Raw genomic sequence first — 57,671 nt, forward strand, 5'->3', positions numbered from 1 at the left:
ACCGTGCCTTTTGCAAAAAACAGCCAAAGGCACGGTCAGAAAGTGGACGCAGACGGCGTGTGCGACCGTGCCTTTTGAAAAAAACAGGCAAAGGCACGGTCAAAACCGGAGCGAAGCAGTCGTCCCCGACCGTGCCTTTTGGAAAAAAGTGGCAAAGGCACGGTCGAAACCGGAGCAAATAGGTCATGTCCGACCGTGCCTTTTACAAAAAATCATCAAAGGCACGGTCGAAATCGTAGCCCGCGGGTCGTCCCCGACCGTGCCTTTTGAAAAAATTGAGCAAAGGCACGGTCAGAAAATTTGAATGCGGCCGCAAAACGCGCGCGTTGTCGAAAGAAAGGCGCCTCCGGCGTCCGTGAGGAGTCGTCCTTCGGCCGACGATTTATATAAAAAGGAAGCCCAGCTGTGCCGGGCATCAATAGATATAAGGAAGGGGCTGACCCATAAGGTCAGCCCCAACCGCTAAGAATGATCTTTTTTATTTCTCCAGTTCATCTGTCAACGACACCAACTCGTCTACGATGGAACCGATGTAGTCGATGGTGTCCTTCAGAGGCTTGTCGGTGGTGATATCGACGCCGGCAATGGCGGCAAGGCCGATGGGGTCAACGGAGTCGCCGGCGGAGAGGAAGGCGCGCCATTGGTCGACGACGCCGGGTTCGCCTTTCATCAGGCGCAGAGCCATCTGGGTGCCGACGGTGAGGCCGGCGGAGTAGGTGTAGGAATATAGGCCGTTGTAGTAGTGGGGCTGGCGCATCCAGGTGAGTGCGGAACCGTCCTTGATTTCGACGGCATCGCCCCAGAAGCGGGAGAGAACCTCTCGATAAATGGCGGTAAGAGAGTCCGCATCCACGGAGCCTCCTTGCTCCACTATGCGATAGACTTCGCGCTGATACGCGGCTTCCAGGAGATGGGTTACAAAGTTGTGGTAATAGGTCTGGGAGACCATCTGGGACAACACCCAGCGACGCTGACGTTTGTCATCGCCGGCCTTCTTTAAAAGATAGTTCTCCATGATGAGCTCATTGGTGGTGGAAGGGGATTCTACGGCGTACATGGACATTTCTTTGTTAAGGAAGGGCTGATGCTTGGCTGTGAGAATGTTCTGTCCGGCATGGCCCAACTCATGTGCCAAAGTAGCTACTTCATTGATGTGGTAGTTGAAGCTGGAGAGCACATAAGGATGGACACTGTAGACATCCGCACAGAAGGCGCCGGTGCTCTTGCCGCGATTTTCCGCGTAATCGATCCATCGCTCGTCAAAGGCGCGATCCAGCATGGCCACATAGTCATCGCCAAGAATGGAAAGGCCGTCTTTAATAAAATCGGCAGCTTCGGCATAGGAGATTTCTGAAGAAACGTTGGGGTCCAGTTCCAGCTTGAGGTCGTAGGTCGTCATCCTGTCAATGCCGTGGACACGGCCGATGAGGGTGGCGTACTTTTGCATAATGGGTGCCAAGCGCTCCATAATGACGTCGATTTGGCGATCGTAAAGGGCACGAGGCACTTCTTGCTCTGCTAAGAGATAGTCAAAAACCGAGTCGTAACCACGCAGGTCGGCTTCAATTTTCTCCTGTTGCACCCGGGCATTGTAAGCGGAGGCCGTGCCATTTTTGTGGCGCGCCAGTTCGGCGTAGAAAAGGTCGGCGGCGGTATGACGCACGGTATGGTCTGGGTCGGACTCGTAGCGATTCTCAAAGGCGTTATAGGTCATGGCATAGGTTTTGCCATGGGCTTCAAACGACGGGAAGCATGTGTCGGCGTTTTTGATATCGTTATAAATTTGATAAGGGCTGTCGAGTGTCGGCGCCATGGCAGCAAGGGCTGCTTCAGTCTCGGCGGAGAGATAATGGGCTTTATTTTTTCGAATCTTGCCTAGGAAACGCACATGGTCAGGAGCCTGTTGGGAGGCCTCTTCCAGAACAGCGTCGTCCAAGTGGGCTAATTCAATGGCAAAGAAAGCCAGTTTTTCATAAATCTTTGCCATGCGGGAACCCGTGCGAGCAGCACGCGCAATATTCTCTTTGTTGCTCGTATCGGCTTCCACCTGTAAATCCGAATAGGCAAAAAGACGCTCCGCAAGCTCCTGTATATCGCTATAGGCCTTAAGGGCAGTGTTAACGGTCTTGGCGTCTTTCAAGTGGCCGGCGTAGGCGTCAACAAAGTCTTTTGCTAAGGTTTCGATACGCGAAAAATCTGTTTCAAACGCTTCTTCGTTTGGATAGATGGGCGTCAGATCCCAGGTTTGTTCCACAGGCACATCGGCACGATTTAATATTTTTTCCATTGCTATATCCTTTCGTTGCATCGGCAAGGGATGGCGTGTGTTCGGCACGCGCTTCTTTGGCTATAATAAAAAGCAGATGATTCTGCCATAGTACGCTGGTGTTATGGTACCCGTTTTTCAAGGAGGAACTATGAAGCAAAACGACAAACGATTCGAAGCCTATGCCCGTCTCGTCGTGGAGGTGGGGTCCAATGTGCAGGCCGGCGTTCCGGTTTGGATTCAGGCGTCCGTGGAGACGGCTCCCTTTGTCCGTCTGATGACGCGCTATGCTTACGAAAAAGGTGCCTCAGAAGTGCTGGTGGATTGGAGCGATGACACGCTTCGCCGTCTGCGTCTGGAGCACGCGTCCATGGAAGTCCTGGAAACAGTGCCGGATTTTCTCTATGAGCGCCGCGAATACTATTGCAAAAAAGGCACTCACATGATTCACCTGATTTCTGCCGATCCCGAAGCTCTAACCGGTGTCGATCCCGATCGCGTACAGAGGGCATCCATGGCGATGAATCGCAAGTTTCAGCCGTTGCGTCACTACACCATGAACGATGAAATCTCCTGGACCATTGCTGCCATTCCCTCACCGGCATGGGCAATGAAAGTGTATCCGGATGCGGCGGACAGTGACGCTGCCGTGGATCGCCTGTGGGAGCAAATTTTTGAGGTGATGCGTCTAAATTTGCCCGATCCGGTGCAAGCTTGGCAAGAACATTTAAAGCGATTACAGCACCGCGCGGATCTGTTAAATGCCTATCGCTTTGCGTCTGTGCATTATACGGCATCAAACGGCACGGACCTCACTGTGCGTCTCCCGGAAGGGCATCTCTGGTTAGCTGCCACTTCTACCGATCAAACGGGGGTCCCCTTCGTGCCGAACATGCCGACCGAAGAAGTCTTCACGATGCCGCATCGGGAAGGCGTGGACGGGACGCTTGTCGCCACGCGTCCGCTGGCGTATAACGGCAGTCTTATCGAAGACTTTACGCTGCACTTTGAAAAGGGCGCAGTGGTATCCTACACCGCTGAAAAAGGGGAGGCTTCCCTTAAAGCGTTGCTCGCTGAGGATGAAAACGCAGTGCGTCTGGGCGAAATCGCACTCGTGCCCTACGACTCCCCTATTTCCAACGCAAAAACGCTCTTCTATGAGACACTTTTTGATGAAAACGCCTCTTGTCACTTTGCCTTTGGCGCCAGCTATCCGACCACGCTCGAGGGTGGTGATGCCATGAGCGACGAAGACCTGCTAAAACACGGTGCCAACGTTTCGCAAATTCATGAAGATTTCATGGTGGGCACAGCGGATCTTTCCATCGTTGGAACGACACATGACGGCAAAACGCATAACATCTTTAAGGATGGGAATTTCGTTCTTGAATAAGGTATGGCGGGGGCAAAGCAGATGCACTTCCCCCCCCTATAAAGAAAAATCCGACGGCCTCGGCGGCCGTCGGATGCTTCATTTCGTGCTTCGTTTGAAAGCAGAACAAAGGAAGACGAAATACGCTATACGTCAGTTGATATGCATGCATTGATTAGATATTTCTAATCCGATAGTAGTATATCATACTTGCGAAGTGGGATTTTGATTTCTTTGTGTTGAAATCGATAATTTTAGCGCTAGGGCAGCGATGGGTACGCTTCTGTGCCTAGGTTCCGAAGGAGGTTTTATGTTTACCACTTCACTGCAAATCGATGGTAAGCCGGATTATTTTGAACATACCGTGTTGTTGAGCGGATCGCCGCGACGCCGGGCGTTGCTCTCCTTTTTGCATCCGATGCGTGACCATGTCGCTGTCGATGAACCGGCTATAAGGGCGGCGTCGCTTGCAAAAACCGAAGGACAACCCATGTTGGAACGCGCCACGGAGGCCGCACGCACGCTGGCAGCGGCCAAAGCCGGCTGCAACAATCCCGACTTTTCTCTCTTAGCAAATACCCTCTACATTGCTGCCGATACCATGGTCGTCATGGGCGAAGAAATTTACAACAAGCCCTACAATCTTGACGATGCAGAACGGATGCTTCGCTCCTATTTCGGCAAAACGCACACCGTCATCACGGCGGTATGCCTGCGCACCTTGCACGCCACGATACATTACGAGACCTTTGCGCAAGTGACGTTTTCTCCCTATGTGCCCGCCATGGAGCCGCTCTTGAAAGCCTATCTCTCCCCCGCCCTTCTGGATCGCGCCGGCGCCTACGGATTGCAGGACATGCCGCCGAGCTTTCTTGCGGATCTGCGCGGGGATCCCTATACAGTGATCGGCTTTTCCGTCTCCGCCCTCTGGGAGGTCATTTCTCCCTATTATGTGCCGGGGCGGGTGGTGCTTTGGCGTGACTGTGACAAAGCGGCTTGTCGTCCGGGTGACGCGAACGCGGTCAATGCGGCAAGTATGACCGATGCAGAGGATAACGTGTTCCCTTCCATCGCCGTTTTTGAGGGAATCGTACGGGAATTGGCGGAAGAATTGCCGGAATTTCTCTTCCGTGATTTGAACGGTCTGATTCAAATCCAGCCGCAAGTGGAATACCATCCAAAGGCGCGTAACCACGATCTGTTGGTGATGGGGCGCTACGTTCGAGATTCGCTCGGCCGCCATATCGAACTCTACTACGGCTCCTTCCGCGAGCAATTTCCGACGTGCAACCGCGAGCAGTTAAAACCCCATGTACGCGAAACCCTCTTTCATGAATTTGAGCACCATATCGAAGGGCTTGCCGGCAATCACGATCTGGAGATAGAAGACGAAATCTTCTTGCGCAACTACCTGCGCCACAATCGGTAGCAGGTTGGCGGTTTTACGATTTCAGTGCCATTCCTATTATCATCTACAAACCTTTTCTCAAGTTTTTATGTTATAGTATAAGTGCATCTGTCGCGTACAATTATGAAAAGGAGGCATTATGAAATTTGAAGTGATAGACAATCTGTTTACTATCAACCTCAACAGCGTGCTGACGCTCGCGTTAGCCGCCATACTTCTTCTCATCGGGTACTTATTGGTAAGGAAGGTTAATTTTTTAGCGAAATTCTGTATCCCTGCTCCGGTCGTTGGTGGATTTATTTTCATGCTGATTACTTGGGTTGGCCACAGCACAGGAAGCTTTACCTTTGTATTCGATGATCCCTTCCAAAGCGTATTTATGCTGGCATTTTTCACAACGGTCGGCTTGGGCGCCAGCCTTAAGCTGCTGAAGAGCGGCGGTAAATTGCTGATTATTTACTGGTTGGTATGCGGTGTGGTTTCCATCATCCAGAACAGCATCGGTATGGGCATTTCCGCCGTCACCGGTCTGGAACCGCCGTATGCGTTACTGGCCAGCTCGATCTCGATGATCGGCGGACATGGCGCTGCGCTGTCCTACGGCAATACCTTCGTCGGGATGGGCTATCCCATTGCTAAGACGGTGGGTGCTGCAGCGGCAACGTTCGGTCTGATTTCGGCCGTTATGCTGGGTGGCCCTCTGGGTCGTCTGCTTATCGAACGTCACCACCTGAAGCCGACCAATGAAGACTTCACGACGGCAGCTGCAGATATCAATACGACGGACGAAACACATACGCTGACAAGCTTTGAAATCATTCAAAACGTCGTTGTCATCATCTGCTGCATGGCTGCCGGCTCGATCATTTCGGGTTGGATTGGAAAACTCATTAAAATGGACTTCCCGACTTATGTCGGCGCAATGTTCCTGGCCGTCATCGTGCGCAACCTGAACGAGAAGCATAAATTCTTCCACTTTGATTTTGCGCTGGTTGACGGTATCGGTACGGTGATGCTGAACCTGTTCCTGTCCTTGGCGTTGATGACGCTGAAACTGTGGCAGCTGTCCGATCTGATTGGCGGCGTGTTGCTGGTTGTCATTTGCCAGGTGCTTTTCCTGGGTCTCGCTTCCTACTTCATCATCTTCCGCATCTTGGGTGCGGACTACGATGCTGCAGTAATGTGTGCGGGTCTCTGCGGTCACGGCCTGGGTGCAACGCCTTCTGCCATCGTGAACATGACAGCGGTCAACGATCGCTATGGTTATTCACGTAAAGCGATGATGATTGTGCCGATTGTCGGTGCGTTCTTGGTGGATATTATTTATCAGCCGCAAACCATCGCGTTCATTCGTATGTTCGTGCAGAACTTAAAGTAAGGTGCTGTTTTATATCGCACGAATATTTCTCCCGTACCGTTTCATCGGAAGTCACACGGCAATCCGAGGAATAAAACAGATGTAAAGAGGCTGTGCCAAATGGCACAGCCTCTTATTTTTGCAATTGACGCTGGCATAGCAGCCAGTTTTTTTCGTATTATTCGATGATGCCTAGTTCACGGCCGACCTTCGCGATGATATCCACAGCGCGTTCGATTTGCTCTTCGGTATGCGCCGCCGTGATCATGCAGCGCACACGCCCGGTCCCCTTCGGAACGGTCGGGAATACGATCGGACTGGTGAAGACGCCGTTTTCAAAGAGTGCTTCGGAGAAAGCGCCCGTCTTGGCTTCGTCGCCAATGATGATCGGAGTGATGGGGGTTTCGCTGTGACCGGTGTTAAAGCCCAGTTTGCCAAGCTTTTCTTTAAACAGGCGCGCATTGTCCCATAGCTTGTTGGTGTATGCATCGCTCTCCATCAGCATCTTAACCGCTTCAATGATGGCAGCGGTGTCCGCCGGGGTATTGCCAGTAGAGAACAGGAGCGGCCGGCTGCGGTTCTTCAGCCAGTCGATGGTGACCTGTTTGCCCGCCACATAGCCGCCGATAACGCCCATGGCTTTGGACAAGGTACCAATGATGAAGTCCACTTTGCCGTGGAGATGGAAGTGATCCACCGTACCGCGGCCGCTGCGGCCCAACACGCCCGAAGCATGCGCATCGTCCACGTAGGTCATGCAATCATACTTTTCCGCCAGGGCAACGATGCCCGGCAAATTGGCGATATCGCCGTCCATCGAAAAGACACCATCGGTAATGATCAAAACTTTATTGAACTCCGCACGACGCTCCTTCAGCACGCGCTCGAGATCTTTCATATCGCTATGCTTAAAGACGGTTTTCTTGGCCTTCGAAAGACGGCAGCCATCGATAATAGAGGCATGGTTTAATTCATCCGAAATAATCAAGTCGCCTTCGTCAACCGCCGCTTGAATGGTGCCGGCGTTGCAGTTAAAGCCGGACTGGTAGACGATAACGGCTTCCTCTTCCTTGAATTCGGCCAGGAGTTTTTCCAGCTCCTCATGCAGAGACAGGTTTCCGTTAATGGGACGCACCGCACCGGCACCAACCCCGTATTTTTCAATGGCGGCAATGGCGGCCTTCTTCAGACGCGGATGATTAGCAAATCCCAGATAGTTGTTGGAGGAAAGATTGATGACTTTTTTTCCATCAATGACACATTCCGCTTCATTCGGGCCTTCGACCACCTTAAAGGTTTTATAGAGACCGTCTTGTTTCAACCCTTCAATTTTTTCCGCAAGATATTGCATGTCGTGAATGCTCATGATTCTCCTCCCCTATTTCGTAAGACGTTTCTTTAAATTTTCCAACATATCCGTGGTCATGGTGTCCAGATCGTACTTTGCCTTCCAGCCCCATTCTTCTTGGGCAGCACTGTCGTCCAGCTGATCCGGCCAGGAATCGGCAATCGCCTGCAAGGTCGGATTGACCTCATACTCCATGGTGAACGCAGGCATCTGTTTTTGAATGGCCGCCGCAACGTCCTCCGGGGCAAAGCTCATGGAGGCGATATTAAAAGCGTTGCGATGCTTGAGCTTCGAAGGATCCGCCTCCATCAATTCATGCACCGCTCGCAGCGCATCGGGAATATACATCATATCCATCAACGTGCCTTTGGCAATCGGGCAGGTATAATGCGCGTCACGAATGGCTTTATAGTAAATTTCCACGGCATAATCCGTCGTGCCGCCACCCGGCAGAGCCTCATAAGAAATCAGTCCCGGGAAACGAACGCCGCGCGTATCCACGCCGAAACGACGGAAATAATAATCGCACAGAAGTTCGCCGGCGACTTTGGTCACGCCGTACATTGTTGTCGGGCGCTGAATCGTATCCTGCGGAGTAACTTTCGGGGTGGTCGGTCCGAATGCACCGATCGAACTGGGCGTGAAGACAGAGAGATTCTTCTCTCTGGCTACCTCCAGAACCTGAAAAAGGCCTCCCAGGTTAATTTGGTAGGCCAATTGCGGACGCGCTTCCGCAACGGCAGACAAAAGAGCTGCCAGATGCATCACCGTATCCACGTGATAGTTGTCCACGAGTTCCGCCAGACGCTTGCCGTCTGTAACATCTAAGAGTTCAAAGGGGCCGGCTTCCACCGCCGGGGAATCCTTCTGCACCACATCCGTCAGAATAACATGCTCCGCCCCATACTCGCGCCTGAGATAGGACGATAGTTCTGTCCCAATCTGGCCCAATCCGCCTGTGATTAGAATCGTTTGCATACCTGCTCCTTCGGCTACCTTTCACCGTTACTCCCTCGAAGGCGCAAGAACCCTACGCCCCGGGAGTGTCGATTGCGACGGATTCGGCTTCTTGCTTACGGCGCGGCAGGGAAATGGTAAAGCGTGATCCCGTGCCCAGGGCACTTTCCAGCGTAAGCGTCCCACCGTGCACCTGCACAATATGCTTTACCAAGGAAAGGCCCAAACCGGTTCCCGATCCCTCTGTACGCGTACGACCCGGGTCTACCACATAGAAACGTTCAAAAATGCGTTCCTGGTTTTCCGGCGCAATACCGATGCCATCGTCTTCCACGATTATAAGTATATTGTCCTCGTCTTGCCGTAGCTTTGTCAAGACATATCCGCCCTCCGGCTTTGAATACTTGATCGCATTGCTGAGCAGGTTACGCAATACGTCCGTCATCAGTCGCCGATTGCCGAACAGGCGCACTTCCTGATCTTTTCCTGTGCCCTCCACATCCACATGGAGCTTAACATGGTGATCCTGTGCCATCGATCCCAGGGTTTCTATCTCCTGTAACAATGCTTTATGTAAATCAAATTCCTCGCGTTGATCAAAATCCGAATACCCGGTATCAAATTTTGAAAGCTGGATAATTTCATTGATCATATTCAGAAGGCGAATGCCTTCACGATGGATAATACCGGCAAAACGGCGCGTGTCTTCGGGCCCCACCATGCCGGATTCAATCATTTCCGCATAACCGTTAATGGACGTGAGCGGACTTTTCAACTCATGGCTCACATTGGCGGAAAATTGGCGACGCATATTTTCGTTTTCGCGCACATTCGCCAATTGCTGCAAGAAATGCGTGCGTTCTTTATTCGTCTCCAATAGACTCCCGAGCGCCTCTTCCGCTTCAAGCGTGGGCACCTCATCTGTCACTTTGCCCGACAGCAAACCGTTTAAATATTTCACCATCATGCGCAGCGGACGTAAGCTTTGAGCATAGATGCGATCCGTGAAAATGGTGGACAAAACGACAGCCACAATCGAAAGCTCCAACACCACTGGAAACATGATCTTTGCCCATTGTACCGGCGTCTTCTCCGGCAGTTCCGCATGTAACGTCCACAAACAAATCAGGGTGGAAACGAGCGCAAAAATCATGCCCGCCAATAAAAAACGGAACCAAATATTACGCTTCATTCCACCCCTCCTGTTAAGCATCCTTGCTCAATTTATAGCCGACATTGCGCACGGTTTTAATGTACTTGCCCGCATCGCCCAGCTTCTGGCGCAGCGAACGAATATGGACATCCACGGTACGCGTTTCGCCGGCATATTCATAACCCCAGATCTCATTCATAATCCGATCACGCGACAAGACCACGTCTAAATTATTCATAAGATAATAGAGCAGCTCGAACTCTTTGTAGGTTAATTGTACCTCATTTCCATTCACCAACGTCTGCCGTTTTTGCGGATCCATCTCGATTTCGTTGTGAACTAAAACCGAGCGCTCTTCGCTATCGCCATAGCGACGCAACACCGCTTTCACACGACTTAAGAGTTCCATGACCCCAAAGGGTTTCGTGATATAATCATCCGCGCCCATGTCCAACCCGCGCACCTTGTCGTATTCGCTGGTTTTCGCCGTCAGCATGATCACCGGAATTTCCTTGGTTTCCACCCGATTCTTCAGTGTTCCAAGGATGGTGTAACCGTCTTCTCCGTCCAGCATGATATCCAGTAAAAAGAGAATCGGCGGCTCTTCCTTTTCCAGCGCTTCGTACAATCCCTTTGCATCAGCAAAGCCGCGCGCCTTGTACCCGTTGTTATTCAAGGCATAGCTGATCAATTCCCGTATATTTTGATCATCTTCAACTATAAAAACCTGTTTCATGACATTTCCTCTCGAAAGATAGAAAGAACCGCAATAAGCGCAGAGCGGTTGACGAAAAAGCTAATCAAATTTTTCGACCGCACCGGTAATGGAATATACCACGGCTTCCGCAATGTTTTGCGCGTGATCCGCACTGCGCTCCAAGTATTTTGAAATCATCAACAGATCAATGGCCAAATTCGCATCGATGGTTTCTGTGCGAATATCATTGATGACTTCTTCGCGGACTTTGATAAAGAGGGCATCCACTTCATCATCCATCTGGGCTGCTTCGTACGCCAGTTCGCTGTCCCCTTCCACAAACGCACGTACGGCGTTGGAAACCATCGTTTGTGTGATTTCTGACATCTTCGTCAGACTACCTAAGCTCCGCTGTTTATAGCCGAAGTTGAGCATCTGTTTAACCAGAACAGCAATATCCTCTGCCTGATCTCCGATGCGCTCCATATCCGTGTTCATGCGAATGGCGGCCGACACAAAGCGAAAGTCGCGCGCTAACGGCTGCTCTTTCAGCAATAGTAACAACGCCTCGGATTCAATCTCCGAGCAAAATTGATTGATCTCCGGTTCCTGTTGGAGCACAAAATCGATATGCGATGTATCCTTGCTGTTTAAGGCCTCCAGCGCATACGAGAGAGACTGGTTCACCATTTCTCCCATGGACACCAAGTTGGAGTTCAATTCCTCCAGTTTGTTTTCAAAATTATTACGCATACTTTCTCCTCCCACCGACGGGCATCATCCAAAGTGACCCGTAACATAGCGCTCCGTACGTTCATAGCGCGGATTTTCAAAAATTTGCACGGTATCGCCAAACTCTACCAGCTCTCCTAAATAGAAGAAGCCCGTTTCATCGGCAATGCGCGTTGCCTGCTGCATATTATGGGTGACGATGACGATCGTGAACTCTTTTTTCAGATCAAACATAAGGTCTTCGATCTTCGTCGTGGAAATCGGGTCCAATGCCGAGGTCGGTTCATCCATTAGGATGACTTCCGGTTCCACTGCCAGAGTACGCGCAATGCACAAACGCTGTTGTTGTCCGCCGGAAAGTCCCAACGCACTCTTGTGTAGACGATCCTTCATTTCGTCCCAAATGGCCGCTTGCTTGAGGCTGCGTTCCACAATCTCGTCCAGCTGCTGCCGGTCACGAATGCCATTAATACGCGGTCCGTAGGCCACGTTTTCATAGACACTCTTCGGAAACGGGTTCGGCTGCTGAAACACCATACCGACACGCTTACGTAACTCCAACGCATCCATATCTTTATAGACGTCCTTGCCATCCATGAGCAGCTTGCCATCCACGCGCGTATCGGGAATCAAATCGTTCATACGGTTGATGGTTTTTAAAAAGGTGGATTTTCCACAACCGGATGGCCCGATGAATGCCGTAATCTGATTGGATTTCACATTCATACTGATCCCCTTGAGCGCCTGAAACTCGCCGTAATAAAAGTCCAGATCAGACACCTCGAATTTGAAGGGCTGGTTCTGCGTTTCAATCGTATTCATCAACGACTCCTTCACTGATTCTCAACCGTCGAACGCTTTACTTCTTAGCGCTTCCGGTTTGCTTTTTGTTGATGTTGCTGACAATTCTGCGCGCAATGACTGAGAACAGCAACACGACAATGACCAAGATAGCGGCCGAAAAGTTAGCAATTTTCGCACTGTTCGGGTCCACAGCTTCCGAGCGCATAACCCAAATATGCAACGCCAGCGTTTCGCCGGTGCGGAGCGGGTTTAACGCGTTTAGCGGAGAGGTCAAGTCCCAGTTTGCCCAGTCGATACGGGTAGACATACCCGACGTATACATTAACGCCGTCGCTTCACCGAAAACACGGCCGGCAGCCAAGATGATACCGGAGCCGATACGCGGCAGCGCCGCTGGCAGCAAGGTGTGCACAATGGCGTACCAATGGGTCGATCCCAACGCCATGCTGCCTTCAACAAAGTTGCGTGGCAACGCGCGAATGGCGTCCTCTGTGGAGGTGGTAATGAGCGGAATACTTAAAATGGATACCGTCAAGGAGCCAGCTAACAGGTTCCAGGTGGCACCAAAAGTGAGCACAAAGGCCAAGTAGCCGAACAAACCGATAACAATGGACGGCAGCGAGGATAAAGATTCGATGCTCATCCGCAAGAATTCGGTGACTTTGCCCTGTTTCGCATATTCTGCCATATAGATACCTGCCGGAATGCCCACCAGGCAGCTGAATAGCAACGAAAGGAACAGCAGATAAATGGTATTAAAGAGCTGGTTTCCGATACCCTTGGATGAGAAGGAAAAAACGCCCGGAAAGTAGCTCATGAGGCCATTTACGATAATATAGCCTGCTAAAAGCAGGATGAAGATCAGGAAGAAGCCGCCGATTGCCGAGAACAGTATCGTCATGAAGCGATCCACATTCTTGGCTTGGGCGATACGCTTTCGCATTCTCTCGTCCATCACACCACCTCCTCATCCAGATCCACGTCGGCTTTTTCCGCCGCCTTCATCGCACTCTTCTGCTGCTCCAGTTTGTTCTTCTGAACATTCGAGAATACATGGATTAGAACAATGAACAGAATAGAGATCACCATTAACAGCAATGCCAGACTCCAAAGTGCCATGTTTGCTTCACTTCCATCGATAGTATTACCCATATCGGAAGCCAAGATGCCGGTGATGTTCGCCGTCGGAAACAAAATGCCGTTCGGGAACAGACGCGTACGCCCAATCACCATGGAAACGGCCAATGCTTCGCCGAATGCACGTGCCAGCCCCAAAATAATGCCGGTATAAATACCGGTGCTGGATGCCGGAATGACGATGTTCTTAATGACCTGCCAGCGCGTAGATCCCATGCCATAGGCTGCCTGGCGATAGCTATCCGGCACACCGCGAATGGTATCCGTGATATACGTGGTGATGGTCGGAAAGATCATAACTGTCAATACGATCACGGCCGCTAACACGGAATAGCCGCCTACCGGGGCATGGAAAGTATCACGAATCCAAGGCACCAACACGGTCAAGCCCACCCAGCCATAGACAATGGAGGGAATACCAACGAAGATTTCCACGGCCGGTTGAAAAATGGTTTTGCCCCATTTCGGAGCAATTTCTGTCATAAAAATCGCTGCCCCCAGCGAAAACGGCGTGGCCAATAGAATGGCCAGACCGCAGGTGAGGATGGAGCCGAAGATATACACCGCGGCCCCGATGCTGCCCTTCCCCGGTGAATCAAAGGAGTCCGTAGGATTCCAATTTTCGCTAAAAAGAAAGTCCATCACACCATGCTTGAACTGCGTGAAGGAGGCTGTCCCGCGCACAAGCAGGAATAGAAGAATAGCGATGGTAATGGCTATGATGAGTAACCCCATGAAGGTCACAAATCCGCGTCCCAAGTACTCTCTTCTGAACTTTTCCTCTCCCGGCGTGCGCAGTCTCTTTTCACGTGTCTTCACCAATGACGAAGACGCTGCTTCTTGTTGTTTCGTAGCCATATGCACGTCCAATCTGGTTCTAAAGAATGTCCCGGTTCTACAGGACGTCTCGCTTCAAAAATGTTCCGATTAAGGGGCTCTTCCCTGCCGAAAACACCAGCCGTAAAGGAAGAGGCATTGCGAAACTCTCATTTCACAATGCCTCCGCAGTTTCCTATTGTCGGACTCTAACCTTCCGAATGTTCGGACGAACACTCGAAGTTGTGAAGGAGACTTTGCTTTACTTCATCGGGGTATCATGACCCTTCATAGCGTCCGCAGCCAATTTCGAAGATACGCCATAGCCCATCTCTTCGATGTTCTTACCAAACTCTTCACCCATGAAGTAGTCTAGGAATTCTTTTGCCGGAGTCTGTGCTTCGCCTTTTGTATAAACATGTTCGAAGCCCCATACCGGATATTTACCCGAGTAGGTGTTTTCCAACGTCGGTTCTACGCCGTCCAGTTTAACCGCCTTGACACCTTTGGCCTGGTCACCAACGAGGTAGGACAGAGCCACATAACCGATGGCGCCTTCGTTCTGCTTTACGCTCTGCAGCAATTCGCCTGAGTTATCTGTTTCCATGGAGCCCTTGGTCTCGTCCGCACCATTCAGAGCGAACTTCGTGAACAGAGCACGCGTACCGGAGGAAGACGGACGAGTGATCAGCATGATCGGCTTATCATCGCCACCGACATCTTTCCAGTTCGTTACCTTGCCGGTGAAGATGTCAATCATCTGCTGCTGTGTTAAATCAGCAACTTTGTTCTTTTCATTAACAATCGGAGCCATCGTGATGATGCAAACCTTGTGGTCAACTAAGCCTTTTGCCTGATCCGCTTCCAGTTTGTCCTCAGCAAAAACATCCGACATACCCAGCGTAACAGTACCGGCAGCAGCGTCTTTCAGGCCCTGGCCCGAACCACCCGCGTTTACGGTAATGGCCACGCCCGTTGCCTTCTGCATGAATGCTTCCGCCGCTTTATCTGCCAACGGCTTCAATGCCGACGAACCGGATGCGCTGATCTGGCCCTTCAGACTCGGATCCACATCGCCACCCTTTGTAGCGGCTCCCGACGAAGCATCTGCTTTGGATTGTTCCGAAGTTGCTGCATTGCTGGATGCTTCGGAAGCAGCGCTGCTCTGGTCTTTTTTGTCATTGCCACCGCAAGCAGCCAGTGTCACGACGAGCGCAAACGCCAACAACGTGCCCAATACTTTCTTCATGGTTGATTTCATTGAATACCACCTTTTCTTTTATTTAAGAATTGTTCGGTCCTTCTGTACTCGCACAGCGTTTTCCGAATGATTCGGACATCCGCAGCAATGCCGCAGATCTCTGTCAGAAGGACTACGCAACGTGGACAGTCCATGGGAAACACCCCACTCCATACGCTGTGTACAGTTCATAGCATAAGAGAGTCAGGTTAAAACAAGGAGAGTCTTTTTGTTAAGGTTATGTAAAATCCATGCGAACCGCGCCGTGTCTGTGTGGAATGGCCTGTTAGCGATGAGCGCGGGATGGGGCGCGATCACAGAGTTCATTTGGGCGGGGGTGACCATGGTGGCGTTGTCGCGGAGTCCTTTTGGGGGGAGCGTGGCTGTGCGTGTTTTTTGCATGAGGCGTGGTCGGGGGCTACATTCGGAGGCGGGTGCGACCTCTGCCCCGCAGTTTTGACCGTGCCTTTGACGCTTTTTTGCAAAAGGCACGGTCGGTTGTGCCGTCTGCCTCACGATTTTGACCGTGCCTTTGCCGCTTTTTTGTAAAAGGCACGGTCGGGAACGCCTGCTTCGCTGTGATTTTGACCGTGCCTTTGCCGCTTTTTTGCAAAAGGCACGGTCGGGGACGACTGCTTTGCTGTGGTTTCGACCGTGCTTTTGCTCATTTTTTGCAAAAGGCACGGTCGGGCACGACCTCTTTGCTCCGATTTTGACCGTGCCTTTGCCACGTTTTTTTGTCAAAAGGCACGGTCGCGCACGCCTGCTTCGCTCCGGTTTTGACCGTGCCTTTGACGTTTTTTTGCAAAAGGCACGGTCGGGCACGCCTGCTTCGCTGTGATTTTGACCGTGCCTTTGACGTTTTTTTATAAAAGGCACGGTCGGGGACGACCTCTTCGCTCCGGTTTCGACCGTGCCTTTGACGTTTTTTTCCAAAAGGCACGGTCGGGGACGACCTCTTTGCTCCGGTTTTGACCGTGCCTTTGACGTTTTTTTATAAAAGGCACGGTCGTGCACAACCTCTTTGCTCCGATTTTGACCGTGCCTTTGCCACTTTTTTGCAAAAGGCACGGTCGGGGACGACCTCTTTGCTCCGGTTTTGACCGTGCCTTTGACGCTTTTTTGCAAAAGGCACGGTCGGGCACGACCTCTTTGCTCCGATTTTGACCGTGCCTTTGACGTTTTTTTGTAAAAGGCACGGTCGGGGACGGGTCTCGACGCCCACAATCCCTGCTTAAGATCACGCCTTCTTCCGAGTGCTTCTTATTTTGTGAACGCCCAGTGGTATGGCGCTGAAGCGCACCTTTCTACAGGGTATGCCGCCGGCGCTTGCGCAATCAGGGATTCCATGTTATAATTTTTCAATCGTATGGATCATTAGCTCAGCTGGTTAGAGCGCCACGTTCACATCGTGGAGGTCGTCGGTTCGAGTCCAACATGATCCAAGCATTAACGACGAAGCGCAGGCTTCGTCGTTTTTTTATATAGAAGCTTTCCCATTGTCATAAGGGCCCGGGACAGACGCAGTTGCTACCGAAACATAGTTCCTATCCCATTACTATGAGATGGCATAAAATGGCGACGCCTACCAGTGCCAACAGACGCCGGTCGATAAATCCGTAGCGGTGCATTGTTATGATACGAGGTGATCATTTTTCGTTTTATGGAAAGGGTTTTTGGGTATTAAAGAATAGACAGGAAATTTAGGCTTGAACAAAAAGTTTTCTGTGGTGTTGCCTTTCCGGGCGACGCCGGAAAAGCCGAAGCAAGGCGGCGAAAGAAACGGCTTGTTTTAACATGGAATGTTGCGAAGAAACGTCACAAAAAGGAGATTATCATGGCAAAAGATTTTTTGGAGAATGCAAAAGAAAAAATTGATGAGGCCGGTAAGAATGTCAGCGACATGGGCAAAGATGTCGGCAAGAAAGTTAGCGATGGCGCTGAGGATTTGAAAGATAAGGCAAAAGAAGGCGCTGAGGATTTGAAAGAGAAAGCAAAAGAAGGCGTTGAGAACGTCAAAGACTTTTTGGGCAATATTGGAAAGTAATTTTATCATGAAGGATAAGAGAAGGCTGCCGGCGGGCGGCCTTCTTTTTATTGACACCATCGCCGGATTCTGTTATTATTTTTCGAGTACGGACCATTAGCTCAGTCGGTTAGAGCGCCACGTTGACATCGTGGAGGTCGCTGGTTCGATTCCAGTGTGGTCCATCACGTAAAGCGCCCGGTCCTGCGAATGCGGATCGGGCTTTTTTATTAGGCAGCGCCTGCAAGGCATGGCGGAAGGCTAAAGGAGGAGTCATGAAATTTGTCAAAAAAGCGGTTGCGCTTGGAGTAGCGATGTGCCTGCTGGCGGGTTGCCAGTCGCCGGCAAAGCCGAATGGCCAAGAGCAAAGCGATTCTTCGGCAGCCTCTTCGGTTTCTGCTGATTCCGAGGGTCCGAAGCTCACGACTGAAGCGTTGGAAAAAATGCCTCTTACGGGGCAAGGCACCTGGGTAGATGGCGAAGATGGGACCAAATGGTACAAAAATACCGGTACCTTTTATGATGCTTTTGATACGATGATTCAGTTCGTCGCGTATACAAAAGATGAAAAAGAATTCGATCGCTATTTTACGCTCTGTCGGACGGAATTTGAGCGATTGCATAAGCTTTATGATAACTACAAGGAATATGAGGGTGTCACAAATCTGATGACCTTGAATAAGACGGCCGCCCAGGCGCCGGTAGCCGTAGAGGATGATCTTTTTTCGATGCTCGCGTTTAGCAAAGAGAACTATGCGAAAACGCTGGGCAAGGTGAACATTGCCATGGGCGCAACGCTGACGCTTTGGCATGACACGCGTGAGGCGGCTATTGCGGAACAGGAAGAGCACGAGCACGATGCGTCGCATAGCGATACCACTTCCCATGCCCCGATTACCTTGCCCACAAAGGCAGCGCTGGAAGCGTCGGCCAAGCATCGCAATATCAATGATCTCGTTCTGGATCCGAAAAAGAAAACCGTGTACTTCCAAGACCCGGATCTCAAGCTCGATGCCGGCGCGGTGGCCAAGGGCTACGCGACAGAATGCATTGCTAAAAAATTGATGGAAGCGGGCTTTGCGCATGGTCTTATCAGCGCTGGTGGCAATGTCAAGGTCATCGGAACGCCTATCGATGGGCGTGCCACGTGGAATGTTGGCATTGTGCATCCGCGTTCTGACAATCAGGACATTATTGCGAAGGCCGCTGTTAAGGCCAATACCTCGATGGTGACCTCTGGCGATTATCAACGCTACTTTGAGCTGAATGGTGTGCGTTATGCGCACATCATCGATCCGCAAACGCTCTATCCGGCTACTGCGTATTCCTCGGTAACCGTGCGCACCGCAGATTCCGGTCTGGCCGACCTTCTCTCCACGGCTTTCTTTATAGCGACGCCGGAGGAGGCCCAGAAAATTTTGGAGAACTACAAGGACGCCGGCGTGGAAGTGCTCTGGGTGGATCAGAACATGCATGTCAATGCGACGCCCGGTATGCAAGCGGATGTGACGCTGGCACAACCGCAGCAATAAAGAGGGGTGTTTTAAGGCAGGATGTGAGGAGCCGACCCATGCGGGTCGGCTTTTTACCATAGGAGGCGCCCCGGCGGGGCGCCTTCCTTATTTACCAATCGTCGGCCGTCAGGCCGACTCCTTCCGGCGCCGAAGGCGCCTATTCTAGGACGCCGGTGCCCATTGATCTCCGGTTTCGACCGTGCCTTTGACGCTTTTTTGCAAAAGGCACGGTCGCCTACACCCCACAACCTCCGATTTCGACCGTGCCTTTGTCGTTTTTTTGCAAAAGGCACGGTCGACTACACCCCTCAACCGCCGATTTTGACCGTGCCTTTGACCATTTTTTGCAAAAGGCACGGTCGGCTACACCCCACAACCTCCGATTTCGACCGTGCCTTTGTCGCTTTTTTACAAAAGGCACGGTCGCCTGCGCCCTCTGCCTCGCAATTTCGACCGTGCCTTTGACGCTTTTTTGCAAAAGGCACGGTCGGCCACGCCCTTTGCCTCGCGATTTCGACCGTGCCTTTGACCATTTTTTGCAAAAGGCACGGTCGACTACACCCCACAACCCACGGTTTCGACCGTGCCTTTGACGTTTTTTTCCAAAAAGCACGGTCGGCTACACCCCACAACCTCCAATTTCGACCGTGCCTTTGTCGCTTTTTTACAAAAGGCACGGTCGCCTGCGCCCTTTGCCTCGCGATTTCGACCGTGCCTTTGACGTTTTTTTCCAAAAGGCACGGTCGGCCGCGCCCCACAACCTCCGATTTCGACCGTGCCTTTGACCATTTTTTGCAAAAGGCACGGTCGGCCATGCCATCTGTCCCGCATTTCTGACCGTGCCTCCGCCATTTTTCCTCAAAAGGCACGACATTCGTTATCGTGGGGGGCCAATTCGCAAAAAAAGAAGCCGACCTGTACGGGTCGGCTTTCGTAATATGCCATTATGGTAGGTGGCCTTGCAGGCCGCCTTCAACTTCTGGTATTAGAGGAATTGCTGGTTGTGATTGCTATTATAACGTCGCACCTTCTGCTGCTTATCGCAAAATGATCGCTTCGCGTTCGGGACCGACGGAGACGTAACGAATTGGACAATCGATGGCTTTTTCAAGGTAGAGGACGTAGTCTTTGGCGGCTTGCGGGAGATCGTCCCAGGTGCGGCAGCCGGAGATGTCCTGTTTCCATCCCGGAAGGGTGGTTTCGACGGGTTCGGCGTCATTCAAAAGCTCTGGGAATGGGAATTCGTCGGTTTCATCGCCATGGATGCGGTAGCGTTCAACGACGGGAATTTCGTCGAGGTAGCTTAGTACGTCGAGCTTAGTGAGAGCAATGGCTGTCGCGCCTTGGGCGTCCACACCATAACCGGTGGCAACGAGATCGATGGGGCCGACGCGACGGGGACGGCCGGTTTTTGCGCCGTATTCGTTGCCGGCTTTGCGTAGGGCTTCGGCTTGGTCGCCGAACCATTCGCAGGTAAAGGGGCCTTCACCGACACAGCTGGAGTAGGCCTTGACGACGCCGAGTACGTCTTGAATGTGCACGGCGGGGAAACCGGAGCCGACGGGTGCGTAAGCGGCCAGGGAGTTGGATGAGGTGGTGTATGGATGAATGCCCAGATCCAAGTCGCGCAGAGCGCCAAGTTGCGCTTCAAAGAGAATCTTTTTGCCGGCACGATCGGCTTCACGGAGAACCTTGGCGGTGTTACGAATGTATGGCTTTAAGGGCTCGGCATATTGTTTAAGCCAAGAAAGAACCTCTTCGGTTGTCGTTGCCGGAGCGCCGTAAACTTTGGTCAATGTAAGATTCTTCCATTCGACCAACTGTTCCACATGGTTGCGCAGATGCTCGGGATAGAGCAATTCGCCGGCCATGATGGTTTTCTTGGCGGCTTTATCGGCATAGAAGGGAGCAATGCCCTGCTTGGTGGAGCCGAATTTCCGATCAGCCAGACGCGCCTCTTCGAGGGCGTCAAGGTCGCGATGCCAGGGCAGGACAAGGGAAGCGCGCTCGGAGATCATGAAATGAGAAGGCTCCAGGGGTACACCTTTTTGTTCCACTTCCTGCATTTCTTTGAGCAGATTCTCGCAATCCACCGCTACCCCGTTGCCAAGAATGTTGATCACCTCGGGACGGAAAATGCCTGACGGCAACAGATGGAGCGCAAATGTGCCCTTGTCGTTCACGACGGTGTGACCGGCGTTGCCGCCGCCTTGGTAGCGAACGACCACGTCGTATTGTTCGGTGAGAAGATCGACCATACGGCCTTTGCCTTCATCGCCCCAGTTAATGCCAACAATGGCGCCATGTGCCATATTACTTCCTCCATTCGTTTGACGGTTGTAAAGAGTTTACGCCGACGGATTTTCGAACCGTTGCCGCTGTCGTTCCGCCTTGGGACAGCGATGCAGACGCCGGCGTTTGTTTGGCTTTGCCATCGCCAAGCTCCCCATAAACCATAGAGCCGATGACGATCACACAGCCTATCGCGGTGATCGGTGTGAGCGGTTCACTCAGAAGAATGGCCGAAACAAACACCGAAGAGACCGGATCGATATAACTCAACAGGGAAATGCTTTGTGCCGCAAGATGCTGCAGGGCACTAAACCACAATGAATAGGCAATGCCCGTATGCGCCACGCCCAAGATAACAGTATACACGATAGAGCGCAGATCTATCTGAATCGCGCTGAAATCCTCCGTAAAAAGGACATAGGGCAAAACCGCCAAGGAGGCAATGCCCATCTCCACACAGGCGAGACTCATGCCATCGATATCGGAAAGATCCTTGCCCAGGGCCATGACGGCCGCATAGCAACACGCCCCCATCAGGGCTAAGAAAATCCCGAAGCCACCCGTTAGCTTTCCCGAAATCATGCCTGAGACAAACGTCATACCAAACACTGCGCAGGCGGCAGCAATGCCGCGACGCCGCGTGATCTTTTCGCCAAAAAGGAAAGGCGAAGCCAACAGGAAAATCAAAGAAGACATGCAATAGCACATCGTCGCTATGGCCACGGTGGTATATTTGTAGGCTTCAAAGAGGAGAATCCAGTCCAGTGCCGTAATGGCGCCGGCAATGGCGAGCCGTTTTTTATGTTTTTTAACAGCCTCCCAGGCAAAATGGCTGCGTCCCAGGGCAAAAAGCAAGGCTAAGAACGCGCTGCCGATAAGTGCACGGAAAAACACCAACAGCGAAGAAGAAAATAACACCCCGTGTCGAAAAAATCCCAGCGTGCTGAAAATCAGCATCGATGCGATAAATTCTGCTTTTGGCGAGATTATTTTTTTCATCGTTCGGCCCTTTCTTTGGTTTGCTCCTTCCGCCATTTCACCCGCTATCCATTGTAACGTATTTTTGAGCGTATAACGTATTTATGCGCCCGTACCGTATGGCTTGTCAATGTTTAGCTTTCATAAAAGCGCGGCACACGAGAAGCAATACCGCTCAAAATTTCATACGAAATCGTCTCAGCACGATCTGCTAAACAGTCGACGGCAATGCCCCGCGGTACCTGCGGTGCCGGAAAAACTTCCGCTTGAGCATCGCTAAAAAGCGCTTGGAAGGCGGCTTCTGTTTCGGCATGCAGGGCTTTGGAATCGGCTTGGTTCCAATCCGCCGCACCCATGACGAGCACGCGATCTCCCACCTCCACGGGCGGTGCATCCGTCACATCCACCATCAGCTGGTCCATGCAAATGCGCCCGATAACTCGACACAGCGTACCCTTCACCGATAGTGCAGTGCGGCCGGACAGCAATCGCACATAGCCATCTGCATAACCCAGCTGTACCGTTGCCACTTTGGTCTTACGCCGGCTGCGCCAGGTACGACCATAGCCCACGGTTTCCCCTGCCTCCATCCATTTGACACGCGAAATCGGTGCAGTCCATCGATACGGGATCTGCAATGAAACTGTAGTGGCCGCTTCACACTCTGCCGACGGATACGCGCCGTAGAGACAAATCCCCAAACGCGCGCCCTCGAAGAGATCGGCTTCGGGCAAAAAGAGCAAGCCCGCATCGTTCGCAATGTGGCGCAGCGGAATGGTAACACCTGCCGCCTCAAGCTTTTGCGCCAGCGTACGGAAACGGGAGAGTTGCTCCTCTGCAAAGGCATTCGGAAACGGCGCTTCATCTGCCGTAGCCAAATGCGAGAACATGCCTTCGATAGTAAGGAATGGAAGTTTAGCAACGACAGCAATATCGCGTGCGGCAGCGTCTTGCTCCGCGATGAATCCCACCCGGCGATGCCCGGTATCTACCGCAATATGAACGGGATGGCGCACCCCCAGCTTTTTTGCCGCGGCATTCCAGCGCATGGCATCCTCTACCGTGGAAAGCGCCGGTTCAATCTGGCGACGAATCATTTCGGCTACGTCTTCGGGTGCTACATAGCCGAATAGTAAAATCGGCTTATCCGGAATGGCTTCGCGCAATAGCATCGCTTCCGAGACCGTCGCCACACAAAAGCCTTCCACCAGATCGTGAATCGCACGTGCCACCGGTACTGCGCCCAGTCCGTAGGCGTTGGCCTTCACCACGCCCCAAAGGCGCATCGCATGGCGGCCCTTGCGCATGGCTTCCAAATTGGCGCGCACCAGGTGACAATTGACCTCTAGGATTGCTTGTGACTTCATCCTTTCTCCCCCCTTGCGACTTCATTCCTTGACAGGCTACAATAGAAAAAATAAGAAAAGGAGCCTGCTATGAAACCCGTAATCGGTCTCAGCACCACTTACACCCACAACGATTCGCTCGGCAGCCTGCTTCATATGGGCGTGCCCGGGCAAAGCTACCACGTCTGTACTGACGATTTTGTCCAAAATCTCTTAGCCGCTGACGCCGTACCGGTCCTGCTTCCGACCGTCCGCACAGAGGTGGAGCGGGAAGAGCAGCTGGCCATGCTCGACGGCATTATTTTTTGTGGCGGTGCCGACATTTATACGCTGCTTTATCGTGAAACCACACGCAAAGAATGCGGCCCGGTGGTGCCTGAACAGGATAACCATGAAGTGGCTCTGGCTAAACTGGCGGTAAAACACGATCTGCCGATCTTAGGCGTTTGTCGCGGCATGCAACTGTTAAATGTTGCCCTCGGCGGTACCCTCTATCAGGATCTGCCTTCGCAGAAGCCAGAGTCCCTCTATCACAGCAATGAAATGGTTCCGCGCTTTTATGGGGTGCATTCGCTGGAAATTGCGCCGCATTCATTGCTGTCTCGGCTGTTTCCCCAAGCGCCGTATGTCAATTCCTTCCATCACCAAGCGGTCAAAGATGTAGCGCCTTCGTTATGCGTCACGGCGCGTGCCGCCGACGGCGTGATCGAAGCACTGGAGTGCCCCGGTAAGCCCGACTTTCTGGCGGTTCAATGGCACCCGGAAATGATGGCTCCCGCTAATGAGAAACAACAGGCACTCTTTGCCTGGCTGGTGCGCTGCGCACAAGAGAAAAAGAATCGCTAAGGTCGGCCATCGGCCATCTTTCGGCGCTTCAGTTCATCGAACGGCGATCCTGCATCGCTCGTGCGAGCGTCAGTTCATCATAATATTCCAGCGATCCGCCCACCGGAATGCCGCTGGCAATGCGGGATACGCACACCGGAAAGGCTTCCAGCTGATCTGCCAGGAAAAGCATCGTCGTTTCCCCTTCTACGGTGGGCGAAAGCGCCAAAATCACTTCTTTCACCGGGGTATCCGTCGCCAACGAATCTTTCACACGCTTGAGCAGCCGCGACACCCCGATTTCCTCCGGTCCACGCTGATCCATGGGCGAAAGCAACCCGTTAAGCACATGATACGTGCCAAAGTAACTCGCCCCTCGCTCAATGGCCAAGAGATTCGTCACCTCTTCGACCACAGTGATCACGGAATGATCCCGTTTCACGGAAGCACAAATGGGACAGATTTCCTGTTCGGTAATATTGCCGCAAATCCGGCAGCGATGCACTTTTTCTGTGACATCCCAAAGGGCTCGCGCAAAGGCGCGCGTCGCGGCAGGATCCTTTAGCGCATGCAACGCCAGACGCTGTGCCGTCTTTTTTCCGATGGTGGGCTGCTGCCGATATTTCTCGATCAGCACCTCCACCGATGCCGGAAATTCGTTCATGCTATTCTCCCTTCGCTTAGAGTCCCGGAATATTTATGCCGCCCGTCAGACGTCCCATCTCCGATTCGTTCAACGCCGATGCCTGATGAATCGCATCATTCACCGCAACCATGATCAAATCCGACAGCATTTCCGTATCTTCCGGATCTACCACTTCCGGATCCAATACCAATTCCAGCAATTCATGCTTGCCGTTCATTTTGACTTTCACCATGCCGCCACCGGCACTGGCTTCAATCTCTGTCGCATCGATTTTTTGCTGCGTCTCCTCCATTTGTTTTTGCAGACGCTGCATCTTCTTCATCATATTGCCCATGTTGTTGCCGCCGTACGGCCCTTTGAAACCCTTCATCTTCTCCTCCTCGATCAAATACGACCTTATTTTTTCTCTAACAGTTCAGGCGGAATCACGCGCTGTAATTCTTGCCAAGTCCAGTCTTCCGTTTGTGCTTTTTCTTGCGCCGGCGATGGTTGCACCACCGTCTCCGTGGCTTTTTCCGGCACTTTGGTCTGCGCTTTTTCCGGCACTTTTTCCGGCGATGGCGCTGCTGTCGCCGGTGGCGCTACTTTTGCAGGCGCTGCGGAATTCGGCGTAGTGTGCGCCACTTCACCGATGTGTACTTTCCACGGCTTCCCGGTGAATTCTGACAGCGCTTCGGACAGCTCCTTTTCCTTGCCCTTCAGGACGCCTTCCTGCATGGCGTTTTCCGGCGCAAAGGTTACAAACACTTCCGAACGCGACACCTCTATTTTATCAAATCGATCCAAGAAAAACGGCGCCACAATCTTTTTACCGACGACAAATTTACGCCATTCCGATGCATGATCACGATACCATGCAAGCGGGTCGATCGCAGAAGCGCTGCCCGACGACGGCGTCGCGGGAGCGGGCGCTGGCTGCGGTGTCGAAGCTGACTGCGGTGCGGGAGTTGGAGTCGGCTGCGGCTTTGGTGCTGCGGTTGGCGCGTGCTCCGACTGTGGTGCGGGAGCTGACTGCGGCGCGGGAGCGGGAGTCGCTATGACTGCCGGCGGTCCCGCGGCAAGCCACTTTTTGTCAACCGCTTCTTGCACTGCTTTTTCCGGCGATTGCCATCGCTCCACCATCTGCAGTTTGGCTTCCACCGCCGCCAGTCGACTTTCCAGTCGCTTCGGCGAGGTGTAATCCACCAAACGAGCCACCGTGGCTAAGAAGAGCGTCTCCGCCGCGTCCGATTTGCGCAACAAGACATCCGTTTCGACCAATACATCGATGGAATCCAAAAGCCGCGATAGCGCAACGTTGGCCACCATCGCTTCCATCGCTTCACGCTCGGCTTTCGCCATCGGTAATGCCAGCGATGCGCCACCGCCTTTGACGAGCAGCAATTGCTGAAAATACTGCATCCATTCGCTGATGAGCGTACCTGCTTCCTTACCTTCCTCAAGCAAATGATGCGCATAGGCCATCGCCGCAGTCAAGCGATCCGCAAGCACATCGCGTGTGAGTTCCTCGAGGGAAACCCAGCCCGCCGTACCCAGCACGCGATCCACCACCTCTTCCGTGATCGTCGTCTCGCCCATCGCCATGACCTGATCCAGCAAGGAAAGAGCATCGCGCAGCGCACCATTGGCCGCCAATGCCAAGGCTTGCAAGGCTTCCGGTGTAATCCTAAGCTGTTGCTCCTCGGCCACCATCGCCAAGCGCTTCGCAATCACTTCCGGCTCAATGCGTTTAAACTCATACCGCTGTACACGTGACAAAATCGTCGCCGGAATCCGCTCCGGCTCCGTCGTTGCCAAAATAAAAATTAGATGCGACGGCGGCTCTTCCATAATTTTTAAAAGCGCATTAAACGCTTCTTTCGTAATCATGTGCGCTTCATCGATGATGTACACCTTGTAACGCACTTGCGCCGGCGGATAAATCACGGTCTCGCGCAATTCACGAATATCATCGATGCCACGATTGGATGCGGCATCCATCTCCACGACATCCATCGTCGTCTCGTCCAAAATCGCCCGGCAATGCGCACAAGCATTGCAAGGATTGCCGTCATGCGAATCCAGACAGTTCACCGCCCGTGCGAAAATCTTCGCACACGACGTTTTCCCCGTGCCCCGCGTCCCCGCGAACAAGTACGCATGCCCGATCTGTCCCGTCATGATCTGATTTTTCAGCGCCGTCACAATGGCATCCTGCCCGACCACCTCATCAAAGGTCTGTGGCCGATAGGCGCGATATAGAGCTTTTTGCATGGCAACCTCCCGTCTTATTTTACCATAGCGATGAACGAGGTGGGGTGCGAAGGGTGGGGTGCGGTTCTGTGGCGTGCAGGGGATGAGCGTTGTGCGGTGCCGTGGTTCGCGGGTCCGGCGGTACGGACGGTGCGCGGATGGGGACGCCGGCGGCGCGCGGGGCGCGGGTGTGCAGGGCCTGCGGCGCGCGGAGGTGCGGTGTGCTGCGGGGCGTGGGCTGGCGGCGCGCGGAGGATGCCCGTCTGCCGCGGGCGGCTTTAGATATCAGACGGAGGGCGGCCCGACGGGCCGCCTTCCTAATTTATAAACTGCCGCCGAAGGCGGCTTCCTTATATAAAGATTCCTGCCAACGGGCCGGCACCTTTTCGACCGTGCCTTTGGCTCTTTTTTTGTAAAAGGCACGGTCGCTCACGACCCTCGCCCCCACTTTTCGACCGTGCCTTTGGCTCTTTTCTGTAAAAGGCACGGTCGCGCAACCCGTCTGGGCGCACTTTCCGACCGTGCCTTTGCCGTTTTTTTGCGAAAGGCACGGTCGCGCACGCCCTCTGCCTCACAATTTTGACCGTGCCTTTGCCACTTTTTTGTAAAAGGCACGGTCGCTCACGACCCTCACCCCCACTTTCTGACCGTGCCTTTGCCCGTTTTTTGCGAAAGGCACGGCCGCTCAACCCACCTAAGCGCACTTTCTGACCGTGCCTTTGCCGCTTTTTTGCAAAAGGCACGGTCGCTCAACCCACCTAGCCGCACTTTCTGACCGTGCCTTTGCCACTTTTTTGTAAAAGGCACGGTCGCGCACGACCCTCATGCCCATCGCATTCTTCTCAATATCGATAGGCAGTGCTTAAATAGCGCTGTAGGTAGGCATCGACAAGTTCAAAGCTCAAGGGAAAGGTGCCGGATTCAAAAGTGACAATTAAATTTTGTCCGAGGACCAAGCCGTTTTTTTGATAATAGGTTAGCTTTTTGAGAGTCGCATCGCTATAGGTGGGGTCATCCATCATGCCGCAATGTTCCCAATAGATTTCCATGTCGTTGGTGGCATCATAAAAAGTAAAGTCAGGATAGAAGGTCTGATTGTCTAGGTGTAGCGGGCACTCGTATTTGTAAGCAATGTGGTGGTCGTGAAAAATATCTGCTAGGATTTTCTCGCTTTTGGAGCGCACCCTTTCGCCGTGCTTTGTGGGAAATATCTTGTTTTCTGCGTGGTAATCCAGGGGCTCAGGGGTGAGCTGGAGCCACTGGTCCAGCTTTTGATTTTGCGTCGGTGCTAAGGGGGTTGCCAATAGTTTTCGCGACGGCTTTAAGTTTTCATAAATAGCATCAATGCTTTGATCGCTGGTGCCATGTAAGAATCTTTTTATCTTCGTCATGCGAAAGGTCAAGAGTTTCAACATTTTCTTGTTGTAGGATTGCTGCGCTAATTGTTTAATCCGATCGATATTGGATTGGTCTAAATAAATTCTGCTTTCTCGGGCCTTACCTGCCTCGGCACCACGATGATAATACTGTGGTCTTCCATGGCGATCGTCAATTTCCAAATAGCCTTGCATCGTCTGTGTGTCGTTAAGAACGTTGATGCATCGTTCGTATTTTTGGGCCACCTCCTGCAGCGTGTGTACCAATTGCTCCCATTCGTCAAACATCGCCAGTCCCTCCCTCTCATGGCATCGCTAATGCAACGCTTCAACATCTGGCTCCATTATTTCAAATTTAATGTCTCATGGCGTCCCAATATGCGGGGCTTTTCGGGAGGAAAGGTGTCTTACAGTTCCCGCCAAGCGCGCGGGCGATACCACTGGGCGGCGCGGGCTTCGTCGATCTGGCGGAGCATGTCGGCGCGATCGCGGTTGAAGGTGCCGGCAACGGGAACGGGGTTTGAGGCGTGATTGGAACGGAAGACGGTGCCATCGCTATCTACCTGTTCGATAAAATGCTGCATTTCGTTGAGGATTTCTTCGTCGGAGAGAAGGTTGAAGCGGCCGGCTTTGACGTCGTCATAGAGGGGCGCGCCGGGGCTGAGATGCAAGCTCAAAAAGGAAACGTAGGCGGGCTTGGAGCGCGTGATCGCACGAGCGCTCTCGCGAATGTGAAGGTCGCTGTCGGCTTGTTCGCCGAGGCCGAAAATCAGCGTGACGGACGAGGCGAGGCCGTTGCGTTTGGCTTTGAGCACAGCCGCCACGTATTCGTCCTGCGTTTGGTGCTTATCGATGCGACGCAGAATCTCATCGGAGCCGCTTTCGAGGCCGATATAGAGTAGTGAAAGACCGGCCGCGCGCAGGGCTTGCAGGTCGGCATCGCTCTTACGCAAAATATCATCGACGGTGGCATAGGCGCTGAGGCGCTCTAGGACAGGAAAGTTCTGATGGGCGCGTTCCATGATTTCCAACAGGCGATCCGTCGGCATGACCAGAGCATCGCCATCGGCAAGGAAGACACGACGCACCCCCGGATAGGCGGCGCCTACGGCATCGATGTCAGCCAAAATGTCGGCCTGGGGACGCATGAAAAAATTCTTCTCTTTATACATCGAGCAAAAACGGCACGTATTGTGGGCACAGCCCACGGTGCATTGCAAAATAAACGATGAGGCCTCGGAAGGCGGTCGATACACATCTCCGATATATTGCATGAAATTCTCCTTTCTGGCGATGCTTTTTCAGTCTTTCGTAGAGCGTTGCAGCAACAGCTGATGCATAGTGAACATAATACCCAACAAAAGCAGGGCATAAAAGGGCAAAAGCGCTACGGAATAGCAACGTGCGAGAACGCCGAATAAGGGGGGCAAAAAGCAGGAGCCGACGTAGGCGCTGGCCATCTGCACGCCGATCATTGCTTGCGAGCGGGCGGCGCCAAAGCGGGCGGGCGTGGAATGGATGATGCCGGGATAGATGGGCGCGCAGCCGAGTCCCAGCAGTAAGAAGCCGAATTGGGTCAGCAGAAGCAAGAAAGGCGAAGAGCCGCCGCTGCAGGTGCCGCAAAGCATCGCTACAAAAAGGCAGAATAGGCCCATGGCCACAATGCCCTGGCCCAAACGAATCATGCGGTCGTCATCCCATTTTTGAGCCAAAAAGCCGGAAAGCGCGCGGCCGCCGGTGATGCCGACGTAAAACAGCGCCGCGCGGCCGGCAGCGGTTTTGGCGTCCATGCCGGCAAAAAGGGACAAATAGCTCGAGGCCCAGAGGCCGATGGTGGCTTCAAGGGCGCTGTAGCAGAAAAAGCAGAGGAAGATTTCTTTGGCGCCGGGCAGTGCGAAAATTTGTTTTAGCGATAGTGGGGCCGGCGTGACGGTGGAGGGGGCGTGCTCGGTGGCCGAGGTGGCTGCGGTTATGGCGCGCTCGGTGGCCAAGGCGGCGTCTGCGGTTGCGACGTGCTCGGCTGACGCAGCCGCCGTCTCCTCCATTGCTGCCTTTTTCCATAAGGGCAAACGGAAAAACAAGATTGCCGTGAGGGCAAATTGCACTCCCGCAACCAAGCGATAGCCGGCGGGCCAGCCCAGTCCGTGCGTAAGGCACATTCCCATCAGCATGGGACCTAGTGCCGCGCCGATACCCCACATGCAATGCAGCCAGTTCATGTGCTGACTTTTATAATGCAATGCCACATAATTGTTGAGCGCCGCGTCCACGCTGCCCGCACCGAGACCGTAGGGAAGTGCCCACAGGCAGAGTGCTAAAAATGACCGCGAGAAGGAAAAACCCAAAAGTGCAACCGCCGTGAGTAAGACGCTACTGAACGTGATGCGCCCGGTGCCGTAGCGACGATTGAGGCGGTCGCTTTGCAGGCTGGAGAATATGGTGCCGCCGGAGATGATCATGGAGATGATGCCGGCATAGGACAGTGGTACGTCAAGCGACAAATAAAGCGTCGGCCAGGCGGCGCCAAGCAGGGCGTCCGGCAAGCCAAGGCTGATAAAGGACAAATAGATGATGGGCAGCAGCAAGGATAGCATGAAAACCTCTCTTTCGAGCGATGCCGGGGTGCGGCGCGGCGGTGCGGGGCGGCGGTGCGGGGCGACGGGGCGGAGCGGCGAGGCTGTGCGGCGGTGCGGCGCGGCGGGGCTGTGCGACGGAGCAGCGATGGCTCGGCCGACAAGGCCGCAAACCGTTTCCTTATTATACCAATCGTCGGCCGTCAGGCCGACTCCTTCTGTTGCTGGCTGGTTGAAACGCCACGATTTGGATGCTGCCGGTTGGTGCGTCTTTTTATGCTTCCCGGAAGCATGCCCCCCCCTCACATACCGTTGGTTTATCGGAATTCACGATTACCCACGGTATACCATAACGGCGCCGACAGCAATATGTACCGTCGGTAATGGCGTTTTTGGCATTACCAACGGTAGGAAATGGCGTAGTAGGCGGCCGGATGTACCGTGGGTAATGCCGTTTTTGCCATTACCAACGGTAGGAAATGGCGTAGTAGGCGGCCGGATGTACCGTGGGTTTTGCCGTTTTTGCCGTTACCAACGGTAGAAAATCGCACATTGGACCGCCGGATGTACCGTGGGTAATGCCGTTTTTGCCATTACCAACGGTAGAAAACTGCGCATCAGGCCCCAACGCCTACCGTGGGTTTTGCCGTTTTTGCCATTACCAACGGTAGAAAATGGCGTAGCAGGCCGCCGGATGTACCGTGGGTTTTGCCGTTTTTGCCATTACCAACGGTAGAAAACCGCGCATCAGGCCCCAACGCCTACCGTAGGTAATGCCGTTTTTGCCGTTACCAACGGTATAGCGCATCGCCGAGGCGGAGCCCATGCGCCGCGCATGCCTCGCCCATTGCCGGCCCACGCCTCGCCCGTGCCTCGCCCATTGCCCGTCCACGCCTCGCGCATCGCCCCCCCCCTTTTATCAGCATAAAGAAGAATACTGTAAATGGACATTGACAAGGGTCTCGGCTTCATCGAAGTCCAAGGGGCATGTGGCGGATTCGAAGGTAACGATCAGGTTTTTGCCCATGATAATACCATGCGTATTGTAGTAGCGGATCTTTTTTAAGGCGTTTTCCAGGTAGGCGGCATCTCCCATCATCCCGAAATGCTCCCAGTACAGCTCGATTTCATGGTAGGCGTCAAAAAAGGTGAAATCCGGATGAAAAACGCGTGATTCAATGTATAAAGGCGCTTCATATTTATAAGCGATGTTCTTGTCGTAAAATAAATCCGCTAAAATTTTTTCGCTTTTAGAGCGCACCATTTCACCATGTTTGGTACGAAACGTGGTGGCGTCCGATGCAAAGTGAAATGGTTCATAAGGTTGTTCCAACCATTGTTGTAATTTTTGTGTTCTCGTCAATGCAATCGGCTTCACTAGGGCCTTTCTCGAGGGTTTCATGCGTTCATAAATGGCATCAATTTCATTGTCACAAAAATCTTGATGGATCGCTTGCCATTGTTTCAATCGCTTGCGCAAAAGGATTTTCACTCTTTTCTCATAGGTTTGCTGTGCCAGGCGATGCGCAAAGTCCAGTTGATTTTTTCCCAGATATCTGCGATGCTCTTGATTCGTCTCTTGATTCCACCAATGATGATAATATTGTGGCGGTTGATAGCGATCATCAATTTCCAAATAGCCATGACTCTTGTGTTGCGATACCTTTAATTTTTGTAACAGCTTCTGGTACTTTTCCAGCCATGCTTTCAATATTTCCTGCATCTCCATCATTTCTGTTTCCATAGGCGACCCCTTCCTCTCGAATAAAAATGGTGCATCGTTATTCCCTCTTCCGTATCTATTATTCCAAAGGTGAAATCTCAGTGCGTTCCATTCTCGAGGCCATATGTCGCATTTCGGCTCATGCTCGTATGATTTTGTCGCAACTAAAGAGCAGCTCGGAGGCCGTCTCCTTTTCAACAACAAAAGAGCGGCCCGAAGGCCGCTCTCCGCTTGTATCTATAAAAGCCGGTCCGAACGGATCGGCTTCGATTGATGTGCTTTTTACAGACCCGCTTCCTTAGCCACTTTGCGCAGGGCTTCGGCGGAGGCAACGAGTTTCTTCTGTTCCTCTTCACTCAACACGATGGGTACGTGCACTTCAAAGCCCTCTTCACCGACGATGGCCGGCATACTCAGAGCAATGCCATCGATCCCGTATTCGCCGTGCATGATGGAGGATACGGGAAGAATGGATCGTTCATTCATCACGATCGCCCGGCAAATACGCACCACGGACATGGCTATGCCATAATAGGTGGCGTGCTTCTTTTCGATGATTTCATAGGCGCTGTTGCGGACTTCATCCGCAATGCGGTCCATGGATTCTTGGTGGTCGTAGTAGCCGCGCATTTCACAGAAGCGATTGACGGGAATGCCGGAGATGTTCGTACTGCACCAAGCGACGATTTCGCTGTCGCCATGTTCGCCAATGATGAAGGAATGAACGCTGCGGCTGTCAACGGAGAGGTGTTCACCGAGAGCGGTCTTCAGGCGGGCGGTGTCCAGAACGGTGCCGGAGCCGATGACGCGATGTTCGGGCATGCCGGAGAATTTCAGCGCCGCCAAGGTCAAAATATCCACCGGATTGGACACGATGAGAAGGATGCCTTTGTAGGCACGCTTCTTAAATTCGGGAAGAATGCTTTCAAAGATTTTGATATTTTTATGGACAAGCTCCAGTCGTGTTTCACCGGGCTTTTGGGCGGCGCCGGCGGTAACGACAACGATGGCGGCATCCATGATGTCGTCGTAATCGGCGGCATAGACCTTGACTTGGCCGACAAAAGGCACGCCGTGGGAGATATCCAGGGCCTCCCCTTCAGCTTTCTCGTGGTTTACGTCCACGAGTGCAATTTCTGAAAACAGACCGCTTTGCATCAGCGCAAACGCTGACGAAGAACCCACAAAACCGCAACCGATAATCGCTACTTTGCGATTGTCCAATTTTCCACTCATATAACCTCCTTTGCGGCAAGAATCGCCGCTTCCGCCACCGTAGCAAAGATGGCGCTACGGTGTTATAAGTTTTTCACCCACAGGCAGCGCATCGCATTGAGCACAGCAATCACCATGACGCCAACATCGGCAAAGATGGCAAGATACATATTGGCAATGCCCAAGGCGCCGAGACCCAAGCAGGCAAATTTGATGACAAGCGCCAGAGCAATATTTTGATAAACAATACCCAGGCACTTTTTCGCAATACGAATTGCTTTGGAAAGTTTCAACGGATCGTCGTCCATCAAGACAACATCAGCGGCTTCAATAGCTGCATCGGACCCCATGGCGCCCATGGCAATACCAATATCCGCAATGGAGAGCACCGGCGCATCGTTAATGCCATCGCCAACGAAAGCTAATTTCGTCTTGGCCGGCTTTTCACGCAGCAATTCTTCCACCTTCTCCACCTTCCCCGCCGGAAGCAGATCGCTATAAACGGCGTCCACGCCAAGGTCGGCCGCCACTTCTTGGGCCACCTTTTGTGTATCGCCAGTGAGCATCACTGTCTTTTGGATGCCGTCGGCCTTGAGCGCTTGCACAGCCTCTTTCGCATGTGGCTTCACGCGATCGGAAATGACGATGTGCCCGGCATAGTCGCCATCCAGCGCCAGATGAATAATGGTGCCGGTCATATGGCAGGGATGATAGGGCGTGTTTAAACTTTCCATCAGCTTACTGTTACCCGCGGCAACGGAAATTCCATCTACTTTTGCAATGATGCCTTTACCGCTGATTTCTTGAATTTCCGCAACGCGCTGGCGATCCACGGGCTTACCGTAGGCACGCAGAAGGCTTTTGCTGATGGGATGCGAGGAGGCGCTTTCCGCGAGCGCAGCCAGTTCCAAGAGTTTGCTTTTTTCCATGGTATTGTGATGCAGGGCATTGACTTCAAAAACGCCCTGCGTGAGCGTACCGGTTTTATCCATCACGACAATTTTGGTTTTTGAGAGCAATTCCAAATAGTTGGAGCCCTTGACCAAAATGCCTTCCTTGCTGGCGCCGCCGATGCCGGCGAAGAAGCTCAGCGGAATGCTGATGACGAGTGCGCAAGGGCAACTGATGACCAAGAAAGTGAGGGCGCGATAGAGCCAGACCGTCCAAGCCGGTGCCAGCCCCATAAAGAACATCCGTACCAATGGCGGCAACAGAGCCAGTGCCAACGCACTGTAGCATACGGCCGGCGTATAGATTCGCGCAAATTGCGAGATGAAGTCCTCCGACTTGGATTTGCGAGAGCTCGCGTTCTCCACCAGATCCAGGATTTTGGACACGGTGGATTCGCCGAATTCACGCGAGGTGCGAATCTTTAACACGCCGGTCATGCTGATGCAACCGCTGATTACGGCATCGCCCTCCTCTACATCACGCGGCAGACTTTCCCCCGTGAGAGCTGCCGTATTTAAACTCGACTTACCTTCCACAATGGTGCCATCGATGGGAATTTTCTCGCCCGGCTGCACGACGATGATGCTGCCGACAGCCACGTCATCCGGATCTACGGTTTCCAAAACGCCATCCTTCTCCACATGCGCATAGTCTGGACGGATATCCATTAAATTGCTGATATTTTTGCGACTGCGTCCCACGGCGTAGCTTTGGAACCATTCGCCGATCTGATAAAACAGCATGACGGCAATGGCTTCCAAATAGTCGCCATTTTCTACAATCGCCAATGTCATGGCACCAACGGTAGCAACGGCCATCAAAAAATTTTCGTCAAACACGCGCTTATTTTGAATGCCGCGCCACGCTTTGGCCAGAATGTCATGCCCGATAATCCAGTAATCCAAGAAATATAACGCAAAGCGCACGACGCGCCCCGCCGAAGGAAACAGCTGTTGGTCCAAAAAGGTAAAACTCTCCGCCGTCAGTTGCTCCAGAACCAGCAGCAAGGCTGCGCTGATGAAAATGCGCACTACGTTTTTTTTCTGCTTTTTGGTCATGCCGTCTTCCCGTCGCCCCGCTGTAACCAACAAAACGATCGCCGCTAGGAGTACGAAGACCAATAAAGCGCTGATGATGATTTGTGCCATTCGACTATCCTTCCCTATAAAAATACCGCTCCCCGCGGGGAGCGGCTCATTTCCGGTTTCCCACAGCCCATTGCTTCCAAGCGTTTCGTGCCAACCGGGTTCGTATCGTTAGAGCGCAATGTCGCAGTCGGGTTCTACCTTCCGGCAAGCAGAGAGCACGTTTTGCATCACCGACTCCGGCTCGGCATCCGGTGCAAATTTCACGATCATTTTCTGCGTCATGAAATTCACTACAGCATCTTCCACGCCAGCGATTTCCTTCGTTGCGCTTTCCATCAAATTCGCGCAGTTCGCACAATCCACTTCAATGTTGTATGTTTTTTTCATGAGAGCCTCCTTCGTTTTTACGAGCTCATTTTTACAATTAAGCACTTGTTTAATCAATCTACGAAAATTATAATAGGGAGGAAAACACAAGTCAATGTTTCAGTCTCATTCCTGCTAATCGGTCTAAAGGGATGACCAATCGGGCAAACGGGACAGGCTCGCCCCTCCCTTTTCCCCCAAGCCATCGGACCAAACGAGAAAGGAGGTTTTTATGCCTCAAACGCAAAAGGAACTATCGCTACCCTTTGCCCATGACGACGAAGCGCCGGATCTGGCCGTCATCAAGAAGCAACTGGCCATCGTGAGCGATTTTCAAATTGTCGCGGATATCTTCAAGCAATTGGGCGATACCACTCGCATCCGCATTTTCTGGCTTCTATGCCATCATGAAGAGTGCGTACAGGACATTTCTGCCCTCTTAGCCATGTCCAGTCCCGCCATCTCTCATCATCTACGTCCCTTAAAAAACAGCAAACTCGTCGTCAGTCGTCGCGAAGGAAAAGAAGTGTACTATCGCGCCGCCGACAACGAGCAAAGTCAACTCTTGCATAAGATGATCGAAAAGGTCATGGCCATCGCCTGTCCGAAATAAGGCACCGTATACATGGCCGTATACACGAAGGAGTTTTCATGTCCGCCGCAACCACCCCATCCGTCTCCCTCTTTCCGGGAGCCGCTCTTACGTATTTCAACGACGAAGGCCCGTGCCCTGCCCCATGCCTCATAACAGCAGACACGACGCCCACCCTGGCAATCACGCATTGCCATAAGGGCCAACTTTCGGCATCTCACGCAGGAAAAACGCTGCACCTCGGCCCCGGCGATTTTCTCTTACAATCCCTTGCCGCCGGCACCCCGTTGCCATCCTCGGATCCCTCCCTTCCCTGCGAAGGCCTTTCTCTTTTTCTGGATCCGCCGACACTGTTCTCTTCTCTACCGCTCCTTGGAAAAAGCGCCCTTTCCCCCTCGTTTCTCAGCGATAAATTCCTCACTGCTTCTCCTTTTGCCGCTTTTGCCGGCAATCTGCATAGCGATGCCCTTTTCACGCCTTTTTACGCGAGCGAGACACGGCTGCGTCGCCCCTATCAACAACTCAAAGCCTTGGAGTTGCTGCTTTTTCTGGCCCAAAAAGAAACGCACCCCGAAGCCCTCACGGCAACACGCGCCGAGCAAATTCGCATCGTGCGCGAAATTCATGACCTCCTCACGCACAACATGGATGAACGCATCACCATCGATGCACTCGCGCATCGCTATCTGATGAATCCCACCACGCTCAAGGAAACGTTCAAATCCATCTACGGCAGCCCTCTGGCCGCTCACGTCAAAGCGCACCGCATGGAATTGGCCGCGCGCCTTCTCACCGAAAGCACGCTATCCGTTGCCGCCATCGCCCGACGCGTCGGCTACGAAAGCCAAAGTCGCTTCACCTCCGCCTTCAAAGTGCAATATCACCTCTCCCCGAGCGAGTATCGCAAAAAGGGGCAATCCGTCCCGCATGACTGTGAGATGCTGTAAAAGACAAGGACGGCGATAGGCTGGCGTCTTGGTTTTAATCGACCCGATTCCAATTTTTCTCTTGCAGCGCTTGCAATCTCTCTTCATTGCCTTTGCACATGCGACCGTTGAACGGGACTTCATAGCCAACTCTCTTGCCAAGATGCCAAAAGACCAGAAACGCCTTTTTAGATTTCATTTCCACTTGAAAGTCCTCGATTTCATTCCAAGGCAGCAGCACAAAGGATTTGCTTAGCGGATTGCCATTCTCTTTTTCATAAATCCCCTTCGGGCTGAAATAGATAGTGAAATTGCGCGAAGCATCGCTCGAATAAAGCAAGGGGCTCAGTGCCAGCCATTTTGCCAATCCCGTTTTTAAATCATCGTGCTTAATCGTGAACAAATAGTCCTTCGTAGCGCCAAAAGAAGCCTTCACTTCCTCTTCGATTTCATTCGTATCCATAAAAAAGATTCCCATGTTTTCTCCTCACTGAAAAATAAATACTTCTTTGATGTCCTTATCCAGGACTTTGCAAATTTTATAGGCTGTTTCCAGCGTTGGACTGATCACATTGTTCTCATACGCCATGATCGAGCGACGCTTCAAATCCACCGCCTTCGCCAAGCGATGCTGGGATAAGCCTTTCTCTTTTCGAAATTCAGCAATTCTATTTTCGATATGTACCTCCATAACAACTCCCTTCGACGGAAATATTCCTCTGATGCTTTTTATGGTGGTGTGGCGGTGGTTCGGTGATGGTGCGGTGGTGATTTGATGCAGATGTCGCGCTGCTTTGGTGCCGATGTAGTGGCGGTGGTGGTGCGGCGGTGATTTTATGCCGATGTCGCGCTGCTTTGGTGCCGATGTAGTGGCGGCGGTGGTGCGGCGGTGATTTGATGCCGATGTCTCACTGGTTTGGTACGTTTTTTAGTACCATTTTGGTGCTATTTATAGTACCATCGTCTCTTGTCCAAGTCAAATCATTAAGGCAAAAAAATGCGCAGAAAAGGATGTTCTGCGCAAGGCGCCTTGCGCATGATGGTCGCAGCGAGATGCTTAGCCACACAGACGGCGTCGCGGGATGGCTGTATAGCGGGAGCGACGGTGTAGCATGCGGGATTTTGGCGGAGGTAAGGCGGATTTTCGGAGGGGTATGGCGGGGAGCATGGAAGGGGTATGGTGGGTTTTCGGTGCGAGTCACGGCTGGGAGCATGGCGAATTTTCGGCGGGGGCACGGCGGCGAGCATGACGAGTTTTCAGCGGCGATACGGCAGGATTTCGGGGAGTTTTCGGCGCATGACTTAAGAACGAATGGCGGCCGACGGCGGCCTTATAACGCCGCCGAAGGCGGCATTCTGAACTGCCGGCGAAGCCGGCTCCTTATGGGCGCCGAAGGCGCCATTCTAAACTGCGCCGCGCAAGCGGCGCTCCTTATTTATGAACCGCCGGCGGAGCCGGCTCCTTACGGGCGCCGGAGGCGATTGACCGTGCCTTTGGCATTTTTTTTGCAAAAGGCACGGTCGGCCGTGCCCTCTGCACTCCAATTTCGACCGTGCCTTTGGCGTTTTTTTGCAAAAGGCACGGTCGGTTGCGCCCTCCGCGCCGCAATTTTGACCGTGCCTTTGACCATTTTTTGCAAAAGGCACGGTCGACCGCACCCCCTGCCCCGCAATTTTGACCGTGCCTTTGACCATTTTTTGCAAAAGGCACGGTCGACCGCACCCCCTGCCCCGCAATTTTGACCGTGCCTTTGGCGTTTTTTTCCAAAAGGCACGGTCGGCAGCAACCCCTGCTCCACAATTTCGACCGTGCCTCTGGCGTTTTTTTCCAAAAGGCACGGTCGGCAGCAACCCCTGCTCCACAATTTCGACCGTGCCTCTGGCGTTTTTTTCCAAAAGGCACGGTCGGCCGCGACCCCTCCTACGCGATTTCGACCGTGCCTTTGGCGTTTTTTTGCAAAAGGCACGGTCGGCCACAACCCCTGCTCCACAATTTCGACCGTGCCTTTGGCGTTTTTTTGCAAAAGGCACGGTCGGCCACAACCCCTGCTCCACAATTTCGACCGTGCCTTTGGCGTTTTTTTATAAAAGGCACGGTCGGTCGCGCCCTCTGCACTCCAATTTCGACCGTGCCTTTGGCGTTTTTTTGCAAAAGGCACGGTTGGTTGCGCACTCCGCCCCGCGATTTCGACCGTGCCTTTGACCATTTTTTGCAAAAGGCACGGTCGGATATGCCCTCCGCCCTGCGATTTCGACCGTGCTTTTGGCGTTTTTTTGAAAAAGGCACGGTCGGATATGCCCTCCGCCCTGCAATTTCGACCGTGCCTTCGGCGTTTTTTGCAAAAGGCACGGTCGGTAGCGCACTCCGCCCCGCCATTTCGACCGTGCCTTTAACGATTTTTTGCAAAAGGCACGGTCGGCCGCAACCCCTGCTCCGCAATTTCGACCGTGCCTTTGGCATTTTTTTGCAAAAGGCACGGTCGCGCAACCTCTTCGCACAACGCCTCCGCTTGCTCATTCGGTCATTGCTATAATAAGAAGGAGAAGGCATTGCTATAATAAGGTGGCATTGCCACTTCGACTTCTTGGCACTGAAGGCGAGAGTAGCGAGCTGGAAGCGAGAAGCGAGCTGAAGATGAGGGGGCGAGCAAAAGGAGAAGGGTTGGAATGGACTATAGTGCGCATTATGAATCGCCACTGGGTGGCATGACGATGGCAAGCGATGGCGAAAGTCTCATCGGGTTGTGGTTTGATGGGCAGAAATATTTTGCGGAGACGCGGAGAGAAGTGTGGGTGGAATGTGCGCCTGATGGGCTGCCTATTTTCCAAAGAACGGTGCAGTGGCTGGATGTGTATTTTAGCGGGAAGGAGCCGGATTTTACTCCATCGATGAGGATGCGCACGACACCGTTTCGGCGGGCGGTGTGGGAGATATTGCTGTCGATTCCATATGGAGAGACCATGACTTATGGGGAAATTGCGAGACGTCTTGGGCAGAAGAAAAACCGCCTGCGCATGGGGGCGCAGGCGGTGGGTGGTGCGGTTGGACACAATGCTATTTCATTGCTTATTCCGTGTCATCGCGTGGTGGGCGCTGACGGCGGGCTCACCGGCTATGCGGGTGGCATCGATAAGAAAATACAATTGCTGGCGTTGGAAGGAATAGAGCGGGATGACCTTTTTCTGCCGAAAATTGATAGCGATGCAGGCCGTGTCAAGTAGTTATGCGTCCCGGCGATGGTGCTCTATCTGGGGCCAAAGAAAAGCCAAATGATCTGTGGCATGAACACCAGAAAAATCGTAGCGATCGGCTGGGTGGCGGCATAATACGAGGAAACGCGGTCATCTTTTGTCACTTCAAGAAGTGCGCCCAATGCCGGAGCACTGGTCATGGAGCCGGTGGTGGTTCCCAACGCGCCGAATAAGGGCAATTTGAACACATAATAGGCGATCAGATAGCTCAAGACCGAGCTTGCCAAGGTGATCATCACCCCTGCAAAGAAGAGTGTGATGCCATATTGACTGATCACTTCGACAAAACCTGCGCCTGCATTCGTGCCGGCGCGCATGAGGAAAAAGGCTAGGCCCAAATCGCGGATCATTTGCATGTTACCTTTAGCGTAGGTGAAATTGACCGGTCCAATATGACCGAAATGGCCCAGCACAATGCCCATGATGATGGAGCCACCACCGGCGCCGAGAGAAACCACTACCTTATCGCCCACCGGCAATTTGAGGCTGCCCAGTAAGCTGCCTAATGCAATGGCTACTGCAACGCCAAAGAGGCCATGCGGCTCGAAGTCCAGGAATTTTTTCTTGAGATTCTCGACCGCATTTTTTGATTCCGGGACGGTCAATTTATTGTTTTCTTCGTCGCGATCCACGCCCATCACTTTCGGTAAGATCTGCACCAAAAGCACTACGCCCAAAACGCCAAACGCATAGGCAATGCCGTAGCCGACGCCCGGTAGCGATGATGGCGTTAGCGACGTCACCGTGCCAAGCATGGCCGTAGACGTCAAGGCGCCTGCGCCCAAGCCCATGGAGAGTTCCAAAGGAATGTTAAAGAGTTTTACCGCCAAAACAATCGAGGCACCGCCAATAATACATGTGATAATCGCTATGGCTAAAAACTTGATGCCATTCTTTTTAATATTATTCACAAACGTCGGGCCGGCCATCAAGCCAATCGGTGCCAAGAACAGCACCAAGCCGACATTATCGAGTATGGGAGGCACTTTCGTGCCGAAGTGTCCAAAAACAAGTGAAGTAATCAAGATCGCAGAAGCGCCGAACTTGACGCCAAAGATATTCAAATGTCCCAGGAAATAGCCGATCGCCATAATGAGAAACATAGCCATTAATAGATTCATAAACCCTCCTAACAATTTCGCCTTGTGTTGGATCGCTCAATCGCACACAGACATACGGTCTATGAAAGAGAAAGCTTCCTCGCATTTCCAATGTTTTTTCAGTCTAGCAAACGGAAAAATCACTGTCAAGAACGGACCCTGCCTCAGCCATCGCTACATAATGGGCACGGATCGCATCGACGCGATGGCGACTTTTGAAAACGTGGTTGCCGAGTTGGCGCAAAGGCATCACGCCCATGAGGGCGTTCGTGAGAAAAGCTTCATCGAAGGTAGCCAGGTCGGCCACGGGGATGTCCGCCTCTTCGACGGAAAGAGCCCGTTCTGACGTGGGCAGCGTCTCCAGCAACAGTTGACGCACGGTGCCGTTCAAAAGGCCGTTTTCCAAGCGAGGCGTAAGCAGATGGTCGCCCTTGAGGAAGAAGAGATTGGCGCGGGTTTCCTCGCAAAAATTGTGCGAAGCATTTTGAAATATCGCTCCATCAAATCCCTGGCGCTTTGCGGCATGAAGCTCCTGTATATTTTCGCCATATTGCAGGGTTTTGTGATACACGAAAGGCGATGTGGGATTGCGCAAAACCTCAGACAGACAGCAGGAAAAGCCGCGCGCAAAATCGGCATCGCCATAGGGATTTTGGCGATGGGTGAAGAGCACATTTTTTTCGGACACCGTAATCTTCAAAACGCCGTGCCGTCGCACTATCGCCGGCAGCAATTTGAGATAGGTGCGAACGGCCGCCGGTTCCACAGTTTGATCCAAGCCTAAAAAGTCCAGTCCTTTTTGCAGGCGTGCCAGATGACGATCCAAGAAGAGCGGACGCCCCTCTTCCACAGCAATCGTCTCAAAAACGCCGAGGCCGAAGAAATAGCCTGCATCCGGCACAATGGTTTCAGTGTCGCAACGATACTCAGACACCGCTTTCTCCTTCCGGCGCAGCTAAGGCAGAAAAAGTATCCACCAATGCCTTGGCTTTTTGTACGGTTTCCTCAAATTCTTCTGCCGGATCGGATTCGCAGGTAATGCCGCCGCCGACGCCGATTTCGTAGCGATCCTCCTGGTGCAGCAACGTACGAATGATAATGTTCAAATTCATTTGGCCGTCTGGCGTCAGATAGCCGAGAGAGCCGGTGTAAATATGACGTGGCGAATTTTCCAATTCATCGATGATTTCCATCGTTCGTTTTTTCGGCGTGCCGGTGATCGAACCGCCCGGGAAGGTGGCTTGGATAAGATCCAACAAGTTCTTCTGCGGAGCTAACTTGCCCGTCACGGTATTGACCATGTGATAGACCGTTTCGTGCTCCTCCAGCGTGTACATCTGGGGCACTTTCACCGTTCCCGGCACGCAAACTTTATTGAGATCATTGCGCTCCAGATCTGTCACCATCAGAAGCTCCGAACGCTCCTTCGGCGAATGCAACAGATCCTCGATCATCGCTTGATTCACGGCCGCATCCTGCGTTTTCTTGCGCGTCCCTTTGATGGGCTTGGTGCGTACATTGCCATCTTGCACATATAAAAATTGTTCCGGCGAACTGGATAAAATTTGATACGCGCCATAGTTCATATATGCAGCAAACGGCGCCGGATTCTTTTCACGCAACACGCGATAATATGGAAACGGCGGGACATTGCTCTGTATTTCCAGGCGACGGGTCATGTTGGCGATATACGTATGGCCTTGCACAATATAGGCAATCAGCTTTTGAATCGCCGCCATGTACCCCTCTGCATCGTAGTCGCTGGTGGTAGAATAGCCGTACTGTTTTGTCGCTCCGGCTGAGGTTGGCGGGGCGGCTTGCAGGGCGCTTTGCGGCGATGCGTCATGCGAAGCGTCTTGCGGTGGTGCGGCGGTTAACAAGAACGCAACCAGCTCGTCCATTTTGGCATCGCTCTCATCCTCGCCCTGCAGTACGAGTTGCAAACAATGCGCTTCATGATCTTCCACGAGATACACGTGATAAAAACAGAAAATGGCATCATCGATACTGAAACGGTTCGGATGCCGCGAAGATACGTCCATCAGCTCCTGCCCATAGCCATAGGACAAAAAGCCGATGGCCGGATTGGACAGAAAAAGCTCAGCAGGATAGTCTTTTTTATGTTTTCCCAACAGCCTCTGCAATGCCTCAGAAAAAGTCTCCTTGACAACTTCATCATTTACATACACGCCTTTTCCCTGTTTGCGAACCGTATCCCAAGGCGCAAAGGCAATCACCGAATAGCGTCCCAAGGCATTTTGCTTCGAAGAATCCAAAAATACCGCCCGCTCTTGATCCGCCACTTTGGAAAAAATGTCCACCATCGCCGGATAGCGATGAAATGTTCTAAAGCGCATGCTGTTCCCTCCACTGTTTTGCCAACAAAAGAAAATTCGCTAAAATTTCATGTCCCTCTTCGGTGAGGAGCGCCTCCGGATGAAATTGCACCCCATAGATACCGTCTTTTTCCGAAGAAATCGCCATAACCGTGCCATCCTCTGTCCAAGCATCCAGCCTGAGCCTTGCCGGCAGCGATTCAGCCTTTACGGCTAACGAGTGATAGCGCGTCACCGTAAACGGATTCGGCAAATTGAAAAACAAACCTATCTTTTTATGGAACACCGGCGACAGCTTCCCGTGATACGGCCTATCCCCCTTTTCCACCGTCGCTCCTAGGGCATGCGCAATCACCTGATGCCCCAGGCATACCCCCAGAATGGGAATCCTTCCTGCCAGCTTTTCCATCACCGACAAACACAGCGTCGCATCCTTCGGTCCTTTCGGTCCCGGCGACAGTAGAATCGCATCGTATTTCTCCGCCCACGCCGGATCCGCCTCCTCAAAATCCCCCGCCGAAATGATGTCCACCTCTTCGCCCAACTCCTCGAAATAGGACAACAAATTAAAAACAAAGGAATCATAGTTATCTATCATTAACAGCATTCTCTTCCTCCTCATCTGGTGACGCTGTAAAAGCCCCTTGCTCGGATTGAGTATAAAGCGTCAATGCGTTATGTACAAGATGCAACCGAAGGGGCCATGAGAAAGAATACGAGGTTTTACACGCGGAAACGTCTGGGCGGCGGGATTATGGCGATGGGAGACGACGGCGTGAGGGGTTGGCCGTGCCGACTGGGCACGGTCGGCTACGCCGTCTGCCCCACGATTTCGACCGTGCCTTTCCCGATTTTTTGCAAAAGGCACGGTCGGTTGCACCGTCTGTGCCGCGATTTCGACCGTGCCTTTGACGTTTTTTTGCAAAAGGCACGGTCGTGCATGACCGCTGCCCCACGTTTTCGACCGTGCCTTTGGCGATTTTTTGCGAAAGGCACGGTCGGTTGCGCCCGCTGCCCTGCGATTTCGACCGTGCCTTTGGCGATTTTTTGTAAAAGGCACGGTCGGTTGCGACCGCTGCCCTGCAATTTCGACCGTGCCTTTGACGATTTTTTGCGAAAGGCACGGTCGGTTACGCCCGCTGCTCTGCGTTTTCGACCGTGCCTTTGCCGCTTTTTTGCAAAAGGCACGGTCGCGGAACTCCTCTAGGCATGGTCGCGCAACTCGGCTGTGCATACGACCGTGCTCTCTACCTCTACTCCAGTATCGCTTTCCACGCCTCCGCCAAATCGTCCAGCCGATAGCGCGCATTGGCAGGACTGGTGGATGGCAGTTTGACGCCGGGGATGCCGGTCTTTTGGGCATGATAGCGTTGATAGTAGCGATACGCGGTGGCGCCGTTGCAATATACGCGGTGAATGGGGGCAGCGGCAAAAAGCGGCTGCAAATCACTGGGAATCACATGACGAATGGTGGCATCGCTGGAGCCGGCAATATCACATTGATAGATGCTGTCGTACATGGCTATGTGATGGCGAAGCAGAAAGGCGTGCCGCTCGGCGATGGTCTCCGGGGTAGACTCGTGAAAGAGGGTCGCCAGCAAAGGCCAGAAGCGATTCAAGGGGTTGCCGTAGTAGAAGCCGTATTGGCGGGTTTTGACTGAGGGGAAGGATCCCAGAATCAGGAGGCGCGAATCGGCGTTGTAAACAGGTTCCAGGGGGTGTACGATGGTTTGCGTTGGTTTTGTTTCGATTTGAGACATGGGTGCTCCGATCCATTTCGTACTTAATGAAACGTTGCGCCGCTAATGACACAGCTCGTCGTAGATTTCATTTTTTAATGTCCATATCCCTGTGTAGGGTTCCTCAATATAGCAAGTGTCCTTGTCTTTATATAGGTAGAATTTTTTCGTGCTGTCCGCAGACTTGCTCAGGTGAAATTCAAGAATGTAATACGTTTCGATATTCGTGGGTTGATCGTTGACGCTTTCCCTTCCTGAATCTTTTGTATTCTCTTTCATGTTCTCCACCAGGGCGGAGATTTTGTCCGCTTGCGTAAGGCGTTTCAAACTTTTTCCTTGGCTTTCGGTGATTTCGATTTGCGAAATATTCTCCGTTGGGGGAAAAGAAATTTTCTTATCCTCTGCGCAAGCACTTAGCAGAAAAAAACACAGCAGACTGAGTAATAGAGCAATCGTCTTTTTCATCTTACCCTCCTTGGCTTTCTTAGCGATGTTTTTGTACCTTTCGTTTCTATTTTCTTGCCATCCAACTACTGTCAGCACACAAAATTCATCCTTCTCCCGTACTCGGATGGCCAGAGGATCCGCCGCAATCAGCGTTCACCCTGCGACTCGACTTTAATGCGCTGTCATGCTCCGAGGGTGCTTAATAATCACCCAGCCGAAAGCATCAAAGACAACGCAGAGAGCCGCCCAAATCAGGCCCGTCAGAAATGCTTCCTGCATTGACGGGCTTTCTAAACCATTGCTATACAAATATCCGAACAAGGTAAAAAACGACTATATTAAAAAACGGATGCCAAGGCTTTGTTTTTTCATATCCCTGACCCATTCTAGGACTTTCCTTCATTGATTTCATATGCAGTACCGCAATGTTAAAAATAGTATGCCCTCCGTTCCTACTCCTTTCCCTTCGTCTTGCCCCATTTTAATGGATTTGAATCACATAGTCTGCCCATTTACGAATTGCCGCATTCGTTCGTTCAAGAAGGGCTTGATGATAGAGCCGATAGCCGCAGGCATCATTTTCTTTCAGGAAAGCAAGTGCCTTTTTGCTGCCAAAGTAAAACCTATCGCGAAGGATACAATAATCGTTTAAGCTCTCCTCAAGAAAGGCAATCGCCCGATAATTTCCCTCGTCATCGTTTTTTTCCGCTCGATGCATCGTCTTTCGGATCCAGTCGATAATCCACTGCTTCTCATCGCTCGGGGTGACGGTATGCTCAAAAACGTAGGCTTTCACCCGTTGCTTCAGCGCAGCGGCCACCCCATCGGTATCATAAATGATATTCCCATCAAATAGAGTAAGAAAAGTCTCTATCGTTTCATGGGCGACTTCCTCTTTCGTATAGATGAAACAATCTAAGGGCGTCCCATCGATACGCGTCGCATCGTGCTTTTGGCATTTTTTATCGACAATGATCAGACAATCAAAATCACTGGTTTCGTCATTGCTGCCATTGTTGAAGGAGCCATAGGTCACGATGGCCAAGGGATTATATTCCGTTTTTAAATAATCGATAAATTTTTGCATTCTTATTTCCTTAATATGGCGATGGGAGGAAGGTGGTTTCCTTCTAGCGGTTGGGGGCAATGCGATGATTACGTCTGCAGACTTCGTTTAGTTGGTCATAGCTATGCAATCGGTTTACGGATAACGCATTCTCCTGCGGTTCGTCTTTCTCCTGCATTTTACCTCATTTTCATAAAAATCGCCCTGCCCCCGTGGAAACGGGAACAAGGCGAACAGAAGAAACAAAGTGAATGCCGAAAACTTGGCAAATACAAAACTGGATGAATGCTAGCAGTCATCATCAATCCTTGTTGACGTCATTGTCTTCTTTATTGCGCTTCTTACGAAGCAACATAAGCAAGGCAATAAACGCGAGCAAGCCGGTACCAATCCAGAGACCTAAACGAATCTTATCGCCGGTGCCCGGTGTGGGCGTCTTCGGATGGACAGGCGGTGTCGGAGGCGTCGGCGTGGACGATGTTGGCGGGTTTTCCGGTGGCGTCGAAGAGGATTCCGGCGGCGTTGTGGAAGAACCTGTCGGTGTCGAAGAGGATTCCTTCGGGGTGGAAGACGATTCCGGCGGTGTCGGAGGCTGGTTGGGCGAATATTTGGGGTTCGCCACAATATCATAAACCCAGGCGGCACTGCTGCCCGCCTTTAGATACTCGGGGACAAAATACAGAACCGGAGACATGGGCGCAAACTGCGAAGCCGCGCCCGCCTTTCCCTCTTGCGTCACAAGGTATACGCCGTGAACCAGATGATCAAAGGAAACCTTCCCTTGTGCATTCGTCGTGGCCGTGCGAACCGCCTTATAGGCCGTTTCGAGTTTTGGCTTGACGTTTGTGTTTGACTCGTGTCCGAGCGCCGTCAAAGCCTTGGGATGCGACTGGATATAGGTCGCGATGTCTTGGCCGGCCCGACGAAGGTCGCTTGACGTCATCTTGGTAAAATCGTAATGCAAGCTCGTCAGCCCCGAGCGAAGGGTATAGTGAGGGCCATCGGCACCCATCGAAAGATCCGCGATGCGAACGAGTCGAAGGGTTGCCCCGTCGAGAGGAGTCGCCGTTTGGCTTTCGTCCTTCGTATAGGTCAAATGCAAGGTAAGGGAGCCCCATTTCGTTGCGTCGTAGGAGCGTACCATGGGATTGTCGCGCCGCGCCAGGGCGTCCATGGGAAAGAGGGTCGCCAGACAGATGACGAAGGCGCCTACAAAAGCGAGGAGCCGCGCCCACACATTGGGCTGGTGTCTTTTTTGAAGATGTTTATTCATGGTTTACTCCTTTATTCCTTGTTGCGATCCGCGACTTCACACTCCTGCCCGTTTTTTCTTCGACTCCGTAGAAGAAGCCCAAAGAGAAAGAAGAGAAGGACGATAACGCCCGCTACGGTGATCTTCCAGTTGGCAATGACCGCATCTAAAACGGCCAGATCTTTTTCCTCGACCGGTGTAGCCTCGTCGGGGATATAGGCGGTTCGCTCGCCGGTAACAAGCAACCGATGACTGTTCACGCCATAGGGCGTACAGGTAAGCAGCGTACAAAGGTCGCGATTCGGTTGAATCGCCAAAAGTTCCGACTGATGGGGCAACACCGTTTGTATATCCACCACTCGGTAGGCAAAGACCGCATCCATAATGTGCAGATAGAAGAGATCGCCCTTTGCCATCTGGTCGAGATCCGTGAAGAGAATCGCCGAAGGCAATCCGCGATGCGCCGAGATGACCGAATGGGTGGATTTTCCGCCAATCGGAAGGGACGTGCCTTCCAGATGTCCCGCCCCACGCTGCAGCGATTCCTCGCCCACCCCGTGAAAGATGGGCAGCTTCACATGGATTTTCGGTATTTCGATCGTCCCCATGATATTATCCCCGGAAGGATTGAGCAACTGATCATAGGGAGCGGTCAGTACATATTCTTCTTCCTCCTTGAAGGCGTCCACGATGATGTTCGTCGTATGCTTTTCATTATACTCGCGCGCCTTATCCCAAATTGCTTTCGACTGATCTTGTGGAAGATTCTTTACCACCTGCGTATACGTACCGACCAGCTTGCTGTTTCGGTAACGGTTCCAAAGATCCGATGCCGGGGGATACAGGAGAAAGCCCAGTCCTCCCAGAATCATGAGGATACACACGAGAATCCAGAAGCGTCGGTGCGATGCTTTTCTCATGAACGCCCGGCCTCCTGTTTCTTTTTCTTCTTTCGCCAGATGAGGTAGGGCGTAAGCCCAACCGTAATTCCGATGGCGGCCGCCAACAAATGAATGCTCAGGCGCGTGGTATCTATGCGAAGATCTTTCGCATCTTCAAAAGCCTTCTTGGCCTCCTCCGGCGTATAGTCCACGCGATGCCCCCGCACCAGAAGGCGCTGGGTATTGACGCCGTACGGCGTGCAGGTAAAGAGCGTGCATAAATCCTTATCCCGGTCGATGGCTAACGACGCAGTTTCCGTCGGTTCCACCTCAATCATCTGATCCACTTCATACGCTAAAAACTCGTTCAGCACCCGAATAAAGAACAGATCGCCCTTTTTCAGCAGATTGAGGTCGGTGAACAGCTTTGCCGAGGGCAACCCGCGGTGCGCCGAAAGAACGGCGTGCGTTCCCTTTCCCCCGACGGGCAACGAAGAGCCCGCCAGATGTCCCACGTTTTGTTGCAGCACCTGGTCGGTGGTGTAGTGAAAGATGGGAATCTTGACGTTAATGGCCGGAATCTCCACTTCCCCCATCATCCCATCGCCGGTCACGTTGAGCAGCGAATCATAGACGGGATCATCATGTTTTTCCCGAAGCGCAAACACATCCGGCACACTTTCTCCCGTCAGCTTCTCATTATATTGACGCGCTTTTTCCAACTCTTTGGCAAAATGATCATCGGGAATGGCTTTAACCACTTCTTGGTAGGTGGTGGACAATTGCTCCGCACGCCACTGGTTAAAGCGATTGCTGATGGTCGGATACAGAAGAACCAAAATTCCGGCAATCAAAAGGAAGATCGCGAGGATTCTGAGTTTTCGATCCTTTTTTGCGGTTTCCCCTTTATCGGGTTCCTCATTCGTTTTGGTCATTTCTTCCCCGGATTCCGAGTTCTTTTTCTGTTCCATATCCGCTCTTTCTGCCGATGGATCCGAAGATCCTACAAGAAATAAGAGGGGCCGCCCCGGAGCCCTCCGGGGCGACGCTCTTACTATTCAACCATGAATCGATTGATCCTTATTCCGTTTATCGTGTGGTTTGCCCGTTCTTCTTGCGAAGGACCGTAACCATCACCGCCGCGCCGGCCAAGAGAGCCACGCCGATGCCGGTGAAGAGATAGGTACCCATACCGCCGGTGGAGGGCAGTCCGGGGATCTTGGTGTTCTTGATCAGGGTATTGTCTTCTGCTGTTTGGGTAACAGTAACTTTCTCAGTAGTATGGTCGAGGGTAAAGGTTGATTCCTTCCCATCAATCACGACAGACCAGGATTTCAGCACGTGTTTTGCCGTATCATACTCAGCTTTGATCACAGCCGTGTAAACCTTATCGTTGAGCTGGTATCCGTTAGGGGCTTTGGTTTCTCTGATATAATAGGTCCCTTCATCTAATCTGCTGAAGGTCATACGGCCGGTTGTATCCGTTGTCGTTGTCCGCAGAGCTTTTGCCGTATTATCTTTAGACGGATCTTTATCATAGAGAGTAAATTCAGCTCCAGCCAACGGATCGTCTGTCCACTTGCTTTTTTCAGTAATCTTTTCTCCATGCTTGGTGATTTCGTGGGTCTTCTCAGAACCCGATCCCTTTGTAAAGCCGTCGATTTCGAAGGTATACTGTCTGGTAATATCTTCATGTTCAGACGTTTTACCGGTCTTCGGATCATTGGTATATTCAACCTTAACCGTATTCTTGTTGGGGATGGCGTTGGTGGTTGCCTGACCATTCAGTTCAGCCTTATAAACCACCTTAACGTCCGTAGCTTTTCCTTCCAACTTTTTCAGATAAGCATCCGTGAAAGTGATGGTGATGACATTGGTATCTTTATTAACTACGACAGTTGCCGCACCCTGGGGAAGGGGTTGACCACCAACAGTAACGGTGATCTCTTCCGCTTTTGGTGCAGTTAATCCCTTGTCCAAAGTATCGGTAATGGTGAATACAAGATTCTTGTCCGTTTTCGGATAGGAAGGAATGGTGGTATCAATGGTAAATTCCGGTTTTTCACCTTGGCCTAAACCAATAACATGGTCCGTTGGATTCGTTGCTTCAGGCTCATTTCCCGTTGGATCTTTTACGGTCTTTTTCAGAGGTACATCGCTCTTCTTCGCGTAAAGAACCGCATCTTCTCCCAGCTTAAACTCGGCTGGTACATTAATCGTACCACCCTTTACCTGTTCACCGCCTTCAGTCGTGTAGCTTATGCCTACCAGCATGGGGTTATAGACCACACCTTTAGTGGAGGTGACCAGAATCATGTAAAGACCGGCCTCTTGGGGGGCAGACTCATAAGCTCCGCCTGCTGCAGCCTGTTTAAGGGGGATTGCCGTTCCCAAATCATCGACCGGCTTATTAAGTAATGCAGACCACTCGCTTGTTTTTGGTTCGCTGGGGTTCGCAAAGGCTTTTTCTATAAGATTTTTATAACCTTTGAATCCACCGTCAGCAGTAAAGTCCGCTTCGGTGAGCTTATAGGCGTTTACTGTTGCACCGTCTTCAACGCCAGTTACGATCAGCTTTGTGGTCGGTTTCGCAGCAAACGAATTTGCCGGCATTAGCGTCACAACCAGCATGAACGCCAGTAAGACAGCTGCCCATTTTTTCAACTGTTTCATCATAATTCCTCTTTTCTTTTCAGGTTCTTGGTCGTTTCCGACCGGCTACGGGTGGACGGGCGGGGCGTTTGCCCCAAGGATCTATCGACAAGGAGATCATTCCAACTGTCTCCGCAAAAACGGGAGACGCTTTCGGGGCCGACCGGACGGGCCTTTGGTCTGTCGGAACAGGCTGAAGGCCAGACCCAGGAGGAAGGCGCCTGCCAAGGTGAAGAGGAAGGTGCCCGGACCTGCGGTGGTCGGCAGGGTGTAGTACAGGTGGTTCACAATATCTAAGCTGATCTGGTCGCTTGCACCCTCTTGGTAAAGAATGACCGGACCGGCTTTGCTGAGCAGACCTTTATCGAGGTAGGGTACCTCATTTTTCCCATCCGTTACCTTGGTAAGGGAGATGGTCCGCTTGTCTTGATCAATTTCGATCTCGTACTGCTGCGTCGTTTTGACGTACCCCGACGGCGGCGTCATTTCGCTCAGGATGTATTTCCCGTTCATGGAACCTGGAATCTCTCGGACATAGGGGCCGGCCTTCGTCAGATCGACCGTGATGGTTTGCAGGTCTTTCAACACCGGGTTGTTATTTCCCGGAGCCGCGCTGACCGCAAAGGTTACGGAGCCCTTGGTAATATCCAGTTTCTTGTCGTCCACCTTTCGAAGCGCCATCTTCATCGGACGGAGATTTCGGATCATATTCTCCCCGACCGGGTCACGTCCGCTGATCTGCAGATTCTTGATCTCCCCGGTTGCCGTATCCACCAGGAAGGTGGCGACTTCTTTAGGGGGAGTGATATAGCCCGCAGGAGCGCCGGTTTCCCATACCTGATAGTAGCCGGGCGCCAGGTTGGTCCAGAAGAATTTTCCATCTTTTCCGCTGGTTCTTGGTCCATTTGGTGACGTGACGACCACGTAGGTTCCATCCACCGTATCCGATTTTCGCAGTTCAAGCGTTGCGCCTTGCAATGGGGTTCCGCTCTCTCCGACCTTGGTAAACTCGATCCGGTTGGGGATGTTCGGGAACTGGAGAACCGGCTTATCAATCGGTGTCTTCCGGTTCCAGACGGCGAGATCATTCTTCTCTTTGCTCTCGATAAGACCGGTGCCGCCCGGATCAGAGACGGTAATGGTTCCATCTTTATCGATATGAATATCCCAAACCACGTTGATGGGGGTGTACCCCTTGGGTGTTAGGACTTCTTCCAAGAAGTAGTCGCCCGGTTTAAGCTTTGTAAAGAGCACTTTTCCATCCGCACCGGTCACGGCATAGTCCTGGAAGCCTTGGTTGTTCGTGAGCTTAAAGCCCGCACCAGGAATGAGCTTGGTGTTGTACTTATCTTCGCCGTCTTTTCCTAAGAGTTCTCGCTTAGTAAGTGTGAGGTTGACCAGATCCTGAGCGCTTGCTCCGCTCGAACCGGTATAGCGGTGGAGGTAGTTCCAGTAGGTCACCGGACCGTCCGTGTTGGTCACGTAATGTTCCCTATTCCAGAAGTCGCGATAGTAGAACTCGGTTTCATGCGACAGCTTCGCGTAGGTGTACAGATCCACCTGATCCTTGGTGTTATCAAAAGGAGCCACCACTTTTACGATATAGCCGAAGCGTCCCCCGTTCGGATAATCCGTATCGACGTCTAACGGAACGCGGATAAACCCGTTTTGATCGGCAACAAAACTCTTCTCCTTCATTACAAGATTCTCGTCCCGCAGATCCATGATGTGGCGCCCATAGCTTGGCGGCATGGTCGCCGTATTGGGATTTCCGGTTGCTGTATACGCATCCGTCTTGTAAACCGAGATCTTCACATCGTTATAGTTCACATCCGATGTTGTGTTTTGTAGCCAGCTTCTGGCCGCCATGTCCAGATAATATTGCGTGGACCAACTGTTGTTGTAGCCGAAAACATAGTAGTACAGCTCAATTTGGCTATTGGTGCGATCCTCGTAGAACCAGCCACCCAAATTGTTCCATAATTCCTGTCGTTTTCCGCGCAGAGGCCAATCATATCCACTGTCCACACGGCCGCCTGTTCCGTAGTAATTTCGGAAATCCACCCAGATACTATCTGACGTTTTGGGCGTATTGCCAATGATGTTCGTGAAGGCAAGACCGGTGCTGTTGGCCACCTTATCGTGATCCACATATACCGGGACGGTTTGATGGATGGTGATGTCGGTTCGGTTGGCGACGTAATCCGTAAGGGTGTAGGTGATCTTCCTTACCACGTTGCCATCTTCATCCAAGGTCTTATCTTTGGTTTCCGCGACTACCTGTCCATGTTCCGTGACAATGTCCTGCACTTTTTCCGCATCGATGCGAATTCCGCCCCAGTTCAAGTGTTCATCCAGCGTAATGGTGAAGGTGTCTCCCGGAATGGCGTCCTCCGGCAGGTGGATGGTGTATTCCATAGAGAAGCGCTGATCCTGCAAAGGACGAATGATGCCGTCCTCATCCGAGGTTTTAAGCGCATACTTCTCCACTTTCAATACGCCATCCAACGATTGTGGTGTTGTCCGCTTCGTCGGCTGATTGGGATCAGGCGTAGGCACCGTCCCATGATCAACCTTAATGGGGTACTTGTCCGGATCATAGCCTGCCTCCGGAACAATGATGGTGTTTCCGATTTCATTGACCACAACGACGTATTTTTCCGTGTTGGCCAGATAGCCCGACGGCGATTGCTTCTCCACCAGATCGTAGACGCCCGGCTGGAGGTGATTGAACGCGATCTTACCATTGGCATCAGTCTTAAAGGGGCCATCGGGCATAACCCAATAGGGGTTGCTATATCGCGTGGCGTAGACGGCCTGATCAAAGGACTCTGGAAGTTCTGCCCCCTTGTGTCTGGTTAAGCTGAAGTAGGCGTCTCTCAATTTGGCACGGTTTCCGCCATCTTTCTTTTCGAACTTATCAATGGAGAATTCCCCTTCAAAGTCCTTCTTTGTATTCTTCACCGTCAGCTCGTTGAGCGTACCCTGATCGGGATTCTGTGTCCAAGAAGCCGTTAGCGTGATGCTGTCATAGATCGCCGTGTTGAAATTAAAGGCATTCCCGGATGCATCTCTCCAGCCGTCAAAGGTATAGCCTTCTTTGGTTGGGTCTGCGGGCTTCTTGATCTTTCCGCCCTTGATTACGATCTGATCGGCTACCGCGCTTCCGCCCGAGGAATTGAAGATAACAGAAACCTCGTCAGGCTGAATCTTTGTCCACTTTGCTGTGTAGGTGGCCGGGGCGGTAATCGCCGTGGTTGGATCAAAGGCGTTCCCGGCTGCATCTTTCCAGCCGTCAAAGGTATAGCCGTCTCTGGCCGCTATGCTCGGCGCGGTGATGTGATCGCCATGCGGAACCTGCGCCGTCTTGAGGATCGTCCCGTGCTCGTCCTGGAAGGTCACCGTGTAGGTGGTGGGAATCCATCGGCCGTAGAAGGCCCGGTTTCCGTAAAAGTGCTGATTGACTAAATCTACATCCACATACCGCCGCTGATAATAATCGTAGACCTGCCAGCCGGAGAAGGTATAACCCAGCTTCGATGCCGGATCGGAAGGAGGAATCTGTGCTTGAGCTAAGCCTTTTCCATACTCCACCTCTCGTGTTTGGGTTTTATCCCTTTCTATAGCAGAGTTATCATTCAGCATATAGAAGTACAGAACCACCGTATTAGCTTTCGCCTCCCAGTTGGGATAGACAACCGTGTCATCGGTGATCACGTCTTTGCCGTCGAATATGTCCCAATTATAGTACCTCCAGTCCGTAAGTTCGTACCCGGGCCGTTTCGGTTTCGGCAAGCCTTCGGGATGCGCCTGAAGATATGTCTGTCCTTGAGGAACTTCACGAGTTTCGATCACCTTTCTGTTCTGGTCGACAAAGTAGACTTTATACACTCTCTCCCATTTGGCAACCAAAGCATGGTCGGCGGTAACGCTCTTGAAGGCCGGATCGTTCATCAAGTCAACGTCCTGTCCGGATTCTTGCCAACCCAAGAACCGGTATTTATCCCTAGTCAAGGTTGGCGTAGAAGTGACAGGCTTTCCGCGACGAACGGTCTCGTCCGAGGAAGCCGGCGTTCCCCCGTTTCCGCCATAGGTCACCAGGTACTGGTCATAGTGATAGACCTGGCTGGTGGCTTCGGCTTGGCGGCTTTCCCAGGAATTATTATCAGTTTCCGCTTTCTTGAGTTTTCCATGATACTTGGCAAAAAGTTGCAAAGGATCGTTGGATTCATTCTGATAGGTTCCCTTAACGATCAACAAATATCTCGTGTGATTGGGGTTCACATCCAGTGCATAGCGATTCGTAGCATTTATCGGAATCATCCTCTGCGAACCGGTTCCTAGCATATTTCCTTTGATCTTGCTGACATTTGTATAGAAGTCCACCGAAGGAAATTTCGTCTTGTTCAGCGAGTATTGGTTAATTTCCGTCAAGGTCACATTGGATTTTGGTTCCAATTCAAGTATGCGCGAGTTTTTGTTACTTACGTCGAGGTACAGGTCTTTCGCATCGATATAAATCCGCGCCTCAAATGTACCCGTGCCGGAGTTCACATTAATGTTCGAGATCTGGGTGAATTTAATGCCCAAATCCACATCCTGGCTTGACTTTTTAATTTGTTGGTTCTTTGTGCTCCCAAGATTTAGATTTTCGTCGGCATAATGCTCTTGTCCACCGCGCATCGGCGTCATCATCGGATTTGACGATGTTCTCGCTTCCGCCGTCTGCACTGCTTCAAAGAGCGTAAGCTTCGGTAGTGTCGTTTCCTCCACTGGAAGCGAACTTGCCGCCAGGCGCAACGCAACCGGAGCCAGCAAAGAGCGTCCTTCACCGGCCATCATCGCTTGAGGCGCATTGGATACCGGCTGCGATAGAGCCTGTGCTGCATTAGTACCGTTGCTACCTTGGGGATCAATCGGCTTCTCTACCTTGTTTGTGACCGCTCCATCTTCAACGGTGATTTCCCAATAGGTTGTCGGCTCCTGATAA

The 57,671-nt window shown here is 52.2% G+C and carries 46 protein-coding genes and 2 tRNA genes (1 of these 48 running past the window's edge); 11 read left to right on the plus strand and 37 right to left on the minus strand.

The window, feature by feature from the left end:
* Positions 1 to 478: 478 nt before the first annotated feature.
* Positions 479 to 2,287 (minus strand): oligoendopeptidase F, encoded by a 1,809-nt coding sequence (pepF, locus tag BN98_RS07040; RefSeq protein ID WP_019189434.1) that lies wholly within the window; start codon positions 2,285 to 2,287, stop codon positions 479 to 481.
* A gap of 130 nt (positions 2,288 to 2,417) precedes the next feature.
* Between pepF and BN98_RS07045 the strand changes: the two genes are divergently transcribed.
* From BN98_RS07045 to gltS, 3 genes are all read left to right on the plus strand, one after another.
* Positions 2,418 to 3,659: an aminopeptidase gene (locus BN98_RS07045; RefSeq protein ID WP_019189433.1), complete on the plus strand. Its 1,242-nt coding sequence runs from the start codon at positions 2,418 to 2,420 to the stop codon at positions 3,657 to 3,659.
* A gap of 289 nt (positions 3,660 to 3,948) precedes the next feature.
* A complete protein-coding gene (locus tag BN98_RS08035; protein ID WP_019189432.1) occupies positions 3,949 to 5,067 on the plus strand; it encodes a Maf family protein in 1,119 nt (372 codons plus the stop codon).
* A gap of 118 nt (positions 5,068 to 5,185) precedes the next feature.
* Positions 5,186 to 6,424 (plus strand): sodium/glutamate symporter, encoded by a 1,239-nt coding sequence (gene gltS / locus BN98_RS07055; protein ID WP_019189431.1) that lies wholly within the window; start codon positions 5,186 to 5,188, stop codon positions 6,422 to 6,424.
* Positions 6,425 to 6,581: 157 nt separating this feature from the next.
* Here the strand turns inward: gltS and BN98_RS07060 are convergent, their stop codons facing one another.
* The 9 genes from BN98_RS07060 to BN98_RS07100 form a co-directional block, all read right to left on the minus strand.
* The gene (locus tag BN98_RS07060; RefSeq protein ID WP_019189430.1) at positions 6,582 to 7,769 is read right to left on the minus strand and encodes a glycine C-acetyltransferase; all 1,188 of its coding nucleotides are present in this window, start codon (positions 7,767 to 7,769) and stop codon (positions 6,582 to 6,584) included.
* Positions 7,770 to 7,781: 12 nt separating this feature from the next.
* Positions 7,782 to 8,729: an L-threonine 3-dehydrogenase gene (locus BN98_RS07065; RefSeq protein WP_019189429.1), complete on the minus strand. Its 948-nt coding sequence runs from the start codon at positions 8,727 to 8,729 to the stop codon at positions 7,782 to 7,784.
* Between the two features lie 52 nt (positions 8,730 to 8,781).
* Positions 8,782 to 9,900 carry a sensor histidine kinase gene (locus BN98_RS08040; protein ID WP_019189428.1) on the minus strand — a complete coding sequence of 373 codons (1,119 nt, stop codon included), beginning with the start codon at positions 9,898 to 9,900 and terminating at the stop codon, positions 8,782 to 8,784.
* 13 nt (positions 9,901 to 9,913) lie between these two features.
* Positions 9,914 to 10,597: a response regulator transcription factor gene (locus BN98_RS07075; RefSeq protein WP_019189427.1), complete on the minus strand. Its 684-nt coding sequence runs from the start codon at positions 10,595 to 10,597 to the stop codon at positions 9,914 to 9,916.
* A gap of 60 nt (positions 10,598 to 10,657) precedes the next feature.
* Positions 10,658 to 11,311: a phosphate signaling complex protein PhoU gene (gene phoU / locus BN98_RS07080; RefSeq protein ID WP_019189426.1), complete on the minus strand. Its 654-nt coding sequence runs from the start codon at positions 11,309 to 11,311 to the stop codon at positions 10,658 to 10,660.
* Between the two features lie 24 nt (positions 11,312 to 11,335).
* On the minus strand, positions 11,336 to 12,112 hold the full coding sequence (gene pstB, locus BN98_RS07085; RefSeq protein WP_019189425.1) for a phosphate ABC transporter ATP-binding protein PstB: 777 nt from the start codon (positions 12,110 to 12,112) through the stop codon (positions 11,336 to 11,338).
* Positions 12,113 to 12,149: 37 nt separating this feature from the next.
* The gene (locus BN98_RS07090; RefSeq protein ID WP_019189424.1) at positions 12,150 to 13,049 is read right to left on the minus strand and encodes a PstA family ABC transporter permease; all 900 of its coding nucleotides are present in this window, start codon (positions 13,047 to 13,049) and stop codon (positions 12,150 to 12,152) included.
* The gene (gene pstC / locus BN98_RS07095; protein WP_019189423.1) at positions 13,049 to 14,089 is read right to left on the minus strand and encodes a phosphate ABC transporter permease subunit PstC; all 1,041 of its coding nucleotides are present in this window, start codon (positions 14,087 to 14,089) and stop codon (positions 13,049 to 13,051) included. The genes BN98_RS07090 and pstC overlap by 1 nt, the downstream gene beginning before the upstream one ends.
* A 220-nt stretch (positions 14,090 to 14,309) precedes the next feature.
* Complete coding sequence (locus BN98_RS07100; protein WP_019189422.1) at positions 14,310 to 15,308, minus strand: phosphate ABC transporter substrate-binding protein; 999 nt, start codon at positions 15,306 to 15,308, stop codon at positions 14,310 to 14,312.
* Positions 15,309 to 16,658: 1,350 nt separating this feature from the next.
* Between BN98_RS07100 and BN98_RS07115 the strand changes: the two genes are divergently transcribed.
* The 4 genes from BN98_RS07115 to BN98_RS07130 all read left to right on the plus strand — a co-directional run bounded on the left by BN98_RS07115 (position 16,659) and on the right by BN98_RS07130 (position 18,845).
* A tRNA-Val gene (locus BN98_RS07115) sits at positions 16,659 to 16,732 on the plus strand.
* A gap of 392 nt (positions 16,733 to 17,124) precedes the next feature.
* Positions 17,125 to 17,334 (plus strand): YtxH domain-containing protein, encoded by a 210-nt coding sequence (locus tag BN98_RS07120; protein WP_019189420.1) that lies wholly within the window; start codon positions 17,125 to 17,127, stop codon positions 17,332 to 17,334.
* Between the two features lie 90 nt (positions 17,335 to 17,424).
* Positions 17,425 to 17,498, plus strand: a tRNA-Val gene (locus tag BN98_RS07125).
* 90 nt (positions 17,499 to 17,588) lie between these two features.
* The gene (locus BN98_RS07130; RefSeq protein WP_019189419.1) at positions 17,589 to 18,845 is read left to right on the plus strand and encodes an FAD:protein FMN transferase; all 1,257 of its coding nucleotides are present in this window, start codon (positions 17,589 to 17,591) and stop codon (positions 18,843 to 18,845) included.
* 1,019 nt (positions 18,846 to 19,864) lie between these two features.
* On the opposite strand, the gene BN98_RS07140 is transcribed toward BN98_RS07130, so the two are convergent.
* The 3 genes from BN98_RS07140 to alr all read right to left on the minus strand — a co-directional run bounded on the left by BN98_RS07140 (position 19,865) and on the right by alr (position 23,464).
* A complete protein-coding gene (locus tag BN98_RS07140; RefSeq protein ID WP_019189417.1) occupies positions 19,865 to 21,139 on the minus strand; it encodes an adenylosuccinate synthase in 1,275 nt (424 codons plus the stop codon).
* 1 nt (position 21,140) lies between these two features.
* Positions 21,141 to 22,118: a DMT family transporter gene (locus BN98_RS07145; protein ID WP_019189416.1), complete on the minus strand. Its 978-nt coding sequence runs from the start codon at positions 22,116 to 22,118 to the stop codon at positions 21,141 to 21,143.
* Between the two features lie 113 nt (positions 22,119 to 22,231).
* Positions 22,232 to 23,464: an alanine racemase gene (gene alr / locus BN98_RS07150; protein ID WP_019189415.1), complete on the minus strand. Its 1,233-nt coding sequence runs from the start codon at positions 23,462 to 23,464 to the stop codon at positions 22,232 to 22,234.
* 69 nt (positions 23,465 to 23,533) lie between these two features.
* Between alr and BN98_RS07155 the strand changes: the two genes are divergently transcribed.
* The gene (locus tag BN98_RS07155) at positions 23,534 to 24,289 is read left to right on the plus strand and encodes a gamma-glutamyl-gamma-aminobutyrate hydrolase family protein (RefSeq protein ID WP_019189414.1); all 756 of its coding nucleotides are present in this window, start codon (positions 23,534 to 23,536) and stop codon (positions 24,287 to 24,289) included.
* A 28-nt stretch (positions 24,290 to 24,317) separates the two neighbouring features.
* Here the strand turns inward: BN98_RS07155 and recR are convergent, their stop codons facing one another.
* The 10 genes from recR to BN98_RS07210 form a co-directional block, all read right to left on the minus strand.
* Positions 24,318 to 24,932, minus strand: a complete 615-nt coding sequence (recR, locus tag BN98_RS07160) for a recombination mediator RecR (protein WP_019189413.1) — start codon at positions 24,930 to 24,932, stop codon at positions 24,318 to 24,320.
* Positions 24,933 to 24,948: 16 nt separating this feature from the next.
* Positions 24,949 to 25,284, minus strand: coding sequence for a YbaB/EbfC family nucleoid-associated protein (locus tag BN98_RS07165; RefSeq protein WP_019189412.1), 336 nt, complete (start codon positions 25,282 to 25,284; stop codon positions 24,949 to 24,951).
* 26 nt (positions 25,285 to 25,310) lie between these two features.
* On the minus strand, positions 25,311 to 27,167 hold the full coding sequence (gene dnaX, locus BN98_RS08500) for a DNA polymerase III subunit gamma/tau (protein ID WP_019189411.1): 1,857 nt from the start codon (positions 27,165 to 27,167) through the stop codon (positions 25,311 to 25,313).
* 821 nt (positions 27,168 to 27,988) lie between these two features.
* A complete protein-coding gene (locus BN98_RS07175; RefSeq protein WP_019189408.1) occupies positions 27,989 to 28,810 on the minus strand; it encodes a hypothetical protein in 822 nt (273 codons plus the stop codon).
* A gap of 119 nt (positions 28,811 to 28,929) precedes the next feature.
* Complete coding sequence (locus tag BN98_RS07180; RefSeq protein WP_019189407.1) at positions 28,930 to 29,796, minus strand: B12-binding domain-containing radical SAM protein; 867 nt, start codon at positions 29,794 to 29,796, stop codon at positions 28,930 to 28,932.
* A gap of 27 nt (positions 29,797 to 29,823) precedes the next feature.
* The gene (locus tag BN98_RS07185) at positions 29,824 to 31,116 is read right to left on the minus strand and encodes an MFS transporter (protein WP_019189406.1); all 1,293 of its coding nucleotides are present in this window, start codon (positions 31,114 to 31,116) and stop codon (positions 29,824 to 29,826) included.
* A gap of 898 nt (positions 31,117 to 32,014) precedes the next feature.
* The gene (locus BN98_RS08050; RefSeq protein WP_019189404.1) at positions 32,015 to 32,839 is read right to left on the minus strand and encodes a hypothetical protein; all 825 of its coding nucleotides are present in this window, start codon (positions 32,837 to 32,839) and stop codon (positions 32,015 to 32,017) included.
* A 261-nt stretch (positions 32,840 to 33,100) separates the two neighbouring features.
* Positions 33,101 to 34,054 carry an L-lactate dehydrogenase gene (locus BN98_RS07200; protein WP_019189402.1) on the minus strand — a complete coding sequence of 318 codons (954 nt, stop codon included), beginning with the start codon at positions 34,052 to 34,054 and terminating at the stop codon, positions 33,101 to 33,103.
* A gap of 62 nt (positions 34,055 to 34,116) precedes the next feature.
* Positions 34,117 to 36,132, minus strand: coding sequence for a heavy metal translocating P-type ATPase (locus BN98_RS07205; RefSeq protein ID WP_019189401.1), 2,016 nt, complete (start codon positions 36,130 to 36,132; stop codon positions 34,117 to 34,119).
* A gap of 108 nt (positions 36,133 to 36,240) precedes the next feature.
* Positions 36,241 to 36,459 carry a cation transporter gene (locus tag BN98_RS07210; RefSeq protein WP_019189400.1) on the minus strand — a complete coding sequence of 73 codons (219 nt, stop codon included), beginning with the start codon at positions 36,457 to 36,459 and terminating at the stop codon, positions 36,241 to 36,243.
* Positions 36,460 to 36,670: 211 nt separating this feature from the next.
* Here BN98_RS07210 and BN98_RS07215 point away from each other — a divergent pair, with 211 nt between their 5' ends.
* Complete coding sequence (locus BN98_RS07215) at positions 36,671 to 37,051, plus strand: ArsR/SmtB family transcription factor (RefSeq protein WP_019189399.1); 381 nt, start codon at positions 36,671 to 36,673, stop codon at positions 37,049 to 37,051.
* A gap of 38 nt (positions 37,052 to 37,089) precedes the next feature.
* Positions 37,090 to 37,977 carry a helix-turn-helix transcriptional regulator gene (locus BN98_RS07220; RefSeq protein WP_019189398.1) on the plus strand — a complete coding sequence of 296 codons (888 nt, stop codon included), beginning with the start codon at positions 37,090 to 37,092 and terminating at the stop codon, positions 37,975 to 37,977.
* 34 nt (positions 37,978 to 38,011) lie between these two features.
* On the opposite strand, the gene BN98_RS07225 is transcribed toward BN98_RS07220, so the two are convergent.
* Positions 38,012 to 38,434, minus strand: coding sequence for a hypothetical protein (locus BN98_RS07225; protein WP_019189397.1), 423 nt, complete (start codon positions 38,432 to 38,434; stop codon positions 38,012 to 38,014).
* 9 nt (positions 38,435 to 38,443) lie between these two features.
* Positions 38,444 to 38,647 carry a helix-turn-helix transcriptional regulator gene (locus BN98_RS07230; protein WP_019189396.1) on the minus strand — a complete coding sequence of 68 codons (204 nt, stop codon included), beginning with the start codon at positions 38,645 to 38,647 and terminating at the stop codon, positions 38,444 to 38,446.
* A gap of 1,976 nt (positions 38,648 to 40,623) precedes the next feature.
* Here BN98_RS07230 and BN98_RS07245 point away from each other — a divergent pair.
* Entirely contained in the window at positions 40,624 to 41,178 is a 555-nt protein-coding gene (locus BN98_RS07245; protein ID WP_019189393.1) for a methylated-DNA--[protein]-cysteine S-methyltransferase, read from the plus strand.
* 23 nt (positions 41,179 to 41,201) lie between these two features.
* On the opposite strand, the gene BN98_RS07250 is transcribed toward BN98_RS07245, so the two are convergent.
* From BN98_RS07250 to BN98_RS07315, 12 genes are all read right to left on the minus strand, one after another.
* The gene (locus BN98_RS07250) at positions 41,202 to 42,329 is read right to left on the minus strand and encodes an aspartate-alanine antiporter-like transporter (RefSeq protein ID WP_019189392.1); all 1,128 of its coding nucleotides are present in this window, start codon (positions 42,327 to 42,329) and stop codon (positions 41,202 to 41,204) included.
* A gap of 103 nt (positions 42,330 to 42,432) precedes the next feature.
* Entirely contained in the window at positions 42,433 to 43,242 is an 810-nt protein-coding gene (locus BN98_RS07255) for an aminotransferase class IV (protein ID WP_019189391.1), read from the minus strand.
* Entirely contained in the window at positions 43,235 to 44,665 is a 1,431-nt protein-coding gene (locus BN98_RS07260; RefSeq protein ID WP_019189390.1) for an anthranilate synthase component I family protein, read from the minus strand. Before BN98_RS07260 ends, BN98_RS07255 begins: the two co-directional genes overlap by 8 nt.
* Complete coding sequence (locus tag BN98_RS07265) at positions 44,655 to 45,251, minus strand: anthranilate synthase component II (RefSeq protein WP_019189389.1); 597 nt, start codon at positions 45,249 to 45,251, stop codon at positions 44,655 to 44,657. Before BN98_RS07265 ends, BN98_RS07260 begins: the two co-directional genes overlap by 11 nt.
* A 646-nt stretch (positions 45,252 to 45,897) precedes the next feature.
* Positions 45,898 to 46,404, minus strand: a complete 507-nt coding sequence (locus BN98_RS07275) for a DNA-deoxyinosine glycosylase (RefSeq protein WP_019189387.1) — start codon at positions 46,402 to 46,404, stop codon at positions 45,898 to 45,900.
* Positions 46,405 to 46,446: 42 nt separating this feature from the next.
* The gene (locus BN98_RS07280; protein ID WP_019189386.1) at positions 46,447 to 46,848 is read right to left on the minus strand and encodes a DUF5301 domain-containing protein; all 402 of its coding nucleotides are present in this window, start codon (positions 46,846 to 46,848) and stop codon (positions 46,447 to 46,449) included.
* A gap of 463 nt (positions 46,849 to 47,311) precedes the next feature.
* A complete protein-coding gene (locus tag BN98_RS07285) occupies positions 47,312 to 47,917 on the minus strand; it encodes a nucleotidyltransferase domain-containing protein (RefSeq protein ID WP_019189384.1) in 606 nt (201 codons plus the stop codon).
* A gap of 280 nt (positions 47,918 to 48,197) precedes the next feature.
* Positions 48,198 to 49,169: an isopeptide-forming domain-containing protein gene (locus BN98_RS08340; RefSeq protein ID WP_019189383.1), complete on the minus strand. Its 972-nt coding sequence runs from the start codon at positions 49,167 to 49,169 to the stop codon at positions 48,198 to 48,200.
* Between the two features lie 11 nt (positions 49,170 to 49,180).
* The gene (locus BN98_RS07300) at positions 49,181 to 50,068 is read right to left on the minus strand and encodes a class C sortase (RefSeq protein WP_019189382.1); all 888 of its coding nucleotides are present in this window, start codon (positions 50,066 to 50,068) and stop codon (positions 49,181 to 49,183) included.
* Entirely contained in the window at positions 50,065 to 51,000 is a 936-nt protein-coding gene (locus tag BN98_RS07305) for a class C sortase (RefSeq protein ID WP_019189381.1), read from the minus strand. The genes BN98_RS07300 and BN98_RS07305 overlap by 4 nt, the downstream gene beginning before the upstream one ends.
* Before the next feature lie 118 nt (positions 51,001 to 51,118).
* Positions 51,119 to 52,705: a SpaH/EbpB family LPXTG-anchored major pilin gene (locus BN98_RS07310; protein ID WP_040942865.1), complete on the minus strand. Its 1,587-nt coding sequence runs from the start codon at positions 52,703 to 52,705 to the stop codon at positions 51,119 to 51,121.
* 93 nt (positions 52,706 to 52,798) lie between these two features.
* Positions 52,799 to 57,671, minus strand: partial view of a SpaA isopeptide-forming pilin-related protein gene (locus tag BN98_RS07315; protein ID WP_019189379.1) — the final stretch only. The gene runs 9,497 nt beyond the window's last position; the window shows 4,873 of its 14,370 coding nt (coding positions 9,498–14,370); the start codon falls outside the window, past its right edge — the gene reads right to left on this strand; the stop codon is at positions 52,799 to 52,801.

The organism is Levyella massiliensis (assembly GCF_000308275.2).
GTDB lineage: Bacteria > Bacillota > Clostridia > Tissierellales > Peptoniphilaceae > Murdochiella > Murdochiella massiliensis_A.

Bases quoted from the DNA above. Each gene is read 5' to 3' on its own strand.
- gltS (WP_019189431.1), top strand. From the start codon at position 5,186: ATGAAATTTGAAGTGATAGACAATCTGTTTACTATCAACCTCAACAGC.
- BN98_RS07065 (WP_019189429.1), bottom strand. From the start codon at position 8,729: ATGCAAACGATTCTAATCACAGGCGGATTGGGCCAGATTGGGACAGAA.
- BN98_RS07225 (WP_019189397.1), bottom strand. From the start codon at position 38,434: ATGGGAATCTTTTTTATGGATACGAATGAAATCGAAGAGGAAGTGAAG.
- BN98_RS07155 (WP_019189414.1), top strand. From the start codon at position 23,534: ATGAAACCCGTAATCGGTCTCAGCACCACTTACACCCACAACGATTCG.
- BN98_RS07265 (WP_019189389.1), bottom strand. From the start codon at position 45,251: ATGCTGTTAATGATAGATAACTATGATTCCTTTGTTTTTAATTTGTTG.
- BN98_RS07285 (WP_019189384.1), bottom strand. From the start codon at position 47,917: ATGCAAAAATTTATCGATTATTTAAAAACGGAATATAATCCCTTGGCC.
- BN98_RS07175 (WP_019189408.1), bottom strand. From the start codon at position 28,810: ATGTTTGACGAATGGGAGCAATTGGTACACACGCTGCAGGAGGTGGCC.
- BN98_RS07300 (WP_019189382.1), bottom strand. From the start codon at position 50,068: ATGAGAAAAGCATCGCACCGACGCTTCTGGATTCTCGTGTGTATCCTC.
- BN98_RS07245 (WP_019189393.1), top strand. From the start codon at position 40,624: ATGGACTATAGTGCGCATTATGAATCGCCACTGGGTGGCATGACGATG.
- pstC (WP_019189423.1), bottom strand. From the start codon at position 14,089: ATGGCTACGAAACAACAAGAAGCAGCGTCTTCGTCATTGGTGAAGACA.
- BN98_RS07165 (WP_019189412.1), bottom strand. From the start codon at position 25,284: ATGAAGGGTTTCAAAGGGCCGTACGGCGGCAACAACATGGGCAATATG.
- BN98_RS07090 (WP_019189424.1), bottom strand. From the start codon at position 13,049: ATGGACGAGAGAATGCGAAAGCGTATCGCCCAAGCCAAGAATGTGGAT.
- BN98_RS07205 (WP_019189401.1), bottom strand. From the start codon at position 36,132: ATGGCACAAATCATCATCAGCGCTTTATTGGTCTTCGTACTCCTAGCG.
- BN98_RS07260 (WP_019189390.1), bottom strand. From the start codon at position 44,665: ATGCGCTTTAGAACATTTCATCGCTATCCGGCGATGGTGGACATTTTT.
- BN98_RS07210 (WP_019189400.1), bottom strand. From the start codon at position 36,459: ATGAAAAAAACATACAACATTGAAGTGGATTGTGCGAACTGCGCGAAT.
- BN98_RS07230 (WP_019189396.1), bottom strand. From the start codon at position 38,647: ATGGAGGTACATATCGAAAATAGAATTGCTGAATTTCGAAAAGAGAAA.
- BN98_RS07310 (WP_040942865.1), bottom strand. From the start codon at position 52,705: ATGATGAAACAGTTGAAAAAATGGGCAGCTGTCTTACTGGCGTTCATG.
- BN98_RS07215 (WP_019189399.1), top strand. From the start codon at position 36,671: ATGCCTCAAACGCAAAAGGAACTATCGCTACCCTTTGCCCATGACGAC.
- alr (WP_019189415.1), bottom strand. From the start codon at position 23,464: ATGAAGTCACAAGCAATCCTAGAGGTCAATTGTCACCTGGTGCGCGCC.
- phoU (WP_019189426.1), bottom strand. From the start codon at position 11,311: ATGCGTAATAATTTTGAAAACAAACTGGAGGAATTGAACTCCAACTTG.
- BN98_RS07130 (WP_019189419.1), top strand. From the start codon at position 17,589: ATGAAATTTGTCAAAAAAGCGGTTGCGCTTGGAGTAGCGATGTGCCTG.
- BN98_RS07180 (WP_019189407.1), bottom strand. From the start codon at position 29,796: ATGCAATATATCGGAGATGTGTATCGACCGCCTTCCGAGGCCTCATCG.
- BN98_RS08040 (WP_019189428.1), bottom strand. From the start codon at position 9,900: ATGAAGCGTAATATTTGGTTCCGTTTTTTATTGGCGGGCATGATTTTT.
- BN98_RS07145 (WP_019189416.1), bottom strand. From the start codon at position 22,118: ATGAAAAAAATAATCTCGCCAAAAGCAGAATTTATCGCATCGATGCTG.
- pstB (WP_019189425.1), bottom strand. From the start codon at position 12,112: ATGAATACGATTGAAACGCAGAACCAGCCCTTCAAATTCGAGGTGTCT.
- BN98_RS07280 (WP_019189386.1), bottom strand. From the start codon at position 46,848: ATGAAAAAGACGATTGCTCTATTACTCAGTCTGCTGTGTTTTTTTCTG.
- BN98_RS07200 (WP_019189402.1), bottom strand. From the start codon at position 34,054: ATGAGTGGAAAATTGGACAATCGCAAAGTAGCGATTATCGGTTGCGGT.
- pepF (WP_019189434.1), bottom strand. From the start codon at position 2,287: ATGGAAAAAATATTAAATCGTGCCGATGTGCCTGTGGAACAAACCTGG.
- BN98_RS07100 (WP_019189422.1), bottom strand. From the start codon at position 15,308: ATGAAATCAACCATGAAGAAAGTATTGGGCACGTTGTTGGCGTTTGCG.
- BN98_RS07140 (WP_019189417.1), bottom strand. From the start codon at position 21,139: ATGGCACATGGCGCCATTGTTGGCATTAACTGGGGCGATGAAGGCAAA.
- BN98_RS07060 (WP_019189430.1), bottom strand. From the start codon at position 7,769: ATGAGCATTCACGACATGCAATATCTTGCGGAAAAAATTGAAGGGTTG.
- BN98_RS07275 (WP_019189387.1), bottom strand. From the start codon at position 46,404: ATGTCTCAAATCGAAACAAAACCAACGCAAACCATCGTACACCCCCTG.
- BN98_RS08340 (WP_019189383.1), bottom strand. From the start codon at position 49,169: ATGAATAAACATCTTCAAAAAAGACACCAGCCCAATGTGTGGGCGCGG.
- BN98_RS07045 (WP_019189433.1), top strand. From the start codon at position 2,418: ATGAAGCAAAACGACAAACGATTCGAAGCCTATGCCCGTCTCGTCGTG.
- BN98_RS07220 (WP_019189398.1), top strand. From the start codon at position 37,090: ATGTCCGCCGCAACCACCCCATCCGTCTCCCTCTTTCCGGGAGCCGCT.
- BN98_RS08035 (WP_019189432.1), top strand. From the start codon at position 3,949: ATGTTTACCACTTCACTGCAAATCGATGGTAAGCCGGATTATTTTGAA.
- BN98_RS07120 (WP_019189420.1), top strand. From the start codon at position 17,125: ATGGCAAAAGATTTTTTGGAGAATGCAAAAGAAAAAATTGATGAGGCC.
- BN98_RS07185 (WP_019189406.1), bottom strand. From the start codon at position 31,116: ATGCTATCCTTGCTGCTGCCCATCATCTATTTGTCCTTTATCAGCCTT.
- BN98_RS07305 (WP_019189381.1), bottom strand. From the start codon at position 51,000: ATGGAACAGAAAAAGAACTCGGAATCCGGGGAAGAAATGACCAAAACG.
- recR (WP_019189413.1), bottom strand. From the start codon at position 24,932: ATGAACGAATTTCCGGCATCGGTGGAGGTGCTGATCGAGAAATATCGG.
- BN98_RS08050 (WP_019189404.1), bottom strand. From the start codon at position 32,839: ATGGAAACAGAAATGATGGAGATGCAGGAAATATTGAAAGCATGGCTG.
- dnaX (WP_019189411.1), bottom strand. From the start codon at position 27,167: ATGCAAAAAGCTCTATATCGCGCCTATCGGCCACAGACCTTTGATGAG.
- BN98_RS07250 (WP_019189392.1), bottom strand. From the start codon at position 42,329: ATGAATCTATTAATGGCTATGTTTCTCATTATGGCGATCGGCTATTTC.
- BN98_RS07075 (WP_019189427.1), bottom strand. From the start codon at position 10,597: ATGAAACAGGTTTTTATAGTTGAAGATGATCAAAATATACGGGAATTG.